This is a genomic window from Cryobacterium arcticum, assembly GCF_003185895.1.
Taxonomy (GTDB): Bacteria; Actinomycetota; Actinomycetes; order Actinomycetales; family Microbacteriaceae; genus Cryobacterium; species Cryobacterium arcticum.
Genome location: NZ_QHLY01000012.1, coordinates 1980616 through 2038286, shown reverse-complemented (window position 1 = coordinate 2038286; position 57671 = coordinate 1980616). Strand labels below are relative to the sequence as shown.

Sequence of the window (57671 nt, the reverse complement as noted above, 5' to 3'; positions counted from 1 at the left end):
CATCCTGGTGATGGTGCTCACGGGCTCTCCCACTCCGGTGGCCCGGGCCTACCCTGAGCTGGCCTCGCAGGTCGGGCAAAGCGTTCCGGATGCCCCGGGCAAGCCCCAGCCCCGCGCGCCCGGGCGCGCCCTCCCGGTCGCCTAGGGATCCCTTTTCGCGCCGCACCCGCCGGGTGCCGCCAGCCCTGTCGCGACCATACGGTTCCTTTTTCCGTATTCCGACCGGGAGTCTCTCCATGAATTTCTATGCCTTCGGCCCCATTGCGGCCGTGCTCGACGCGGCCTACGCCGTTCTGCACAACCTCACCCTGTTCCTCACGCCCGTCGCCGCGGCCGACGCGGCGGCCCTGGCGATCGTGGTGATCACCCTGGCGCTGCGCCTCGTTCTCATTCCGGTGGGCGTCTCGCAGGCCCGCGCCCAGCAGGTGCGCCAACGCCTCGCTCCACGACTGGCGGAGCTCCGCCGCCTGCACGGCAAGAACCCGGAACGCCTGCAGCGCGAGACGGCGGCGCTGTACGCGGCCGAGAACGCCTCGCCGCTGGCCGGATGCCTGCCGCTGCTCATCCAGGCGCCCGTTCTCTCGATCGTGTACGGCCTGTTTGTGCTCCCGACGATCAACGGCCACGACAATGCATTGCTGGCCGGCGGGGTGCTCGGCAGCCCACTGGGCACCAGCATCCTGGCCGGCTGGGGCGCCGGGCCGACCGTGCCGGTGCTGCTGGTCGGAGTCGGCCTCCTCGCCGTTTTGCTGGTGGCGCAACTGCTCAGCCGGCAGCTGATGCTGGCCCAGACCGCGGCAACGACCGGGCTGCCGGCGACAGCACCATCGGCGCAGGCGGCGCCACCCGCCGCAGCCGCGCTCTCCCCGGCCGCGCAGGCCACCATGACCGGAGTGCTCAGCTGGCTGCCGCTGATCAGCGTGGTCTTTGCGGCCTTCGTGCCGCTGGCCGCCGCGGTCTACCTCACCGTCAGCGCAGTGTGGAGCGTCGCCGAGCGCGCCTTGCTCTGGCGGCTGATGCGCCCCGCGAGATGAGAACGACCGCCCCGGGAGAACCGGGGCGGTCGTCTGGTGAAGCGTGGTGCCGAGGATCAGGCGACGCTGCCGGCGTGCGCCTTGGCGGAGCGGTTGCCGGTGACGCTGGCGCCGGGCTGGCTCTTGGAGCAGAGCACGACCAAGATCACGGCGACACCGACAGCGATGTGCGGCACCCAGGCGTTCGGCGCCTCGTCGGCGAAACCGAACAGGAACGGCGAGGCGATCAGGAAGACCGAGGCCAGCACGTCGAAGACAAGGTGCACGGGCATGCCGATGACCTTGACCAGGCCCAGTTCGTAGCGGGTCAGCAGGCTGTAGAGAATGAGGCCGACGCCGAGGACGCGGGGGATGATCACGGCCGCGCCGCCGACCTCTTCGAACATGAAGATGGTGGGGGCGAGGATGAGGGCGATGGCGACGACGTAGTCGAGAACGGCGTGGACCTTGGTGGGAATGAACCGCATGGGGAGCTCCTGGTGGTTGACCGGAGGCCGGATCGCCTCACAGCACTAGTTCGCCACCCTCGTGCAGACGGATTGGTCCGGCCGCCTCAGCAGCGCTCGTAGACGTACTCCGCCGAGTCCGGAGTCACGAGGTCCCGGTCGCGCAGAATCATCGACAGCGGACGATCCGGCACCGCGCAGGCCGCGGCAAAGTCGTCCCGCAGGTCGTCGGCGTATTCGATCGCCAGCACCTGGTCGCCGTAGGCCGCGGTGTACAGCCCGCATTCTTCCCACCGGTCGCACTCCTCGGCCACGGCGAAGTCGAACGTGCCTGCCAGCGCCGCGGCCAGGTCGGCGGCGTTCTTCTGCCCGATCGCGAGGCCCGCCGTGTGCGCGCCGTCGACCAGCAGGGTGGCGAGGGCCACATTGTCCTCGGCCGTGAGCAGGCCGGCCGAGCGGGTGTACGAGTCGAGGTTGTCGATCTCCACCGCGTTGAAGCCATCGGCGGCGCAGCCGGTGATCTGCGGCAGGAGCAGGGCGGCGATGCCGGCCCGATTATCGGCCGTGCTCGTGTCGAAGAGCAACTCGTCCGGCCAGTTCTCGTCACGAACCGGCGTGCCGCGGGCCGTGAGAATCAGCTCGGGGGAGTCGGCGAGCAGCCGCTCGGTGTCAGCCGGTTGGGTCTGGAAGCCGTTGAGGTAGCAGATCGAATACACCCCATCGGCGGGAGCCTCGGTGCTGTCCCGGGCGACCATGTCGACCCCGGCCGGCGGGTCGTAGGCACCGCCGAGTTGGTAGTCCAGTCCGCCACCCACCGGCGGCAGGGTGAGCGCGGACGAATCCGCGGAGGTGTCTGTGGGCGCCCCGGCGGCGCAGCCGGCTGCGGCCAGGCTCAACAGAACGGCGGATGCGAGCAGTCGCGCGGCCGGGAAACGTCGCCCGGACAACGAAACGCGTCGCCGGGCGACCTGGTGATGGCTCATCCGGCGACGCGTGTGCAGTGGAACTGTTAAGCGACTTCGGCGACGCTGGCGTTCAGCACGTCGTCGAGGGTCACGAAGGCTTCTTCTTCGGTGGACTTCTGCGCGAGCGCGAGCTCGGAGACGAGAACCTGGCGGGCCTTGATGAGCATCCGCTTCTCACCGGCGGACACGCCGGAGATGCGGTCGCGGCGCCACAGGTCGCGAACGACCTCGCTGACGCGGTAGACGCTGCCGCTGCCCATCTTCTCGGTGTTTGCCTTGTACCGACGCGACCAGTTGCTCGGCTCTTCTTCGACGTCGCTGCGGAGCACGTCGAAGACGGCCTCGACACCGGCGGCGTCGATGACGTCGCGAACGCCGACGAGCTCGGCGTTGTCGATCGGCAGGTTGATGGCCAAGTCACTCTGGTGCACGGTGAGCGTGATGTAGCGCTTCTCTACGCCCTTGATCGTGCGGGTCTCGACCGCGGTGATCGTTGCTGCGCCGTGGTGGGGATAGACGACGGTCTCGCCGACTTCGAAAATCATCTGATGCAGCCTCATAATTCGTTGAGCGTGGTTGACGTATCACCCGGATGCCTGCGCGGGGCGCAGACATGCTTCACCGCGGTGCTGCGACAGTCGATTCGACGCACCCAGGACAGTTCACTGGATACAACACGCAACTGAAAATGGCACAGCGGTTCGTTCAGGGTATCCAAAGAGTGTATCATTCCCGCCCCGCTGGCCCTATTCGTCGGCGGGATCACCTGCGGCCTGCCGGTCGCGCTTCTTTTCGAGGGCATCCACCCGCTGCACGATCCAGGATGACAGCGTGGCGGTGACCAGGCCGAGCACCGCGACGCCGCCGAGCATGAGCACGCAGGCGATGACTCGGCCGCGCAGGGTGAGCGGCGTGAAGTCGCCGTAGCCGACCGTGGTGATGGTGACGAACGACCACCAGATCGCATCGCCAAAGCTGGTGATGTTGGCGTCGGGGTCGCTGCTCTCGGCATCGAGCACCGCAAGCGCGGCGATGTAGGTGACCAGCACGGCGGCCCCCGAGAGGTAGACCAGGACCGCAGCCCGGAACGCGGTGCCAGCGGAGTGGGCGAAGACCCGACTCTTGGCCACCACCCGCAGGAGCCGCAACGGCCGTAAGAGCGGGACCAGTACGACCAGCAACTCGAACGGATGACGCTGGACCCAGTACCAGTGTCGGTTGGCGAGCATCACCTCGACGAGGTAACTCAGCGGGAACAGCGCCCAGCTGACCAGGATCAGCACGCCGAGCCAGAGGTCGGTGAAGGTGTCGACCTGCGCGATCACCTTCCACGAATAGGCGATCAGGAAGACCAGCGCGGCGACGTCGAGCGGCACGTCCACGACCTGCTGCCAGCGCGCCAGACGCTCCCCGCCCGGGTCCGCCTGCCGCTCACCCGTCGCAGCCATGCGGGCATCCTGCCACTATGGTGCGCCGGCGCCAATGCCGCTGGGGCGCTACCCCGCGCGCAACCCGACCAGGACGGCCGTCACCCGCTCGATCAGGTCGTAGGGCACCGGCTTCGCCAGCGAGAACTGCACGGTGTCCTTCGCTGCCCGGTAGGGCGCCACCTCGGCTTCGAGGTCGGGGTCGAGCCCGGGGATCGAGTACAGGGCCACGTGCCGCTTCCAGCCGGCGAAGTACACCACGAGGTGGCCGCCCAGCGACACCGTCGGCATGCCGTAACTGATCGATTCGGTGGCACCGGGCGCCCCCGCCAGGATCGACTGCCGGATGCCGGTCAGCACCGGCTGCACCTCGGCGGGAAACGAGGCGATGTACGCATCCACGGTGTCGGGTTGTTCGGCCATCAGGATCCTCCATCGGTTCGCGATCACGATACCGCCGTCGCCGGGTGCCCGGCCAGTGCTCGCACCCACCGCCGGAACGAGGCGATCGTGGCAGGATGTCACCCCGACGAGCGGAATCCAGGTGGCACAGGCGCCGAACGACAACGATCCGTCCGAGCAAGCCCGGAATGACCCGGGCTTTCTCCGAGCGGTGGCGGCGGCTCATCACGGCCGCTGGGCGGTGGCGGATGCGCTCTGGTGGCTAGAGCATCCCGATCTTGATGCACCCGGCGGCGCCCCGTCGCCCGCGATTCGTCTGCGCGCCCTGCAACGCCGGTTGTTCGCCGAAGACGGTGACGCGGCCGGCAATGCGGCCGTTGCGGTGGAGCTTCGCCGGCTGGAAGAGGAGATCCGTGGGGAGACAACGGCCATCGCCGAGGCCGTGCGGGTTGCCAGCGACCTCCGCGAGCGCTTGGCCGCACCCTCGCTGGAGGTGCGCCCGGCGACCGAGGATGCTCACCAGGCGGCGCCGGCCGAGCCCGAAGGACCGCGTGACCGGGTGCCCGCTGCCAGGCCAGCGCCCGCTCGTGCGCGGCGAGGCTGGCTGGTGGGTCTGAGCGTGGCGTTGGCGCTCGTGGTCGGCGTCGCGGCGGGCAGCCTGCTGAGCGCCGGCAGCCTGCCCGGCGCCGCGGAACCGACTCCGGCGCCGACGACAGAGCCGCCGCAGATGTCCTCCGCCGGGGCGGTGCCGGCGACCACACAGCCGTTGTTGGCCGCGCAGGTCTTCGGCCGGCCGCAGACGTCCATCGATCGGCCCCTGACGCCGCTGCCGGAAGTCTTCGATCCGGCCACCTTCCGGTACCTCGGGTCGGCCGGGTTCACCGACGCCGACGGCAACGGGGTTACCGACTCGCCCTACTACGCGGTGCGGGGCGCCGACCGGATGATCTGCCTGGTGGCCGTGCCGGAGGGCAGCGGCTATCTGGCGACCTGCGCGCACGACGCCGAGTACCCGTCGGCGGGATTGCGGCTGTCCTGGCAGAGCACCGACATCCTGCCGGCGGCGGACGATGGCACCGTGCCGATGGTGCTCGACATCACTGTCGCCTGGCTACGGGATTCCAGTATTGAGACGCGCGGATCGGGGCGCCAGACCAATACCCCATAACGTGTGCCAGGATGTCGCCAACAATGATGGGGGTTTCATTGGTGGAGAACACGCAGGATGACCCATATGAACGGGCGTTGACCGATCCCGGGTTCCTCGAGAGCGTGCGCGCCCAGCACCGCGGGCACTGGGACGTCCTGGATGCTCTCTGGTGGTCGTCGCACCCGAATGACGCGGCCCCCAGCGGCAGGGCAGCGCCGCAGGCCGAGTTACGGGCACTGCAGCAACGCCGGTTCGAGGCGGATGCCGGCGACGCCAGCAACCCGGCCCGTGCCCAGGACCTCCGTCAGCTGGAGGCCGACATCGCCCGCGAGCGAACGGCCATCGACGCCGCCGTCGTCTCGGCCTACATCGGTGCCGGCCGGGCGCTCGCCGGAGGGCACGGGCCGGCACGGCAACCCGAGCCGCCGGCCGCAGCGGACGCGCTGCCCCGGCCCGCCCCACCGGCCCAGCCCGCCCCGCCGACCGAACCGGGGCCACCCGCCGAACCGGGGCTATTCGCTTCACGCGGGCGGGCCTGGCGTCGGGGAGCGTTCGCCGCCGCCGCCGTGCTGGTCGGCATCGTCATCGGCGGTCAACTGGCCGAGGCGGTGACCCCGTTGAGAACCGCGGACCCGCCGGCCCCCAGCCCGGCCGAGCCGCTGAACGCGAGCACAGTGCCCGCCCTGGGGGTCTTCGACCGCACCCAGGTCGTCACCGACACCCCGGGCATCCCGCTGCCGTCGTCCTTCGACCGGTCATCGGTGCGCAAGCTGGCCAGCGTGATGTGGGATCCGTCCGGACCGAGGCCGGAATCCCCGTACTACGTGGCCCGGGCTGGGACAGACGACATCTGCCTGCTGCTGATGGTGGACGACGGGCACTATCTGTCGACCTGCGTGGGCGTCGACGAGTTCGCCACCGCCGGCGTGCGGCTCTACTGGACGAGTGACCTCAGCTTCTACGCCGACGGGCAGACGCCGGCGCTGGGTGCGTCCAACTTGTACATCGACTGGTCGCCGAACGGCGACTACGAAGTGGGCACGGCCGCCTCGGACATCGCCTCCTGACCGCGCTAGAGGTACTGCTAGAGGCCCTGCTCCACCATGTCGACCACCCGGGTGATCAGATCCTGCTTCACCGAGTCCGGCAGCGCCCGCAGTGGCCCGTCGATGAACAACTCGGCCAGCCCGTGCACCGCCGACCAGGCCAGGAACTCGGTGGCGGGCCGGCGCTCGGCCGGCAGTAACCCCACGGCGACGAGGTCGTCGAGGGCCAGGGTGAGCAGCTGGAACGGCGTGAAACCGCTGTCGCCGGCCCGGGCCGCACTGGTGGCGCTCTCCATGTCGGATGACGCCGAGAACGCCGTCTGGAACTGGCCGGGTTCCTCGAGCGCGAATCTCAGGTAACCGGTGCCGACGGCGCGGAATCGCAGCCGGGCTGACTCGATTGAGTCAGTGGGCGGCACCGTGGCCTGATCGGCCTCGATGGCCCTGGCCACGAGCGCCTGGCAGTGCGAGCACACGGCGTCGAGCAGCGCCTGACGGTCCGCGAAGTGCCGGTAGGCGGCGTTGGGGGAGACCCCGACCCGGCGGGTCGCCTCCCGCAGCACCACGGCGTTCGGCCCGCCCTCCTGGGCGAGGGTGACGCCGGCCCCGATCAGGGCCCGGCGCAGGTCGCCATGCCGGTACGAAGTTCGCCCCGGAGAATTCCCGATACCCGTTGTCACCGCGCATCCGTTTCGTTACGATTAAAGCTCATTATGTGTACAACGTACACATTCGATCATAGCCACCGATTCTGGCAGGGGCACGGCATGACGATAATCGAAGCCTCCGGGCTGACCAAAATGTACAAATCCAAAAGCGGGCCGGTGCACGCGCTGGCCGGGCTCGACCTGCAGGTGCCACGCGGCACGGTCAAGGCGATCCTCGGCCCGAACGGCGCCGGCAAGACCACAGTGGTCAAGATCCTCACCACGCTCATCAAGCCCGACGCCGGCACGGCCATCGTCGACGGCATCAACGTGCTCGACGACCCGAAGGCCGTGCGCCGCATCATCGGGGTGTCCGGGCAATACGCGGCGGTCGACGAGAACCTCACCGGATTTGAGAACCTCGAGATGGTCGGGCGGCTCTATCACCTGGGCGGCGCCGCCTCAAGACGGCGGGCGCAGGAACTCATCGACCTGTTCGAACTGACCGCAGCGGGCAACCGGCCGGTGAAGGGGTTCTCCGGCGGCATGCGGCGACGCATCGACCTGGCCGGCGCCCTGGTGTTCAATCCCAAGATCCTCTTCCTCGACGAACCGACCACGGGCCTCGACCCGCGCAGCCGGATGGCGTTGTGGGGCGTGATCAACCGGCTGGTCGAGAGTGGCACCACGGTGCTGCTCACCACCCAGTACCTCGAGGAGGCCGACCAGCTGGCCGACAGCATCGCCGTGATCGACGACGGCAAGGTGATCGCCGAGGGCACCTCGGACGAACTGAAGGCGCAGGTCGGCGGTCACCGGGTGGTGGTCGCCCTCGTCGACGCCGCTGACAGCGACGCCGCGTTCCAAGTGCTCGCCCGCTACGGCGCCGGGGATCCGCAGGTCTCCAACGACCGACGCGGACTCGACGTGGCCGTCACCGACGGCCCGCCCGCCCTGCAGCATGTGCTCGCCGACCTGAGAAGCGCCGGCGTCGAGTTGCACGATGCCGGGATGCGCCGCCCGACCCTCGATGACGTGTTCCTCAAGCTCACCGGGCACAAGGCCGACAAAGCCGCAGACGAGAACGAAGACGACAAGTTGGAGAAGGTGAAATGACCACGACTGCCGAACGGCCGCTTCTCGCTCCGCCGAACTGGAACCCACTGTCGCTCTGGCTCTCCGACGGCTGGACGACCACCAAGCGCAACCTCATCAAGATCAAGCGCACCCCCGACATGCTGGTCTTCGCCGTCATCCAGCCGATCATGTTCGTGCTGCTGTTCAGCCAGGTGTACGCGGGAGCCATCGCTGTGCAGGGCACCGATTACGTTCAGTTCCTGATGGCCGGCATCTTCGCCCAGACTGTGGTGTTCGGCTCCACCTTCTCGGGCTCGGCCATGGCCCAAGACCTCAAGGACGGCATCATCGACAGGTTCCGCAGCCTGCCGATGAGCTCATCCGCCGTGCTCGTGGGCCGCACCAACGGCGACCTGGTACTGAACACCATCTCGATGATCATCATGATGGCCACCGGGTTCCTGGTGGGCTGGCGGGTGAACTCGTCGATGGGCGAATTCTTCGCCGGTCTCGCGTTGCTGCTGCTGTTCAGTTACGCCTTCAGCTGGGTGATGGCGCTGCTGGGCATGAGCGTGCGCTCGCCGGAGGTGATCAACAATGCGTCGTTCATCATCCTGTTCCCGATCACCTTCATCTCCAACGCGTTCGTGCCGATCGAAACACTGCCGGGGCCGCTGAAGACCTTCGCGGAGTACAACCCGGTGTCGGCTCTGGTGCAGGCGGCCAGGGAACTGTTCGGCAACGAGGGCAGCGCCCCGGTGCCGGATGTCTGGACGCTGCAGAACCCGGTGCTGACCGTGTTGATCGGAGTGGTCGTGCTGCTCGTAGTGTTCGTGCCACTATGCATCCGTAAGTTCGCGTCGATCAGCTCGCGCTGACCGGGGCGGTCCGTCCCTAGAATTCAATCAATTCCCGAAGGAGCCGATGATGCCGACGATCGACCTGGAGTACCTGAACGGATTCAGCGGATTTGCGGTGCCAGACATCGACGCTGCCCGCACCTTCTACGGCGAGGTCCTGGGCCTCGAGGTCAGCGACGGCGGCATGGGCCTGCTGCGCATGGTCCTGCCCGGCGGTGCCGAGGTGATCGTCTACCCCAAGCCCGACCACGCACCGGCGGGCTTCACCGTCCTCAACCTTGTCGTCGCCGACATCGAACAGGCAGTGGATGTGCTCGCCGAGCGCGGCGTGGAGTTCTTGAGGTACGACGGGTTCGAGCAGGATCAGCGGGGCATCGCCACCGGCGGCGGTCCGCGGATCGCCTGGTTCACCGACCCGGCCGGCAACATCCTCTCGGTGCTGCAGGACTGAGCCGGGGTGACCGCCGGGGATGCGCTCTATGACGTGAAGCGCGCGCTGCGCGCCCTCTACGCCCCGACGAACCGGGACTGGGCGGAGGTTTCGGTGCCGCCGCAGCGGTTTCTGGCCGTGGACGGCAGCGGGGATCCGAATTCGGCGCCGGCCTACACCGAAGCCATCGAGGCGCTCTACGCGGTGGCGTACACGCTGAAGTTCACCAGCAAGCGTGCCGGCCGGGACAGCGTGGTGGGCCCGTTGGAGGGGCTCTGGTACGCCGACGACATGGCCGTGTTCACGGCGCGCGACAAGGCCGCGTGGAGCTGGACCATGCTGATCAGCCTGCCCGGCTGGGTGAGTGACGGGCAGGTGGAGGAGGCCGTCGCCGCGGCGCGCCTGAAGAAGAAGTCGTTGCCGGGCCTCGACCGGGTGCGCATCGAGTCGCTCGACGAGGGCCTCTGCATGCAGCTGCTGCACGTGGGCTCCTACGACGACGAAGCCCCGGCGCTGGCGCGGCTGCACGGCGAGGTGCTACCGGCAGCGGGCCTGCGCGAGCGGGGCAGGCACCACGAGGTCTACCTCAGCGACCCGCGCCGGGTGGCGCCGGAGAAACTCAAGACCGTGGTGCGGCAGCCGGTCGAGCACAGGTAAATCGCCCCGAGTTGCCCGCCTGCGGACGAGCTGCCCGGGTAGGGCGGGGCAAATCGTCCGTACCGGGGCAGCTCGGTGCAGGTGGTGTCAGCGGCCGCCGCGGCGCTTGCCGGCGTTGGGGCTGGGGGTGTTGCGGGTGCGGCCGGCGCTCTGCGCTTTCCGCGGTGCGGGCGGCTTCGCGGCGGCCGCGGCGGCGCGCACAGCCTTCGCGGCCGCCTTCGCCTTCGCGGTCTTTTTCTCCTTCTTCACCGGCTCGTCACCGGGAAGCGCGGCATTGGTGCGGGAGCTGTCGCGGGTGCGACCGCGCACGATGCCGATGAACTCTTCCACGTCTTCGGTGGTGTCCACGGTGCGCCAGGCCAGCGCGATACGGCTCTCCGCGGTGTCCTCGATCGGGCGGGAGACGATGTCCTTGCGGCTGTACAGCCGGGCGACGGAGTGCGGCACGATGACGATGCCCACGCCGCCGGCGACCTGTTCCATGATCTCGTCCCAGTCGCGCATCGCCGGCAGCGCCCGACGGCTGCCGTCGCGGATCTCCACGGCCACGTCGCGCCACTCCGGCACGTCGTCGGGGTCCTGCAGCAGGTGCTCGTCGACGAGGTCGGCCACGACGACGCTGTCGGCGTCGGCCACGAAGTGGTCCTTGGCCACGACCACAACGGGAATCTCGTTGTAGAGCGCGATCAGGCTCAGGCCCTCTTCGTTGATCGGCAGACGCACCAGGCTCACGTCGGCGCGATTGTCCCGCAGCACGGCTTCCTGGTCTTCTGGTGTGGTGCGGAACACCTCGAGCGGCACGTCAGGGCGGCGGGACTCCCAGATGCGCGTCCATTTGGTGGGGGTGACCCCGGCGACGAAGGCAATGGAAAAGGTCACCGGCATCCTCTCGTTGTGCGTGTGTCAGTGTGTGGTGAAGGCCGCGCGGCTGCGTGCAAGGTGCGTGCGTCGGGCCGTTTCGGCGGCGTCAGGGCGCACGGCACCGAAACCATAGTGCTCTCAGGCTATACGCTGGAAGTATGAGCGAGAAGAAGACCCAGACCATGAAGCCGGCCACGGCTGCCCAGAAGCTCGGGATTCTGCTCGAAGCAGCACCCGAGGAGTTCCAGTCCAGCCCGGTGTCGCGCACCGAGTTGGCCGCCCTGGACGCGAACCCGCCGGAGTGGCTCGTCGAGCTGCGCGCCAACGGACCGCACCCCAAGCAGGTCGTTGCCGCCAAGCTCGGCGTCTCGATCTCCGGGCTGGTGCGCGGCGCCGTCACCGAACCCCTCACCTCCGCCGAGATCCAGGCGCTGCTGCAGCAGCCGCCGGCGTGGCTCGTCACCGAGCGGGCCACCCAGTTCGAGGTGCGCGAGGAGCAGATCCGCGTGAAGGACCGCGACGCCGAGAAGGCCCGCAAGAAGGCGCACATCGAGCGTCAGATCGCCCAGAACGAAGAGGCCGGCCGCAAGCTGCTCTAGACCGTTCGGTTTTCGCCGAGTTGCCCCGCCCCGGACCAGTTGCTCCGTTGGGACGGGGCAATTCGTCCGTTAACGGGCAAGTCGGCACCGGATGCGCCGGGCTCAGGCCGTCGGCGCCGGATACTGCTCGCGCAGGAACGTGACGATCTCGGCCAGCTCGGCCTGCGAGATCGAGTGTCCCATCCCCTCGTAGATGCGCTCGGTGAGGGTGGAGTGCTCCGGCAGCCACTCCTGGGTGCGGGCGACCGCGGCCTCGGGGATCACCGGGTCGAGGGTGCCCCGGCCCCAGAACACCGGCGGCTTCAGCTCGCCCAGGCGTTCGTCACCGGGATGCGTCGCGCTGGCGATGAATCCCGACAGTTGCACCGCGAAGGCGAATCGCTCCGGCGCGTGCCGCATCAACTGCAGGGTCATCGCCCCGCCTTGGGAGAAGCCGAGCAGCCCGATCGACGTCGGCTGCTCCGGCAGGGCATCCAGCCAGGCCAGGATTCCGAGCGCGGCGGCGTCGAGGGCGTCACCCACCGGGTCGCCGGGCACATCGATGGGGAACCAGGACCAGCCCTGACCGGCCGGCAGCGGGGCGCGCAGGGCCGCGATGGTCGGCTGCAACGGCAGGTGCGGAGCGAGCGAGAACAGGTCGCCCTCGTGCGAGCCATAGCCGTGCAGGATCAGCAGCAGCGGGCGGTCCACCCGATCGTGGGCGGCGGCCGACCAGAGTACGGCGGCCGGGTCGATCGGTTCGGGGCTGATGCGCTGGTCCATCGGTGACGGTCCTCCTGGTGTCGGTACTGCGTCAATCCTTCCACTCCGCCACCGCCCCCGGTTCGCGAGCCGTGACCTAAGCACCAAAAATGCGCCCGGGACGGTGCTTGCCTCACAGCTCGCGGGCGGCCGGCGGCGGACTCGCGGCCGCCGGTGCTGCATCCGTCGCCCACGTGGGACAGAATGAACTATGACCGTGCGCACCCCTGACCCCGATCCGGACTGGACTCCTGGCGGAGATGACGCGCCGCCGCCCAACACGAATCCGGGCTGGCTGACCGATGTCGAGCTCGCCGAGATTCGCCAGCGCCTGCCGCTGCTCTACGTCGAAGCCGTGCCGGTGCGGGTCGACGGCCTCGGCCAGGTCGTCGAGGTGGGTGTGCTGCTGCGCGCCACGCCAGAGGGCAAGATGACCCGCACGCTGGTCTCCGGCCGGGTGCTCTACGGCGAGACCCTGCGCGATGCGCTGTTCCGGCACCTCGAGAAAGACCTCGGCCCGATGGCGTTCCCGCAGCTGCCGCCGAGCCCGGTGCCGTACTCGGTCGCCGAGTATTTCCCGATGCCGGGCATCACCGCCTTCACGGATGACCGCCAGCACGCCGTCTCGCTCGCCTACGTCGTGCCCGTCACCGGCACCTGCGACCCCCGCCAGGATGCCCTCGAGCTCACCTGGATGACCCCGGAGGAAGCCGCCACCGACGCCGTCTCGGCCGAGATGGAAGGCGGCCGTGGCGGCCTGCTGCGCATGGCTCTGGCCTCGGTCGGCGCCCTGCGCTGACCCGCCCTCTCGGGCCGCGAGCTGTGAGCTAAGCCCCACCGCGCGCGCGTTTTGGGTGCTTTTCTCTCAGCTCGCGGACTGGGAGAGGCCCAGGGTGTCGAGGAAGAGCCGCGCGTAGCGGGGTGCGTCCACGTCGAGGGCGACCTCCACGATCTCCCAGCTGCCCGCGCTGCCGTGCAGGGTGTCCTCGCCCATGCCCCGGCGACGGTCCACGATGGTCTGGCCGCGGCCATAGCCGGTGAGCTCCACCCGCACCGGCAGCAGCCGGGTGGTCAGGGCGTCCGGATCCACCAACGCGCAGAGTGCCCCGGCGTCACCGATCAGTCCGGTGTACTCGGCCACGCTGTTCTCGCCGCGGGCCACCCGGTTGGCCAGCAGTGCGCCCACCACCCGGCCGTGCGCCGAGTCGCCGGTTTCGAGCGCGGCGGCCACCTCACGGTCCACGCTCACCTGGGTGAAGACATCCAGGCCGTACATGAAGGTGGGGATGCCGGCGTCCAGCACGATTGCCGCGGCCTCGGGGTCGTGCCAGACATTGAACTCGGCCACCGCGGTGGCGTTGCCGGTGCCGGCGGAGCCGCCCATGAAGACGATGCGTTCGATGTTCTCGGCCAGGTCGGGGTACTGGCGCAGCAGCAGCGCGAGGTTGGTCTGCGGCGCCAGGGCCACCAGGGTGACCGGGCGCGGGCTGTCGGTGATGAGCTGACGCATCAGTTCAACGGCGTTGACGTGCGCGGGCACGCGCTCGCCCGGCGGCAGGTGCACGGTGCCCAGACCGCCCTCGCCGTGCACGTGCGACGCGCTGCGGGCCGGGGAGATCAGCGGCCGGCGGGCGCCTGCGGCCACGGGGATGTCGGGGGCGCCGGCCACGTCGAGGATGCGGAGGGTGTTCTCCACCACCCGTTCGAGCGAGGCGTTGCCGGCGACGCAGCTGACGCCGAGCACCTCGATGTCGGGGTGGGCGATCGCGAACAGGAGAGCGAGGGCGTCATCAACGCCGGTGTCGACGTCGAGGATGACGGGAATCGTGGGCATCCATCGAGCTTATTCGCCCGACGGATGCCCCGAGTCCTGCGACTCTACTGCTCGCGCACCAGCCGCACCTCGTGCACGGGTTCGCCGAGGATCTCCTCGTTCTTCTCCACCCCGTCGGGCAGGTAGCCGTTGCGGGTGTAGAAGCGGTGCGCGCGGGGGTTGTCGGCGGCGACCCAGAGGTAGGTGGGGCCAGGGTCGACCACAGCGTCGAAGAGCTGCTGGCCGATGCCGGTGCCGTGGAAGGCGTCGAGCAGGTAGATGAAGTACAGCTGGTGCGGGGTGGGCTTGCCCTCGTCGCGGCCGGGGCCGCTGCCGGCGAAGCCGACGATCTCACCGTCGACCTCGGCCACCACCTGGCGAAAATCGGGGCCCTGCACGGTGAACCGGCGCCACATCGCGGCGAAGCGTTCCGGGTGTAGCTGGGCGAGCGCGGCCTTGCTCAGCAGGTGGTCATAGGTCTCGTGCCAGCAGGCCGCGTGGACGCGGCCGAGGCTATCGGCATCCGTATCGATGACGGGCCGAACAACAGCGGTGGTGTTCATGCTTCGAGCCTAAACCTGCCCGCCGACCCCGCCTGACCACCCGCCCGCCCCGGGCCACAGGCGCTGGGAATCGTCACCAATTCGGGATGCGCGGGCACGGCGCCGATTCGCTCGTGGCGCGCCACCCGCGAACCGGCGCCCACCCCGCGGAACGCTGTCGGTGGGTGCAACACAGAACGGGCCGGCTCCGTGAGGAGCCGGCCCGTTCGGGTCATGCGGTGATGCGAAGAGCGGATGCTCCGGGCCGGTTAGCCCTGCGCGCGACGCGGCGACGAGCGACGAGCGCCGCCACCGGTGGAGCCGGAGCCGCGAACCAGGCCGCCGACCTGCAGGCCGCCGGAGCGACCGGAGCCGCCGTTGCCCGAGCCACCCGTGCGGGGAGCGTGGCTGCGACCGGAGGACGCGGGACGCTCGGCGCGGTCGTGACGGGCGCCGCCACCGGCAACGGCATCGCCGCTGCGGCCGCCGCGGCCACCGGAGTCGCGCGAACCGCGGCCGCCGTTGTCACGGTCGTCACGGTTGACGCGCTTGCGCTGGGCGTTGGCGCCCTGCGAGCGGCCGCCCTGGGACTGGCCGTGCGGCTGCTCGACGCGGGGAACCGGCTTCACGTACGCGGCGACATCACCGGTGAGGGCGATGACGGCGGGCGAGTTGGCGGTCACGCGCTGCGGGGTCACCGAGATGGCGGCCTTGCGCAGCAGCTGGTCGGTGTCGCGCTTCTGCGCGGGCAGCACGATGGTGACGACGTCACCGGCGCTGCCGGCGCGGGCGGTGCGGCCCGAGCGGTGCAGGTAGGCCTTGTGCTCTGCGGGCGGGTCCACGTGGATGACGAGTTCGATGTCATCGACGTGCACGCCACGGGCGGCCACGTCGGTGGCGACAAGCACCTTCACGTCGCCGGCGCTGAACGCGGCGAGGTTGCGGTCACGGGCCACCTGGGACAGGTTGCCGTGCAGGTCGACGGACGGGATGCCCGCGTCGGTGAGCGCCTTGGCCAGCTTCTTGGCGTGGTGCTTGGTGCGCATGAAGAGGATGCGGCGACCGGTGCCCGAAGCGAGCTTCTCGATGAGCTCCTTCTTCGACTCGGCGGTTTCGACCTCGAACACGTGGTGGGTCATGGCGGAGACATGGCTGGTGGCCTCGTCAACCGAGTGCAGAACCTCGTTGTGCAGGAACCGGCGCACGATCTTGTCCACGCCGTTGTCGAGCGTGGCGGAGAACAGCATCCGCTGGCCGCTGGAGGGGGTCTTGTCGAGGATGCGCGTGACGACGGGCAGGAAGCCCAGGTCGGCCATGTGGTCGGCCTCGTCGAGCACGGTGATCTCAACGGAGTCGAGGTTGACGAAGCCCTGCTTCATGAGGTCCTCGAGGCGGCCGGGGCAGGCCACGACGATGTCGACGCCGGCCTTGAGTGCGGCGACCTGACGGTTCTGTGAGACGCCACCGAAGATGGTGGTGGTGTTCAGGTTGTAGGCCTCGGCGAACGGGGTGAGCGCGTTGGTGATCTGGGTGGCCAGTTCACGGGTCGGCGCGAGGATCAGGCCCAACGGGCGACCCGGGCGGCGCTTACCGCCGGCGAGCTTGCCGCCGAGGCGCGCGGCCATCGGGATGGAGAACGCGAGGGTCTTGCCGGAGCCGGTCTTGCCTCGGCCGAGAACGTCGCGGCCCTTGAGGGTGTCGGGCAGGGTGTCGACCTGGATCGGGAACGGGCTGTCGATGCCCTGCTGGGTGAGCACGGCGACGAGGGGAGCGGGCACGCCAAGCGCGCCAAAGGAAGTTTCAGACAAAGTGGTGCCTTTCGGGCATCAGTCTCCTCGCTCGAACCGGTGTCGCGAGAGCGACGGCCGGAGCCAGGAGGATTCACATGGCGAAGGTGCCGATGGGCACATCCGTTCGCCGTAAGAAAGTTTCATTCGGAAATCGAGTGGGCTGTCAGGTCGTACGAGTCTTACTCGTACAGTGTGCGGCCATCGATAAGAAGAGGGCGTTCTACGACGCAGTGAGCGCAACTACGAACTCACAAGTAGGTCTACTCTAGCGGATGCTGTCAAGCAGCTCGCCGAGTGCCGGTTCAAACTTGGGTCTGATCGGGCTCTTTAGTCCCTGGGGGTGTAGAGCTCGCCTACGGGCACTGCGGTCTGGATGATGTTGCCGGCCTGCGGCAGCGGGCATGCCCACATCGGGTCGTACGCGCACGACGGGTTGTAGGCGAAGTTGAAGTCGAGGATCAGGCTGTCGTCGCCGACGCCGGGGCCCAGGTCTGCGCCCTTGACGGTGTCGAGCAGGTAGCGGCCGCCACCGTAGGTGCCGCCGGGCTTGCCGGCCAGGGCGTCCTTGATCGGCAGGAACAGGCCGCCGGCATAACTGGCGAGCCGCCAGACGTCGAGCGAGCCGATGTACGGCAGCCGTACCGAGCCGATCAGGTCGAACGGCACCGTGCCGTCGGTACCGGTCTCCACCTGGATGCGGTGCGGCTCGGGGGTGCGGTGCACCTCCACCTCGAAGCGCCAGTCAGGGTCGTACGCGGCGATGGTGAGCCCGGTGAACGCGGCCCGGTCATCCGGCAGCAGGGGAGAGGCAGAGTGGCCGGCGAAGAGTTCGTCGCGCCCGGAGCGCCACAGTTCGTGGCCGGCGGCGGGGTTGCGCACACTGAGTTGACGCACGCCGCCGTAGAGCCCGAACACACGTCGGCGCCAGTCGGCGATCTGCAGGGCTCCGATGCTTGTGCTCATGCTTCAGGCTATCCCGTTGTCTCCCTCAGGCCCTTCGGCCGCGCCAGCCGCGACGAACGCGGGGTCGTCGGCGCCCAGGTCGTAGCGCCAGTTGGGGGCGAGGGCCTTGAGTCGCAGCATCCGGAGTTGCCAGAATGCCCACAGGCCCGGCCACACGGCCAGGGTCGCCGGGCCGGCCGAGAAGACCAGCTGATCGCGGTAGAGGGTCTTGCCGGTGCCGGCCGGGTCGGGGGCGATGGCCATGCTGTGGTCCCAGTGGGTAATGGTGTTCATCAGGCCGGAGACCCCGTTGCCGGTGTCGCGCACGATGCGCACGCCGCTCCGAGTGGTGTGCATTTTCAGCCGGATCATCTGTTCGCCCAGCGGCACCACGCCCAGCCCGCTCATCGCGACAGGATGCTCACCCGGTTCCCAGCGGGTGGGGAACCCGCCGGCTTCGAGTGACCGCACGCCCATCAGCGGGCCGCTCACCTCGCGGAACACGGTGGGGCTGGCCAGTGCCCGCCAGGCGGCATCCGGGGTGCAGTCGAGAATCTCTTTGAGGAGTACGCGCATGCCCCCAGTCTGGATGGGGGAGGCATGCACTACAACTAGAGCGTGGCGATTCGGTATTGGCTTGGCGTGGTGCAGCAGGAGTATGTGCTCCGCAGCGTCTCTATGGGCCTCGCCCAGATGAACCACTCCTCCCGCGAGATTCTCGAGCGCATGAACGAATCCGACGGGCTGGTCTACTACTCGCCCAAGACCGAGTTCGAGGGCGATCGCCTGCGCCAGTTCACCGCGATCGGCTTCGTCAGTGACAATGCGGTGGTGCAGGTGGGGGTCTCCGGCAGCGAGTATCGGCCGTGGCGGCGGCGGGTCGACTACGACCCGGATGCCGAGCCGGCGTCGATCCGGCCGCTGCTCAAGGTGCTCGACCTCACCCGCAACGACCCCAACTGGGGTCTGCAGCTGCGCCGCGGCCTGCTGGAGATCAGCCGGCACGACTTCGAGCTCATCCGCGCGCAGATGCGCCGCCCCACCGCGGACGACCGCCGCCGCTGACCCCGCCGCTGCACGAGCTTGTCGAGACCCCGCGAGCCGATCTCGAAACGCCGCCGGACCGGCCTGCCCACCGGGGGTTTCACCAGCTTCGCTCAATAAGATGTCGGCATGACAGATGCTCTGTGGTGGCTCCCGTCCGTCATCGTTCTCGCCGTTGTTGTGGGCGTGATCAGCCTGCTCGTGTCGGCGTCCCGGCGCCGCAGCCGCGGCATCCGTGCCGCCCAGAATGCCGAGATCACCGAGCGTGCGCGCACCGCGGCGATCAGCCTGGTGCGGGCGGATGACCTGATCGAGGCTGCCACCGACGAGCTCGGCTTCGCCATCGCCCAGTTCGGTGAGCGGGCCACGGCCGATTTCGCCGGCGCGCTCGAGGTGTCCAAGCGGCAGCTGCGGGAGGCGTTCGCGCTCAAGCAGAAGCTCGATGACGGCGTGCCAGACACCGACACGCAGGTTCGGCAGTGGACGGAGCAGATCACCCGCTTGGCCGATGAAGCCACCGCCCGGCTGAACGCGCAGACCCGCGAGTTCGACAGCAAGCGCGTGGTGGAGCAGAACGCCCCGATCCAGCTCGACCAGCTGCGCCGCCGCCTCGACCGGGCCACCGACCGCCTCGCCGGCGGGGCCGCCACCCTCGACCGGCTCGCCACCAGCTACTCCGCCGAGGCGCTCGCCGCCATCAGCGGCAACGTCGACCGGGCGCGGGCCTCGATCGACGACGGCCGGCGCGCTGCCGATGCCGCCGCCGCCCGCCTGTCTGCCGGCGCCACGGAGCCCGTCGGTGACCAGGTCGGCGCCGCCGAGCGCGCCCTGTTCACCGCCACGACCCTGCTCGACGCGATCGAGACCGGCGAAGACCAGCTGCACGTGGGTTTCGCCAGCCTGGGCACAGCGCTGGCCGCCGCCGAGACCGAGCTCGCCGAAGCCCGCGCGCTACGCGACCGGCACGAGGAGTCCGACGCCAGCGCCGTCCTCAACCGGGTGATCGCCGTCGCCGACGCCGTCGTGGCCGACCTGCGCCGCCCGGGCCGAGTGAGCGACCCGTCGGCCGACCTCGCCCGGTTGCGTGAGGCCCTCGACGGCCTCGACGTCACCCGCTCTGAGGCGCGCAACCGCCAGCTGCGCCGCGACAACGCCCGCGAGGCCTACGTGGGCGCCCACCTGGCCGCCCGCAGCCAGATCGGCATCACCCGCGACTTCATCACCGCCAACCGTGGCCGCGTCGGCGCCGACGCCCGCACCCGACTGGCCGAAGCCGAACGCCAGCTCATCCTCGCCGAGGCCGAGGCCGACCCGGTTTCCGCCCTCGACGCCGCCCGCCGGGCGATGACCCACGCCACGGACGCCGACGCTCTGGCGCACTACGACACCCACTGAGCCGGATGAATCCGCCGAGTTGCCCACCTGCGGACGAGCTGCCCCGGTGTGCGGGGGCACCTCGTCCGTGGCGGGGCAATTCGGCGGCGGCGGCCGTCGCCGGGAAAGTACAGTGCCCGGTAATCTGAACGGGTGAGCGACGTGCAGCCCCAGATCAAGTACCAGGTCCGATTCGACTGGGGGCTCGCCGGCTTCCAGGCCCTCGCCGCCGATGCCGATGTGATCGTGCTCGCCGATGCCCTTCCCGCGGTGGATGCCGCTCTCGGCCTGCCCACGCCGCTCTCGGCTCACACGGTCATCACGGCCGACCTCGCCGGCAGTGCCCTCGTGGCCGACTGGGCACTCGCCCGGCAGACCGAGAAGGGCGACAGGTTCTCGGTGGCGGTCATCGCGGTGGGGGAGCGTCGCGCCGACGGAACCATCCGCTTCGCCATGGAGGACCAGCTGGCGGCCGGCGCCGTGATCGACGCGCTCGCCGAACGCGGCATCGACCACTGCTCACCAGAGGCCGCCGCCGCAGCCGCCAGCTTCGTGGGCCTCAAGCGCGCGGTGAAGCACCTGGTCAAGGCGTCGGAGACCGGACAGGCCCTCGCCGCCACTGACCGGGCGACCGCCGTAGCCGCCGCTCTCGCCCCGGCACCGGATGCCTCCACTCCCGAGGTGGCGGTCGTCTCCGAGTTCGTCTTCCCCGCCTGAAGCCGACCCGGCGTGCCCGGCGTGCGATGAGCGGCCCGTTTCGACTAGTGCTGGGGTTGGGCGAATTGGGCAACCCATAGTGGTGGTCGCGGGAATGCGGTCGGCCAGGTGCGCGTTGCACCCGGGCATGCGCCTGCCTTGCCTGCGCTGACCCGCACCATCCGATGAAGGAGCCAGCATGAAGGCAGTTCTCAACGGCACGACCGTGGCCGAAGCACCCCTAGAAGACCTGATCAAGATCGAGGGCAACTGGTACTTCCCGCCGTCGAGCATCGCCGAGGGGTTCCTCACCCCGACCGACACGCCGTACACCTGCTCGTGGAAGGGCGAAGCTCAGTACTTCACCGTGAGCGACGGCACCTCGAGCGTCACCGACGGCGCGTTCAGCTACCCCGCGCCCACGCCGAGCTCCTTCGACCGGGTCGGCCAGGACTACAGCGGCTACGTCGCCTTCTGGAAGGACCTCCAGGTCATCGAGTAGCCGCCTCGAGAACAGGCGGACTCGCGCCGCGCCGCACCAAGCCGCGCGCCCAACTGTTCCCCGTGCGGACTTCTGCGCCCGGTTCGGCCACAATTGTCCGCTCGGGCAACAGTTGCGCGCACGCACGAGCGCGTGTCGGACGGGCAAGCCCCGGCGTCCCGGCGTCCCGCCGTCAGCGCGCTTTGGCGGCGGCCTGGCGCCGGGCGGCCGGGGTGATCTCGCGCCGGGTCCAGGTGATCACGTGGGCGGCGGTGAAGCCGCGGCCGCACAGCCCGCAGGCCAGGGGACGAGTGGGCTGCCGGTACCGGTAGTGGGTGTGCCCGGCGGCGCAGGTGCCCACCCAGGGTGCGAGGTCGTCGGCGATCTCGCCGTCGTGGGTGCGCTTGCCGTCATAGCCGAGGCCGGCGGCCACACTGCGCCAGGCCGGGCCGTGCCCCGCCCTAGCGCCCGCCAGGGCGTGCGCCACCTCGTGCAGCAGGATCTGGTGGATCTCGTCGTCGCCGTACCGGGCGGCGAGGTACCGCGACACCGTGATGCGCTTGATGGTGAAGTTGCAGAGGCCGGCACGCTTCTTCGCGTTGTCGAAGTCGAATGTCCAGCTGGGGTCGAGGTGCAGGGTGATGAGCGCGTCCGCCCAGCGCCGCACCCGCATGAGGTCGGCCATCAGGACCCCACCTGCACCTGGTAGAGGCGGTCGTCGCCGGGGGCGGGGTTGCCACGGCCATCCGTATTGTTCGTCACGAACCACAGTGTGCCACCGGGGCCCGACAGCACATCGCGCAGTCGGCCGTAGCTGTTGGTAAACCACTCGTCGACCGTGCCTGTGGAGGGATCGACGCGCCAGAGCCGCTCGCCGCGCAGGCTGGCCAGGAACAGGGTGTCGTTCACGATCGCCAGTCCGCTCGGGCTGGCGTCGTCGGTGGACCACTGCTGCACCGGGTTGATGAAGCCCTCGGTGTCGCCGATGCCTTCCACCTCGGGCCAGCCATAGTTGCCGCCCGCGGTGATCTGGTTGAGCTCGTCCCAGGTGTTCTGGCCGAACTCGCTCGCCCACAGCCGGCCGGTGGAATCCCAGGCGATGCCCTGCGGATTGCGGTGACCGTAGGAATACACCAGGGTGCCGAACGGGTTGTCGGCCGGCACGTCGCCGGTGGGTGTTATCCGCAGAATCTTGCCGCCCAGCGAGCCGAGGTCCTGCGCGTTGGCGGAGTTGCCCGCGTCGCCGGCCGTGGCGTAGAGCAGGCCGTCGGGTCCAAAGGCGATCCGCCCGCCGTTGTGGTTGCCGGCCGCGGGAATGCCGCTGAGCACCGGCTCGGCCGCGCCCAGGCCGAGACTGCCCGCGCTGCCGGTGAGCGGCATCCGCACAATGCGGTTCTCGGATGCGGCGGTGAAATACGCGTAGACCCAGCCGGCATCGGCCTCGGCTGCCGTGGGATCCGCGGGAACAGCCGTCGCCGTCTCGAAGGTGCCCTCGGCGTTCGCCGGCAGGAAGGCCAACCCGAGCAGCCCGCCTTCACCGTTCGGAACGACGTCGGCGACGGTCCCGGCGTCGCGCAGGCTGCCATCCGGCAGTAGCTCCCGCACGAGAGCGGTGTCCCGTTCGCTGATCACGGTGGCGCCGCTCGGCAGCCGGAGCACTGACCAGGGCGCATCGAGCCCCTCAGCGATCACCACCGGGTCTCCCACCGGGCGCACCGGCACGGGCGGCGCTGGCGCAGCCGTGGGCGTCGCGGTCGCCGCCGGCGTGGGCTGCGCCGGGGTGCTCGTGCTGGCGCTGGGCCGGGGAGCGCCGGCCGAGCAGGCGCAGAGCAGCGCGACCAGGCCCGCGGCAGCCCAGCCGCCCCACATCCGTTTGTGTTGCATAACTCCTGCAGAATGCCACGAAACGCTCGGAAATGACCACATTCGCAGCCGGCTGATGCCAGGGAGGCGGCTCAGCGGGTGGTGCGGCGCTCGCCGATGAAGGACTCCACCACGGCAACGGCGATCAGGGCGCTCTCCAGCTCGTCGGGCGAGGCCCCGGCCTTCTCCCGCAGGAACACCGCGGCGGTGAAGTCGGTCAGCGCGCCCTCGAGCTCGTCCTGCTCGAACTGCACCTTGCCGCGGGTCTCCCGCGCGAAGGCGGCGGTGAGGTTCCACTCGTGGGTCTCGGACTCGAGCACGCACTGGGTGAGCTCCGACGCGGCATCCTCGAGCTTGCCCTGAAACTGCATCACCTGGGCACGGCGGATGCGGCACAGCACGAAGTCCTGCCGGTCGCCGGTGAACCGGGCCTGGCGCAACGCCTGGTTGGCGATCTCGAACGCCTCGTCCAGGCGGTCGAGCAGTCGCAGCAGGGTGACCTTCTCGTTGAGGGCAGACAGGCTGCGCAGCAGGCCGAGGTCGGTGAGACGTTCGGCGGCGGCGGGGAGGTCGACTTTTTCCCGGAGGGTAACGGCGTCGTAGCCAGTGATGATGGTCAGGATGGTGTCCTTGACAGGGCGGCCGAGGGGTGCCGCGGGTGAGGTCGGGTTTCCCTTCCAGAGTAACCCGGCCGCGCGGCCCGGCCACCCGTCTGCGGGGGTGTGCCGCGACGTTGCCGCCCCGAACGCCGCCGTCCTCTCGCCCAGGTGCGGCTGGATGTTTCCGCCGCCCGGCGTGTTGCCGGGAGCCGGCCTAGTGGCCGATCTGGAAGACCGTGCGGCCGGGCAGCGGGGACGGCGTGGCCGTCGCATCCGTGGACACCGACGCGGCCGACATGAACTGGGCGAGCTCTGCGCCCTCGATCACCTTGGCCGGATGCGGGCCGCCGGCCAGGAGACGCGGCACCCAGTGCAGGTCGAGCGGCGCGTGTGACGCCACGAAGACGATGTTGCCGAACCGGCGCCCCTTGAGCACCTGCGTCTCGGCGAGTCCGAGAACGTTGCCGAATACCGCCGACAGCGTGGCCGCCTGGCCGCGGGCGAACGCGAGGCCCGGCCCATCCGCCACATTCACGGCCAGAACGCCCCGCGGAGACAGCAGCGGGGCGGCCAGCTCGTAGAACTCGCGGCTGGTCACGTGCGCCGGGGTGCGGGCGCCGGAGAAGATGTCGACCACCACGAGGTCCACCGAGCCGTGCAGCCCGGCGGGCAGCTTGCCGAGCACCTCGCGGGCGTCACCGTGCCGCACCCGCAGGTTCGCCCGCTTGTCCCAGGGCAGTTCGGCGCGCACGAAGTCGATCAGGTCGCTCTCGATCTCCACCACCTGCTGCCGGGATCCCGGCCGGGTCGCCTCCACATAGCGGGGGAGGGTGAGCGCGCCGGCGCCCAGGTGTACGGCCGTGATCGGCTCGCCCGGGTCGCCAATCAGGTCGATGACATGCCCGATGCGCTGGATGTATTCGAAGAACAACTCGTCTGGGTTGTCGATGTTTACGTGCGACTGCGGCGTGCCGTCGACCACCAGCTGGTAGCTGCCCGGCGTGAAGCGGTCAGGCTCGATCACGGCCTGGTGACCGCTCAGTTTCAGCGTGATCGTCGGATGTTCGTGCTCGCCCCTGCTCATTCCCCCAGTCTGACAGCCCGGTCACCCCGCCACATCTCGCGAGTGCGGTCCCATGGTCGCTTCCCGCTCCGGAGGCAGCCACACAACCGCTTTCGCGAGCGGAACCGTGCGCGCCACCGCAGCATCATCAACGCACCGCAACGACACGCTTGCGGCGTGAACGCAGCATCCGCCGGGATGGTGCAGAATGGAGCAACTCCCGCACTAGCGTCGTCGCTCCAGTCGGCCCCGCGAAACCGGGTTATACCTGAGAATTTGACGAAGGTCAACATTCCAGTAGACACGAGCGCGTCAACGGCATATAGTTGACCTTTGCGCTCCCAGATTTAACTCTGCCTTCATATTGCGGTCGGCTTTGCGTGCTCAAGCCACCTTGCAGCACATTTCTTCGCCGGATGTCCTCATATCTACGGATGGACATCCCAGCTGAAGGATCTGTGGAGTCCATACCAAATTACTAACAGTGATTAGACCTGACGGGGTCCACGGAGGTTACTTCCTTGGCTGCTGCGCGCAACGCAACCACCAATTCACCCAAGAACGGACGAGCCGCTGGCCGTCTTTCGTTCGCAAAGATCACCGACAACCTGACCGTTCCCGATCTGCTGGCTTTGCAGACCGAGAGCTTCGACTGGCTCGTCGGAAACGACATCTGGAAGGCTCGCGTCGCCGAGGCTCAGGCTGCCGGACGACAGGACCTGCCGACTCGCACCGGTCTCGACGAGATCTTCGAGGAGATCTCTCCGATCGAAGACCTCAGCGAAACGATGCAGCTGTCCTTCACCAACCCGGAGCTCGAGCCGGAGAAGTACACCATCGACGAGTGCAAGGAAAAGGGCAAGACCTATTCCGCACCGCTGTATGTGAACGCTGAGTTCATGAACCACCTCACCGGTGAGATCAAGACCCAGACCGTGTTCATGGGCGACTTCCCGCTGATGACCCCCAAGGGCACCTTCGTGATCAACGGCACCGAGCGTGTCGTCGTGTCGCAGCTGGTGCGTTCGCCCGGTGTGTACTTCAACCGCGAACAGGAGAAGACCTCCGATAAGGACATCTACTCCGCCCGTGTCATCCCGAGCCGTGGTGCCTGGCTCGAATTCGAGATCGACAAGCGCGACCAGGTCGGCGTTCGCATCGACCGCAAGCGCAAGCAGTCCGTCACGGTGTTCCTCAAGGCTCTCGGCCTCACCTCCGAAGAGATCCTCGAAGAATTCAAGGGCTTCGCGTCCATCGAGCTCACCCTTGAGAAGGACAACATCCTTACCAAGGAAGAAGCCCTCAAGGACATCTACCGCAAGCTGCGTCCGGGCGAACAGGTTGCTGCCGAGGCTGCGCGTGCGCTGCTCGACAACTTCTTCTTCAACTCCAAGCGCTACGACCTGGCCAAGGTTGGTCGTTACAAGATCAACCGCAAGCTGGGCCTCGAGGCTCCGCTGAGCGACTCCGTCCTCACGCTCCAGGACATCCTGGCCACGATCAAGTACCTGGTTGCGCTGCACGACAACCAGACCACGATCCGTGGAACGCGCGACGGTGTCGAGACCGACATCCGCATCGACATCGACGACATCGACCACTTCGGTAACCGTCGTATCCGCGCCGTCGGCGAGCTCATCCAGAACCAGGTGCGCACCGGCCTGTCCCGCATGGAGCGCGTCGTTCGCGAGCGCATGACCACGCAGGACATCGAAGCGATCACCCCGCAGACCCTGATCAACGTGCGCCCCGTCGTCGCCGCGATCAAGGAGTTCTTCGGTACGAGCCAGCTGTCGCAGTTCATGGACCAGAACAACCCGCTCGCCGGCCTGACGCACAAGCGTCGTCTGTCCGCGCTGGGCCCGGGTGGTCTGTCCCGTGACCGTGCCGGCGTCGAGGTGCGAGACGTTCACCCGTCCCACTACGGCCGCATGTGCCCGATTGAAACCCCGGAAGGCCCGAACATCGGGCTGATCGGTTCGCTCGCCTCCTTCGCGCGGATCAACGCCTTCGGTTTCATCGAGACCCCGTACCGTCGTGTCATCGACGGTGTCGTCTCCACGACGATCGACTACCTCACCGCAAGTGAGGAAGACGAGTACATCGTCGCGCAGGCCAACGCCCCGCTGACCAAGGCAGCCCGCTTCGCTGAGGGCCGCGTTCTGGCCCGTAAGAAGGGTGGAGAGGTCGACCTCTTCCCCGCAGAAGACATCGGCTACATGGATGTCTCGCCGCGCCAGATGGTGTCGGTCGCGACCTCGCTCATCCCCTTCCTCGAGCACGACGACGCTAACCGCGCACTCATGGGTGCCAACATGCAGCGTCAGGCTGTGCCGCTGCTGCTCAGCGACAGCCCGCTGGTCGGAACCGGTATGGAGGGCTTCGCGGCCATCGACGCCGGCGACGTGCTCACCGCACAGAAGTCCGGTGTGGTCATGGAGGTGTCGGCTGATGTCGTCACCATCCAGCTCGACGAGGGCGGAACGCAGGACTACTACCTGCGCAAGTTCAGCCGCTCCAACCAGGGCACCAGCTACAACCACCGCGTCATCGTCAACGCCGGCGACCGTATCGAGGCCGGCGAGGTCATCGCCGATGGTCCCGCTACCGACCAGGGCGAGCTCGCACTCGGAAAGAACCTCCTCGTGGCATTCATGTCATGGGAGGGTCACAACTTCGAGGACGCCATCATCCTGAGCCAGAACCTGGTGAAGGACGACGTTCTCTCCTCGATTCACATCGAAGAGTACGAAGTTGACGCGCGCGACACCAAGTTGGGCAAGGAAGAGATCACTCGCGACCTGCCGAACGTCTCCCCGGATCTGCTTGCAGACCTGGACGAGCGCGGCATCATCCGCATCGGTGCCGAGGTTCGCCCCGGCGACATCCTCGTGGGCAAGGTCACGCCGAAGGGCGAGACCGAGCTTTCCGCTGAGGAGCGCCTGCTGCGCGCGATCTTCAACGAGAAGAGCCGCGAAGTTCGCGACACCTCGCTGAAGGTTCCCCACGGTGAGCGTGGCACCATCATCGGTGTCAAGGTCTTCGACTCGCAGGATGGCGACGACGAGCTCGGCTCGGGCGTCAACCAGCGCGTTGTGGTCTTCATCGCCCAGAAGCGCAAGATCACCGAGGGTGACAAGCTCGCCGGTCGTCACGGCAACAAGGGTGTCATCTCCAAGATCCTGCCGGTCGAGGACATGCCGTTCCTCGCCGACGGAACCCCGGTCGACATCATCCTGAACCCGCTGGGCATCCCCGGTCGAATGAACTTCGGCCAGGTCCTGGAGACCCACCTCGGCTGGATCGCCAAGCAGGGCTGGCAGGTTGAGGGCAAGCCCAAGTGGGCCGGCCGTCTGCCCGAGGCCGCTCACAGCGCAGCCCCGAACACCAAGGTCGCGACCCCGGTATTCGACGGCGCGCTCGAGGAGGAAATCGCCGGTCTGCTCGACTCGACGACTCTGACTCGCGACGGCGACCGCCTCATCGACTCCACCGGAAAGACGCAGCTGTTCGATGGCCGCTCCGGCGAGCCGTACCCGATGCCAATCGCGGTCGGATACATGTACATCCTGAAGCTGCACCACCTTGTCGATGACAAGATCCACGCACGCTCGACGGGTCCGTACTCCATGATCACGCAGCAGCCGCTGGGTGGTAAGGCGCAGTTCGGTGGACAGCGTTTCGGTGAGATGGAGGTGTGGGCGCTCGAAGCATATGGAGCCGCTTACGCCCTGCAGGAACTCCTGACCATCAAGTCGGACGACATCCTCGGCCGCGTCAAGGTGTACGAAGCCATCGTCAAGGGCGAGAACATTCAGGAACCCGGTATCCCCGAGAGCTTCAAGGTTCTGATCAAGGAAATGCAGTCGCTGTGCCTGAACGTCGAGGTGCTCTCGGCCGATGGAACCGCAGTCAGCCTGCGCGACACGGATGACGAGGTCTTCCGCGCAGCGGAGGAGCTGGGCATCAACATTTCCACCCGGTTTGAGTCGTCGTCAATCGACGACATCTAAACCAGGCCACTGACGAATACTCGAAAACTTTCCAAGGAGAGAAATTGCTCGACGTAACAACATTTGACGAGCTTCGCATTGGCCTGGCCACCGCCGACGACATCCGTCGTTGGTCGCACGGTGAGGTCAAGAAGCCCGAAACCATCAACTACCGCACGCTGAAACCCGAAAAGGATGGCCTCTTCGGAGAGCAGATCTTCGGACCGTCCCGCGACTGGGAGTGCTCGTGCGGCAAGTACAAGCGAGTGCGCTTCAAAGGCATCGTTTGTGAGCGCTGTGGCGTAGAGGTCACGAAGTCGTCGGTGCGCCGTGAGCGCATGGGCCACATCGAGCTCGCCGCCCCGGTTACTCACATCTGGTACTTCAAGGGTGTTCCCTCGCGTCTCGGTTACCTGCTCGACATGGCTCCGAAGGACCTCGAAAAGGTCATCTACTTCGCTGCCTACATGGTCATCGAGGTTGACGAAGACGGTCGCCACCAGGACATGCCTGGGCTGGAGAACGAACTGCGTCTCGAGATCAAGACTCTCGAAGGCAGCCGCGACTCCCGCATCGCTGACCGCCTGCAGCGCCTCGAAACCGACCTCGCAGCACTGGAGGCCGAAGGCGCCAAGAGCGACCAGAAGAAGCGCACCAAGGACGCCGCCGAGAAGGAGATGTCCCAGGTCCGCAAGTCGGCCGACGAGCAGATCGCTCACCTCGAGCGTGTGTGGGAAGACTTCCGCACCCTCAAGGTCGGCGACCTGAAGCCGGAAGACTCCGTCTTCCACGAGCTCCAGGACCGCTTCGGCATGTACTTCGAGGCCTACATGGGCGCCGAGGCCATCAAGAAGCGCCTCGAGGCCTTCGACCTGGTCACCGAGAGCGAAAACCTGCACCTGCAGATCGCCGAGGGCAAGGGTCAGAAGAAGATCCGCGCCATCAAGCGTCTGCGCGTCGTCAACGCCTTCATCATGACCGGCAACTCGCCGGCCGCGATGGTGCTCGACGTCGTGCCGGTCATCCCGCCGGAACTGCGCCCGATGGTGCAGCTCGACGGTGGCCGCTTCGCGACCTCTGACCTCAACGACCTCTACCGTCGTGTGATCAACCGCAACAACCGTCTGCGTCGTCTGCTTGACCTCGGTGCCCCCGAGATCATCGTGAACAACGAGAAGCGGATGCTGCAGGAGGCCGTTGACGCGCTCTTCGACAACGGTCGTCGTGGCCGCCCCGTCACGGGTACCGGTAACCGCGCCCTCAAGTCCCTGAGCGACATGCTCAAGGGTAAGCAGGGTCGTTTCCGCCAGAACCTGCTCGGTAAGCGCGTTGACTACTCTGGCCGTTCGGTCATCATCGTCGGGCCGCAGCTGAAGCTGCACCAGTGTGGTCTGCCCAAGCAGATGGCGCTGGAGCTCTTCAAGCCGTTCGTGATCAAGCGCCTGATCGACCTGAGCCACGCTCAGAACATCAAGGCCGCCAAGCGCATGGTCGAGCGTTCACGCCCGCAGGTTTGGGACGTGCTCGAGGAGATCATCCGTGAGCGCCCGGTTCTGCTGAACCGTGCACCCACGCTGCACCGCCTCGGTATCCAGGCTTTCGAACCTCAGCTCGTGGAGGGTAAGGCCATCCAGCTGCACCCCCTCGTCTGTGCGGCGTTCAACGCCGACTTCGACGGTGACCAGATGGCTGTGCACCTGCCGCTGTCGATGGAGGCCCAGGCCGAAGCGCGCATCCTGATGCTCGCCTCGAACAACATCCTGAAGCCGTCTGACGGTCGTCCGGTGACCCTGCCCACGCAGGACATGATCATCGGTCTGCACCACCTGACCACGCTCAAGGAAGGCGTCACCGGCGAGGGCCGCGCGTTCACCTCTGTCTCCGAGGCCATCCTGGCCTTCGACCAGAAGTCGCTCGACCTCAACGCCAAGGTGCGCATCCGCATCGCCGACCTGTACTTCACCGAGGGCACCCAGCCCGAAGGTGTCGAGCTGGTCAACGGTCAGGCTGTTGGAACCGTGCTGGTGAACACCACGCTGGGCCGCGCCATCTTCAACGAGGCGCTGCCGACCGACTACCCGTACTTCGAGCAGGTCGCCGACAAGGGCAGCTTGAGCGGAATCGTCAACGACCTGGCAGAGCGGTACCCGAAGGTGGAAGTAGCGGCAACGCTCGACCGCATCAAGGACGCCGGCTTCTACTGGGCCACCCGTTCCGGTGTGACCGTCGCGCTCAGCGACATCCTCACGCCGCCGAACAAGCCGCAGATCGTTGCCGGCTACGAGAAGATGGCCGCGAAGGTCCAGACGCAGTTCGAGAAGGGTCTCACGACCGACCTCGAGCGTCGTCAGGAGCTCATCCAGATCTGGACCAAGGCGACCGAAGACGTTGCCGCGGCCATGCAGGCGAACTTCCCGGCCGACAACACGATCAACCGGATGGTCACCTCTGGTGCTCGTGGTAACTGGCTGCAGGTGCGAAACATCGCCGGTATGCGTGGTCTGGTTAACAACCCGAAGGGTGAGATCATCCCTCGCCCGATTATCTCGAGCTACCGCGAAGGCCTGTCCGTCGCCGAGTACTTCATTGCTACTCACGGTGCTCGTAAGGGTCTGGCCGACACCGCTCTGCGTACCGCAGACTCCGGGTACCTCACGCGTCGTCTCGTCGACGTCTCGCAGGATGTCATCATCCGCGAAGACGATTGCGGCACGACCAAGGGTCTCGACCTGCCGATCGCCACGAAGGATGCCGCGGGAGTTCTCTCGCGTCACCCGAACGTGGAGAACGCCGTCTACGCTCGCAGCCTGGCCGCCCCCGCGGTCAACGCCGCAGGCGAGGTCGTTGCTGACGCCGGTGACGACGTCGGTGACGTGATGATCGAGAAGCTGGTTCTGGCCGGCGTCGAGAACATCAAGGTTCGCTCGGTTCTGACCTGCGAATCGGCTGTCGGTGTGTGTGCGGTCTGCTACGGCCGTTCGCTCGCAACCGGCCTGCTGGTCGACATCGGAGAGGCCGTCGGCATCATCGCCGCACAGTCGATCGGTGAGCCCGGCACGCAGCTAACCATGCGTACCTTCCACACCGGTGGTTCCGCATCCGCAGACGACATCACCCAGGGTCTGCCCCGGGTGCAGGAGCTCTTCGAGGCACGTACCCCCAAGGGTGCATCGCCGATCGTCGACGTTGCTGGCCGCATCACCATTGAGGACACGGACCGTAGCCGCAAGGTGATCCTGACCCCCGACAACGGTGACGAAGCTATCGCCTACCCGGTGCTCAAGCGCGCGACCCTCCTCGTTGAGGATGGCCAGCACGTGGAGCTCGGCACGCAGATCATCATCGGCGCCGTCGACCCGAAGGAAGTTCTTCGAGTCAAGGGTGTCCGCGCGGTGCAGAAGCACCTCGTTGGTGGCGTGCAGGATGTCTACCGTTCGCAGGGCGTGCCGATTCACGACAAGCACATCGAGGTCATCGTTCGTCAGATGCTTCGCAAGGTGACTGTTGTGGAGCACGGCGACACCGGCCTGCTGCCGGGCGAGCTCGTTGACCGGTTGAAGTACAACGAACTCAACCGCACCGCGCTCACCGAGGGCAAGAAGACGGCTTCGGCTCGTCAGGAAGTCATGGGTATCACCAAGGCTTCACTGGCAACCGAGTCCTGGCTGTCGGCCGCTTCCTTCCAGGAGACCACCCGGGTTCTGACCCAGGCGGCCATGGAAGGCAAGAGCGACCCGCTGATGGGCCTCAAGGAGAACGTGATCATCGGTAAGTTGATCCCGGCCGGCACCGGTCTTCCCCGCTACCGCGACGTCAACGTCGAGGCAACGGATGAAGCCAAGGCTGAGCGTTACCCGAACCGCATCTTCACTGACGATGCAGCGTTCACCGAGGGTGACCTGAGCTTCGTCGACTTCGACAGCTTCTCGTCGGATGACTTCACCCCCGGTACGTACAACTAACCGAGTGTGATTCCCGGATGGCCCCCTGCTTCGGCAGGGGGCCATTCCCCGTTAACCCGTCCGCTGGTCGAGCTTGTCGAGACCCCGCACCCCATCCCGTAGCACTCCGCAACCATCGGACTATCCTCGACGTTAACCGCGAGGAATCCACTCATGGGCGCTGCACATTCACCGGCACCCCCTCCGGCGAATCGCCGGCTGTGGGTGACCATCGGGGTGCTCGCCGCCCTGTTGGCGCTGGCGGTCATCATCATCATCGGGGTGCTCTGGGCGCGCGGCGCATCCACCCCGGCCGCCACCGAGGCAGCCCGGCCGACCCCGTCGGCGACGGCTCCGCCCACCCCTGCCGGGCCGACCGCATCCAACTCCGGCACGCCCGCCGCCTCGGGCAGTTCCGCCGCGCCGGGCACACCGCAACCCGGCTCCTGTGACGAGCTGTACAGCCCCGAGATGGTGGCCGCCTTCGGCGATATGGTGCTCAACCCGGCCTGGCTCGACGACCCGGAGTTGGACATGAAGATCGGCGAGGACGACCCGGTGCTGGAGGGCGTGATCGATGCCAACGACTCGCTCCTATGCCAGTGGGCCAAGCCGGAGGGGCCCTCCGGAGCGGGGGTTTCCACCACCCTGGTGTGGGTGGACGCCGCGGACAGCGCTACGGTCGAAGATCATCTGCGGGACCGCGGCGACAGCTGCTCCGAACAGGAGGGTGGTTTGCGCTGCACCACCGAGGGATCCAACGACGAGGGTTATTTTGGCGAGTCGCACTTCCTGCGAGACGGCATCTGGTTGGCCACCGAATACTCCAATGCCGGCCCGGATGGATACACGCTCGACATGGTGAACAACCTCTGGCCGGAGGGCTAGCGCTCCGCCAGAAACGCAAAATCGCGCACAGCGGATGCTTGACCCCCGAACTGGTCTGTCGTTATCCTGAGCGTGCCCGAGATGCTCTGCGCTCGCACCCAACTCGTCGGCTACAGGCTGGGGGTTGTGTGATGTCAACACCGATTCGCTTCTCCGGGCGGGCTCTTGTCATCGCGACCATGGCCCTGGTTGCCCTTTTCTTCGTGGCGCTCTCTCCGCAGGCCGCGCACGCTGACAGCGCCACGGCACTGACCCCGACGCCCACAGCGACTCCAACGCCGAGCCCGACCCCGACGCCCACTTTCACCGCGCCGCCGACGCCCACCCCCACACCCAAGCCGACCGGCACGCCCACCCCCACACCCAAGCCGACCGGCACGCCCACTCCGACGCCCACGCCGACTCCGACTTCCACGCCGACGCCGACCCCCACGCCGACGGGGACCCCCACACCGACGCCTACGCCCACTCCGACGGCAACTCCCACCCCCACCCCGGTGCCCGTCCCCGAAGAGACCGCCCCTGCCACGCCGCCCGCCCCGGCCGCACCCGTAGCCCCGGCGGCTCCGGCAGAGGCAGCCCTCACGCCGGCATCCCAGGGCGGGCTCTCGATGGCCGCCGTGGTCACGCCCGGCGTCACCACCCGGGTCGAGGTCAACGGGGTTGCCGCCGGCGAAACCGTGTATGCCTGGTTCTTCTCCACCCCCACCTCGGCCGGCTCCTACATCGTGCAAGCCGACGGCACCATCCGGGTCGTGACACCAGACCCCCTCGCCGCCGGCGATCACCGCCTGGTGGTGACGAACGCGGCGGGCACTGTGATCGGATGGAGCGCCATCCGGGTAGCGGGCCCGAACGATCTGGCGGAGACCGGTGTCAGCCTCGGGCCGATCATCGCCGGAGGGGTGCTTCTCGTGGTGGTTGGTGCGGGCCTTCTCGTCATCCGCCGCATCCGCCGCAAGTCGGCCGACCAGTAGGGATTCTCGTGGTCGCAGCGCGGCCCGCCGTCAGCCAGATCCCTTCCCGATAGTCTGGGGGAAATCTACGAGGGGGTCGCAATGAGCTCTGCACCGTCACCGACCGGCGTGCCGTCACGCCGGCTGCTCTGGGTTGTCCTGTCCGGAATCGGTGGGCTGCTGGTTGTTGCCCTGATTATTGTGCTGGTCGTCTGGCGCGGGGGAGCAGGTACTCCGACCGCCGGCGGCGACCCCACCTCGACCCGGCCTACCCCGTCGACATCCGCCGAGCCGATCCCCGTCGCCAGCGCCGCTCCGGCCGTGCCGACGGGCCCGCACCCCACCACCTGCGACTCGATCTACAGCCCCGGCATGCTGTCGACGTTCAGTGAAACCCGCACCCTCAACCCGGAGTGGACCGTGGACAACGACGACGTTCTTCAGGCCGGCACCGTCGATGCGGACCTCACCGCCCTCATTGAGAGCACCGACCACCTCACCTGCATCTGGGCCGCGGAAGGCGGCGGGTCTGACAGTGGCCTCACCACGAACGTGGTCTTCGTCACCGCCGAGCAGTCCGAGCAGGCACACCAGCGCTTGCTCGCTCTCGGCCAGAACTGCTACGAGGAGCTCGGCGGCATCCGCTGCGTCATCGAATCCGCCGCAGACAGCGACGGTCTCGCCGGTGAATCGCACTTTCTGCGCGACGGCATCTGGCTGGCCACGCACTACGTGAACGCGGGCCCGGATGGCTACACCCACGACATGGTGGCGACGATCTGGGCCGGCGCCTAACCGCCTGACTCCTGAGGCCGGGCCGGGCTATGCTGAGCGCAGATTCCCCCGGGAGAACCGCGCTCAGGGAGGCTGCATGCACGCCCAAGGAACACCCACCATGACGCCCGGCCGTGAATGGACGCTGCTCATTCTGGGTGGCATCGTCACGGTGCTGGTCGTCTACGCTGCGGTCACCGTGCTCCTCAGGCCACAGGGCGCCAACGCCCCGGAGAATCAGCCGGGTGCTCGGCCGGCGCCGACCGAGTCCCCGGCCCCGGCTCCGGTGACCACGCCTACGGCCACCATCGCGCCGGGCACCCCGACGCCCACCTCCTGTGACGAGATCTACAGCACCGACATGGTCGAGGAGTTCGATGACCTGGTGCTGAACCCGGAGTGGACCACAGCGCCTGCTGTCGATGTGGGCGTGGGCGTCTACGACCCGCAACTGGTGGGCATCGTTGCTTCCACCGCGCACCTCACCTGCCGGTGGGCGGATGCCGACGGCCCCAGCGACAGCGGCGTCGATACCAGCGTGGTATGGGTCACGCCGGAACAGACGACAGCGGTAACCGACCGTCTCACCGAACTGGGATTCGACTGCTACGAGGAACTCGACGGGCTGCGATGCACCAGCGAGACCGACTACGGCGATCTCCTCGTCGGCGAGTCCCACTTCCTGCGCGACGGTATCTGGCTCGCCACCCGTTACACCAACGCCGGCCCGTCCGGTTATACCCGCGACATCATCACCACCCTCTGGCCCGACGCCTGAGCCCCTGCCCCGGCTGGTCGAGCTTGTCTCCCGCTGGTCGAGCTTGTCGAGACCCAGTGACCCGTCTCTGGAACCAAGGACCCGCCCGTGCACCTGCCGCAAACACCCCCTGTTTCGGGACTGTATTGAGCCGAACCCACGGCGCTAACGTGGGCTGTCACCACAGACGCCTCGGTACTCGCTGACCCGGTCAGCCCGTCTTTTTCCGAGTCCGCACCACACGCAGCCAGGGGGAAGGTCGCATGCCCACCCTGACCGAGATACTCATCCTGCACGGACTGCTACCAATCGAACATCTCGATAAGCTAATGGCCGGCGACCCGGCCGACGAGTCCGCGGTACGTGCCCTGGTCGACTCCGGCGTCATCACTGAGATCCAGTTTGCAAGGGCTCGCGCCGAACAGGCCGGCCTGCCGTTCGTCGAACTGATGGAGTACCCGGTCGACCGCCTGGCGGTCTCCCTCGTTACCCCGGCTATGTCCCGGCGTCATCTGGTGCTGCCCATCACCATCGAGGCCGGTCGTCTCGTGGTCGCCATGGTGGACCCCGGCAACGTCTTCGCCATCGACGACATGCGCGAGGCTGCGCATATGCGCATCATCCCAGTCGTCGCCGAACGCGGCGACCTATTGGCCGCAATCGCGCGCTACCACCGCGCCGACGACGAACTCAGCAACCTCACCACCACGATGGAAGAGGAGCAGGCTCCGGTCGAGAGCACGTCCTTTGGAGTCTCCGACTCCCAGGACGATGACGCGCCCATCGTACGGTTCGTGAACCTGCTCGTCAGCCAGGCCATACAAGACAAAGCCTCGGACATCCACATCGAACCGGGGGAGCAGAGTCTCCGAGTGCGCTATCGCATCGATGGTGTGCTGCACGAGATGCAGCACGCGCCCAAGAGCATCCAGAACGGTGTCATCTCTCGACTCAAGATCATGAGCGACATCGATATCGCCGAACGACGCAAGCCGCAGGACGGCCGGATGTCTGTAAGTCACGGTGGCCGTCAGATCGATCTGCGCGTTGCCACGCTGCCTACCGTGTGGGGCGAGAAGATCGTCATGAGAATCCTCGACAACTCGAGCACGACCATGGATCTTCACGACCTCAATCTGCTGGAGTACAACTACGAGGCGTACAAGAAGTCGTATACCAAGCCGTACGGAATGATCCTGATCACGGGCCCCACCGGTTCGGGTAAATCGACGACGCTCTACACGACCTTGCACTCCGTCGCTCGGCCCGAGATCAATGTGATTACCGTGGAAGACCCGGTTGAGTACCGGATGAAAGACATCAACCAGGTTCAGGTGAACGTGAAGGCCGGCCTGACTTTCGCCAGCGCGTTGCGTTCCATTCTGCGCAGCGACCCGGATGTGGTTCTGCTCGGTGAGATCCGGGACCACGAGACTGCGCAGATCGCGATCGAGGCATCGCTGACCGGTCACCTCGTGCTGTCAACGCTGCACACCAACGACGCGCCCAGTGCGATCACCCGGCTCACTGAAATGGGCATCGAACCGTTCCTCGTCGGGTCAGCTCTGGACTGCGTGGTGGCCCAGCGACTCGCGCGTCGGCTTTGCGACCGATGCAAGCAGCCGGCCGAGGTCTCTAGCGAGCAGCTCAACCACTTGCGATTCGGATACGACCCACTGCGGCCGCTACCGGTGCTGTACCAACCGATCGGCTGCCAGAACTGCTCGAAGACCGGCTACCGCGGTCGGATTGCTGTTCACGAAGTCATGACCGTGTCTGAGAACATCGAGCGGCTAGCCGTTGAGCGGGCGTCGAGCGCCGACATCGGCAGGGCAGCCCGGGCCGAAGGAATGATTACCCTCCGTGAGGACGGCTGGGAAAAGGTCCGCATGGGTCTGACATCCATCGAAGAGATTTTGCGAGTCGTCGCATAGCGCTCGCGCGTGCCGAAAGGGAACCCAGCATGGAAAAGCCAATCTATGAGATTCCAGCGAGCCAGCCTGGCGACAACATGTCGTGGTGGGATGCGATCGCAGCCGATGCCGAAGACGAGATCATTGCCGCGGCCGTCGTAGCGGATGCTGCCCAGCAGGACGAACTCGATGACGCCACGGTGCAGATCGACGTCATCTCACCGGAGCCTCCCGTAACAATCGCCGTCCCCGTGGACACCGTGCGGCTAGGCACAGTTGAACCGGTCACGGTGCCGATTGTGAGTGCCTATGCACCGCCGCAGAGGGAACGTATCTACACGCCGGGGTCGGTGCACGTTCCTTCGGGGCGCCGTGCCGCCATCCGTGCGGAGCCGACCGCTCCGGTGGCAACGGTGCGCACACCTGCGCCGCCGCACATCGGCCCCGACGGTCGTCAGGCCGATCCCGACCTGATCGACGCGCTCACCCTGGTTCTCGAGCTGGAGGCCTCCGACCTGCACATCACCGTCGGAGCTCCGCCGACCATGCGCATGGACGGCGCCCTGCGCCCCATCGACGGCCTGCCCGTCTGGATGCAGGACAAGGTGAATGCCGCGCTCTACAGCATCATCTCGATCGGCGACCGGGTGCGCTTTGACGAGGAGCGCGAGCTCGACTTCGCCTACACCGCTGCCGGCGCACGATTCCGGGTCAACTTCTACCACCAGCGCAATTCGATCGGAGCCGCATTCCGACTCATCCCCCGGGAGATCAAGCCGCTGAAGGCCCTGGGGGTGCCCGAGTCCGTCGGCCGCTTTTCGCTGCTCCCGCGCGGCCTGGTGCTGGTCACCGGCCCCACCGGCTCCGGCAAGTCGACGACGTTGGCTGCCATGGTCGACCTGGCCAACAGCACGCGGCCCGACCACATCGTGACCGTTGAAGACCCGATCGAGTTCCTGCACCGGCACAAGAAGTCGCTGGTGAACCAGCGCGAGGTCGGCCACGACACGCACAGCTTCGCCGCCGCCCTCAAACACGTATTGCGGCAGGACCCAGACATCATCCTCATTGGTGAACTGCGTGACCTGGAGACCATCTCGGTGGCGCTGACCGCGGCCGAAACCGGCCATCTGGTGTTCGCCACTCTGCACACCCAGGATGCAGCCCAGACCATCGACCGCATGATCGACGTCTTCCCGCCGCACCAGCAGGGGCAGATTCGCACCCAGCTTGCCGCCACCCTGCGCGGCGTCGTCTGCCAGACCTTGGTCAAGAAGGCGAACGATAAGGGCCGAGTCGTGGCCACCGAGATCCTGGTGACTACCCCGGCCATCGCCAACCTCATCCGCGAGGGCAAAACCCACCAAATCACCTCAATGATGCAGGCCGGCAGTGCCGATGGCATGCACACCATGGACCAGCACCTCGCTGACCTCGTCGACTCGGGCCAGATCACCCGGCAGGCGGCCATGGACAAGGCCCACGACACCGAGAGCCTCACCCAGCTCATCAAGCGGGCAGAGACGCCCACGGATGCGTCGTCGAATAACATGGGCGGCGGCGGCGTCGACTACGGCGACACGTACTCCATTCCGCAGCGCTGATGTCAGCCGTTCAGCCCTGGGTTTATACGGGCCGTGACAGCACGGGCAAGACGGTCAAGGGCAAGCTTGATGCGCCGAGCGAGGGTGCCGTGGCGACCCGACTCGGCACCATGGGCATCTCGCCGATTTCCATCACGGAGGCGACCGAGGGCACCGGCCTCAACCGGGAGATCTCGATCCCGGGTTTCAGCCGCGGTGTCGGCCTCAAGGACCTTGCCATCATGAGCCGGCAGATGGCCACGATGATCGGCTCCGGGCTGTCTCTGCTGCGCACCCTCAACATCCTGGCCGAGCAGACCGAGAGCAAGCCGCTCGCGAGAATTCTCGCCCAAGTGCGCGACGACGTCGAGACCGGGGTCTCGATCTCCGAGTCGTTCGCCAAACACAGCGAGTCTTTCCCGCCGATCATGATCAACATGGTTCGCGCCGGCGAAACCGGCGGTTTTCTCGATGGCGCGCTGGAGTCGATCGCGGCGAACTTTGAAAAAGAGGTCAAGCTGCGCGGCACCATCAAGTCGGCGATGACCTACCCGGTGATCGTGCTGATCATGTCCCTGGTCTCGGTGCTGATCATGCTGATTTTCATCGTTCCGATCTTCGAGGACATGTTCAAGGGCCTCGGAAGCGGACTCCCGGTGCCCACCATGATCCTCGTCAATCTCTCCCATGCCATGGTCTATGTCGTTCCTGTTCTAGTCGTTGGCGGGGTGGCTTTCGGCTTCTGGTGGCGCAAGAACAAGCACTCTGCACGAGTGCGTATGGCCGTGGACCCAGTCAAGCTCAGACTGCCGGTGTTCGGCAGCCTGCTCAAGAAGATCGCCGTCGCCCGTTTCAGCCGCAATTTCGCCAATATGATAGGCGCCGGCGTCCCCATCCTCCAAGCCCTAAAGATCGTGGGAGAGACTTCGGGCAACTGGGTGATCGAGAATGCCTTGGTCAAGGTTGCCGAGTCGGTCAGACAGGGACAATCGATCGCGGGCCCCCTGATTAGGCAACCCGTTTTCCCGCCGATGGTCACGCAGATGATCGCTGTGGGCGAGGACGCCGGCTCGTTGGAGACCATGCTCAACAAGATCGCCGACTTTTACGACCAGGAGGTCGAATCGACAACCGAGCAGCTCACCTCTGCCATCGAGCCCATCCTGATCGCCTTCCTCGGCGTCGTGATCGGCGGCATGGTCATCGCCCTCTATCTGCCTATCTTCAGCATCGCATCGGTCATCAAGTAGAGGGCCGGGCGTTGTCGTTGCATACAGGAGCAGCAGCCGTCCGTCGCGCCCGCGCGAGGTTCGGAGCATTCGCCATGACCCCAGAAATGGGGTGCGACCTGGATAAAATACCCCTCGTCCATGGGTCGTAGCTGGGAATATCCTCCCAATAACATGACAACAGAGCGGCCCTGACCGCCAGTTCGATCTCACCTATGGAATGGAAGTCACTTTGCTCTCTCGCAGCCTCGCCGCACTCAACCGCCGCCGCAACGACCCCGACGCGAACGACAAGGGCTTCACTCTGATCGAGTTGCTAGTGGTCGTAATCATCATCGGGATCCTGGCGGCCATCGCCATTCCGGTGTATCTGGGCGTTCAGGACAACGCCAAGGACAGCTCCGCTCAATCGGACGTTGTGAACCTCAAGACCGCCATCGTCAGCCTCCAGACGAACACCGGCGCATTGCCCACAGCGACCTCCGTGATCGACGCCACCGGCGTCACGCTGACAACCGCGGCTTTGAACGCCGGCGCGTCAAAGGGCGCCAACACCGCCAAGCTGACCTACCTGCCCGGCACCGGAAGTGCATTCTGTGTCGCGGGAAAGAGCAACAGCAGCGGTTCTTCGGTCTTCTACGCCCTTGAATCTGGCGGAGCCGTGAAAGTGGTCGCGCCGGCAACTCTCCCCACTGCGTGCACCGCCCCGTAGCACCGCACGGAGCTAGGCGAGGCACATTCGCCAACTAGTGAGTGGGGTACCGCGTTCCGCGGACCCCACCCACTGGTCAACACCCGTAGTTGAACTAACGCCGAGAGGGCCGCCACATGAGCAGGATTCATGCTCGCCTCGGTGGAACCAGGGACCGGGACTCCGGCGTCACCATCATCGAGATCATGGTCGCCATGATGGTCTTCGCCATGATCGCTGTATCGGTGGCGTATGCACTCACCCTGTCCCTGTCGATGGGAAACGACAACCGCTCCCGTGAAGCAGCGGCCAACCTGGTTGCGCAAGAGATCGACCTGAATCGTGCGGTGGAAGACCTTTTCACGTTGGTGGACGCCGACAAGACCACCACCATCAACGGCACCACTTTTCACCTGCACCGCCAGACCAACTGGGTCACGTCGGTCAGCGCCGACGCCACCTGCGGTTCGGGAGGCGGACAACTGAAGTACAAACGCGTGAATGTTTCCGTCACCTGGGACGGCATGCGCGCCTCGACCCTGCCGGTCCGAGCCGATACCGTGATCGCCCCTGGCACCCGCATCAACGATCCAACGCTGGGCACCATCCTGGTCTCAGTCCGGGGCTCATCCGGCACCGGTAAGGCCGGCGTGATCGTGTCCGCCGCTCCTGCCATCCCCGCTGCAGGAGCCGCCACCCTGACGGAAATCCCTGACCCCACCGATGCGCAAGGCTGCAGCTACATCCTGAAGGTCGTCCCGGGCAACTACAACGTCACAGTCTCGGCGGCGAACTCCGTCGATGTGAACCAGGTCAGCACTCCGGTCTCGTTCGTGGGGGTTGGTGCGGGTGCCGCAGCATCCGTGGCTTTCCAGTACGACCGCTCCGGCGCGTACACGGTCACGTATGCGTCCAACGCCCCCGCAGGGTCGGCAATTCTGCCGACCAACCTGGATACGACCTTCATGAGCACCTACCCGCTGTACACCCGAACGGCAACGACGAGTGCGGTGTCCAAGGTTTACGAGCTCCACCCGTTTGCCTCTGGATACCAGATCTTCAGCGGCAAGTACGTTGCATCGAGCGCCACCTTGCCGGGCTGTCTTTCACCGAATCCCGCCGAATGGACCGTGCCCCGGGCGGATGGTGCAGTGGGCCATGCGGTGCCTGCCGTAGCGACTCTCCCCGGCGTTCCCGTCGCCGCAACTGTCCCGATGGGTCTGGTGACGGTGACTGGGCTCAACGGCAAGTTCCTGAAAGCTGTCTCCCAGGCTTATGCACCGGGAACCGGTGCGGCAGGGTGCGGCGGGACCATGAATTACAGCTTCGGCCAACTCAATAGCAACTCGGTGACGGTCGCTTTGCCCTACGGTGCTTGGCGGCTCACCAGCGGCACAGCGCTCGGCGCCGAAACGACCGCCGTTACTTCTGGCCTGAGCGCGCCGCCTCCGTCGAGCGTCCTGTCGGGTGTTCTCACTTTGGACCCGCGAGTGGTGGCACCGTGATCACCCGTATTCGGCACCGGCTGAACAGAGACGATCAGGGGATCAGCCTCGTCGAACTGCTCGTCGCGATGCTTCTGCTCGCCATAGTTGGAGTGATCGTCTCCGGGCTCTACTCGAGCACGATGCGCACAGTTTCCCAGGCGAGAACATTGAACAGCAATACACGCGAGGCATCCAACGGCATGAACGAAGTTTCTCGTGTGATCCGGGCAGGCACGGAGAACCCTGTCTCGGGTGCGGCCAACCAGCCCGCCCTCGAGACCGCGATGCGCGAGTCCGTCACCCTCTACGCCTACGTCAATCTGGTGTCTTCAGCGGAACTGCCCGTGAAGATCCAGCTGTCTCTCGACACAAGTCGCCGCCTGATCGAGACACAGTGGCCCGCGATCGAGACTCCGGTCGGTTCGGGCTTCTTCACCTTCTCGACGGTGTCCAGCTCCACCCGCATTATGGCGGGCACCGTTGCGCCCCAGAGCGGCAGCGCGCCCTACCTCTTCACCTACGTGCTCAAGGACGGTACCGAACTGACGTCCCCGACTGGAGGGTTGACTCCGGCTCAACGCCAGACCATTGCCGCGATCAAAGTCACTATGACGCTTCAGGGAAGCGCCACCGACACCCGCTCAGCGGTCACTCTCCAGAACACAGTCGGCATGCCCAATCTCCCTGTTTACAGGACGGGGCCCTGATGCTCATGGTCAGACGGATGCTTGGGCGTCCCCACGCGAGAGACCGTGAGGCCGGCATCGCCCTACCCATGGTGATCGGCACAGGAATGGTCATGCTGATTCTGGTGACTTCGGCCCTGGCGTTCTCCGTGAGCGGCCTCGTGAAGGCCAGCTCCGATCAGAATTGGAGCGCCGCGAGCTCGGCCGCATATGCCGGCGTCGAGGAGTACGAGAGCAGACTGGCTAACGACAACGCCTACATGATCTACGGCAACACGGCCGCGCCGTTCAGCAATACCAGTGCGCTGACTCTTCCCACCGGACCCCAGACCAATCCGGCTTTCGGTGTCGGAGCGAGCGGCACTTGGGGCGCCGTCGAGGGCAGTGGCGGGAGGGCTACCTACCGCTATGAGGTTGACACCTCGAAGTACTCGAGCTCGGGCATCCTGCGCATCCGTTCCACCGGTCGCGTCGGCCAGGCCACCCGCACCATTGTGGCCAACTTGAAACAGCAAGGTTTCATCGACTTCCTCTACTTCACCGACTACGAAATCGAGGATCCCGACCAGAACGGCGATGACGTTGCCACCTGTGTCAAATATGCCTGGCAGGGGCGGCCAACCCCCACGCCGCCCACGAGCGCCTGCAGCGACATCGCATTCGGCAACAGTGACGTTATCAACGGCCCGATGCACTCGAATGACACCATCCGCGCGTGCGACGCAACCTTCAACGGCATCGTCACGACGGCCAACAACCCGCCAACGGGATTGCGGTATCTCAAACAGGACTCGAACGGATCGTCGTGCTCGGGGCAGGTCTTCTCTAAAGGCAATCCCACCTACAGTCCGAAGGTTGGGATGCCACAGACCAACTCGGAGATGAAGAGCGAAACCCGGTCCGACCTGCCCATCGCCGTCGTGGCGATGCCGGGATGCCTGTACACGGGGCCCACAAAGATCACCTTGACCAGCGATGGCAAGATGACGGTGCGGTCGCCGTGGACCAAAAAGACGAATGTGGCTGGCGAACCGGCCATATCCGGAACCACACCGGCGCGCTGCGGGACGCCGGGCAACGTGACCAACGGACTGGCTTCGACCACGGGAGCAACCGTCGATGTGCTCGACCGCAACCTGATCTTCGTGCAAAACGTTCCGACCGCGGCAGGCAATCCCAATACTTGGCCAGCGAGTGGCGCGGACATGTATCCCGCGAGCTACACCAACGCGGTTTGCGCAGCCGGGAACGGGATCGGGTACCCGATGAGCGGAGAATATGTCGCTTCAGTCGCGGGGTCGTACGGTTGCCGTAACGGCGACCTCTTCGTCAGCGGCGCACTCAGCGGGGCCATGACTCTCGCCGCGGAGAACTACGTGTACGTGACCGGCGACATTACTTACGTGTCCGCGCAGGATGACATCCTCGGTCTGGTCGGACAGAACGCGGTGTGGGTCTGGAATCCAGTGAAGGTTTCGGGCGGCTCGTACTCAACGCTGCTAGGGAATGACCGAACGATCAGCGCCGCGATCCTGTCGGTGGCCCACACTTTCCAGGTGCAGAACTATAACCGTGGCGGTACACAAGGAACACTGACGGTCAAAGGCGCCATCTCGCAGAAGTTCCGCGGCATTGTGCGCAGCGGAAGCAACGGATACACCAAGGCCTACCTGTACGACGACCGCTTCCGCTACATTGCACCGCCGAAGTTCCTCTCCCCGGTCTCAACAACCTATGGGGTCAACGTGGTGGTCGAAGTGAAGCCGGCGTTCACTGCCGCTGGAGTGCCGATTCCGTGATCGCATCGTGGCCCGCGGGTCTAGCCCTTCTCACCTTGGCGACGAGTGGCGTGTTCGGTCTCGCTATCGGGTCCTTCCTGAACGTGGTGGTCTATCGGGTGCCTATACACCTGTCCGTGGTTTCTCCGCCTAGCGCGTGCCCACGTTGTGGCACACACATCGCGCCGCGTGACAACATCCCGGTTTTGTCCTGGTTGCTGCTGGCCGGCAAGTGTCGCACCTGCCGAACCTCGATTTCCGCGCGATATCCCCTCGTTGAGGCCGGCACAGCTCTGTCGTTCGTGGCTGTCACTTGGCGGATGTTGTCAGGAACAAGTGGCGCAGGAATCGCGAGCGATGTGCTGGTCCTGACTGGTTTTCTTTATCTCGTTGCAATGAGCATTGCGCTCGCCCTGATCGACATTGACGTACATAGGCTCCCAAATTCGCTGGTTCTGCCCAGCTACGTCGTTGGCGCTGGTCTACTGGGTTCGGCTGCAGCGCTGTCAGGTGACTGGGTTGCGATGTTGCGTGCAGGGGTCGGCATGGCCGCGCTATGGCTGGCGTACTTCATCCTGTCGCTGGTTTACCCCGGCGGCATGGGGTTCGGCGACGTCAAACTGGCGGGTGTGCTTGGCCTGTTCCTGGGGCACCTCGGCTGGGGAGAGTTGGCTGTCGGCGCCTTCGCAGCCTTCCTACTCGGCGGCATCTACGCCGTGGGGCTTCTCGCGGCAGGACGGGCAACCCGCACGAGCGGCATCCCGTTCGGCCCGTGGATGCTGGTCGGCGCATGGGTGGGAATCTTCTTCGGCGCGTGGCTGTGGAACGGATACCTGGCCGTGCTCGGGGCGATTTAGACGTGTTTTCAATAAGCGACAGAGGAGCGGACCAGTGGCAACAAGTGTCGTAGGAATGGACATCGGCGGCCTGATGCTGCGCGCCGTCGAAGTAAGTGACCCCGGTTCGGCGCGACCAACTTTGTTGCGATACCACCAGGTTCAGATTCCGGCCGGTGCCGTCTTGAGCGGCGAGGTCATCGAGACCAACACGGTCGCCGGCGCCCTCAAACAGCTCTGGGCCGAAGGGGGATTCAAGACCAAGAATGTTGTTCTGGGAGTCGGTAATCAGCGAGTCTTGGCCCGTGACCTCAGCGTGCCGAAGATGTCGCTAGCTCGCATCCGCGAATCACTTCCCTTCGAGGTGCAAGAAATGCTTCCCATTCCTATCGCTGACGCGCTCCTCGACTTCTACCCCATCGCTGAGATCGAAGGTGAAACCGGACCTATGGTGCGCGGCCTGCTCATCGCAGCAGTGAAGGCTGCGGTACTGGCAAACGTGAACTCTGCCCAACTGGCCGGCCTGACCACCGTCGATGTTGACTTGATCCCCTTCGCCCTGAGCCGTGTGTTGCTGTCCCGCCCAGGTGTGAGCGGCACGGTTGCTCTCATCGATATCGGCGGGAGCACAACGAGTGTCGTCATTGCCATCGATGGTGTACCGCAGTTTGTGCGCATCATTGCAACAGGTGGCAATGACATCACGCAGGCATTGCGCTCCGATGCCGAACCCGCGGGCGAGCAACCCGAAGAGACCAAACGGCGTCTCGGCCTGGCAACCGGCACTGTGGCCGCCGCTGACAAGAAGGCGATCGAAGTGATCTACAAGGTCGCTAGCGAGCAGTTGACCAGCCTGCGTAACACCATCAATTACTTCGTGAACACTCGGCCGATTGACGCGGTGAGACAAATTGTGCTCAGCGGAGGGGGCTCTCAGCTCCGCGGGCTTCCGGAGGCCTTGGCCGAGATGACTCGACTTCCTGTCGAAGTGGCAGATCCGTTTGGAACAGTGGCGCTAGGCAGGGGACTCACGTTGCAGGAGCTTCGACGCGACGGTTCCGAATTCGCCGTAGCACTCGGACTAGCGCTCGGGCGGGCGGCATGAGCCGCGCCGGCAAGGAGGTCGCCCTGATCATCGGCGGTGTTCCCCGAGTCGATCTGCTTCCTCCCGAAGTTCATCGTGAACGTCACGCCAGGGTCGTTCGTCGCCGAATGGGCTGGGGTGTCATTGGTGTGGTGGCTCTCATGGGGCTGGGTATCGGTGGGTCCATTGCATGGGCGATGCAAGCCGAGTCACAGTTGGCCAGTGAGCAGGCGCTGACGCCCAAGTTGCTCGAGGAGCAATCCAAATACCTCGAGGTGCGAACCGTGCAAAGCCAAGTCGAGCTTGTCAAGGCCGCACAGCAGGTCGGCGCCTCGACCGAAATCGACTGGAAGTCGTACCTCGAGAGCGTTCAAGCCATCCTTCCCGCCAGCGTGAGCGTGGAGACGGTGGCCGTGGACTCGGCCTCGCCCCTGGCTCTCTACGTGCAGCCCACCGCACCTTTGCAGGGTGCCCGAATTGCAACGGTGACATTCACTGTGAAGAGCGCGGTACTACCGGATGTGCCTACCTGGTTGGACTCCCTCGCCGATCTGAACGGGGTGGCGGACGTCCTTCCTGGCTCGGTGGCCAGGGGCGAAGACGGTGTCTTCACCGTGACCCTCATCATGCATGTCAACGATGCCGCCCTTGCGCAGCGCTTCACGGTCGAGGAGAAGTAGCCATGGACAAGAACCGATTCTGGATGATCGGCTCCATCCTCACCATGATCGTGGTCCTGGTGGGGGGCACACTACTTGGAATCCAACCTCAGCTCGCCGCTGCGGCTGCCGCGAACGCCCAGCGCGCTACGGTGGCCACCGCAAACGCCGGCCAGTCGGCCGTCCTTGAGCAGTTGAAGCAGGACTTTGCCGGACTCGATTCCCTGAAGAGTGAACTGGCTCCGCTCAACGCGTCGGTTCCTTCGGAGACTGGCATGGCTGCTTTCTTCAAGCAGCTCGATGCGCTCGCCGGAGGCACTCAGGTCACGCTAAAGGGCATCACCGTCGCGGATCCCGTGCCGTACGTGCCTGTGGTGGCACCCGCCGCGGTGGCGGCAAGCGCTGCAGAATCGGACCCTGCCGCGAGCTCGGCTCCGACCTCGGTTCCGGAACCCGGCACTCCGACAGTGGGCACGCCTCCGGTGACGAACGCGAAAATCACGACCGACAACTTCGCTTCGCTTGCCATAACCGTGACGGTCAAGGGCACCTATGCCAACGCGCTCCAGTTCGTGAACGGACTGCAATCCGGTGCTCGCCTGTTCCTTGTATCGGGCCTGGTAACCAGCCGCGGTGCAGGAGAAGGGGCCGCGGCCGCTCCCGACGACGTGACCGCGACGATTTCTGGATTGGCATACGTGCTCGTGCCCAGCACGCAGCATGCTGCCACGGTCGGATAACTGCGTGGTCCCCGCCGCGCGCGCCCCGGTTCCGTCGACTTCGCACCCCTCATTGCTACAGTGGCAGCACAGAGCTACGGCCACGAGGCTCACGAGGAGTGCAGCATGACCGACACGACGCCCCCCGAGGGCAACAAGAACGACAACCACGATGCTCCCACCGAGCACATCGACGCGCCCGACAGCACCAACCCCGAGCCAACCACCATCGCCGACCCGAATAAGTCTGTCGACCAGACCGTGAACGAGCAGCGCGCAGAGCCGACAGCCGTGCCGGTCGCCGAGACGTCAGAGCCGACGCCGGAGCCCACCCCCGACTACGTTCCCGGCGAGCCGATCGACTACGAACCGGCGACCCCCGTTGCCAGCTCCGCGTCGGAGGCGCCGACCGAGAAGGTCGAGCGCATCACCAACGCCGAACCGGCCGAACCCACCGCGGCAGAAGTCGCCCGCGACGAGGCCACGTCGGTGCAGAAGGACTACACACCCACCTACGTTCCCGCCGCCACCGTTGTGGTGCCGACTCCCGCAGCGGCCAGCCAGCCCGCCGTGCAGAGCCCCGCCCAGCAGCAGGCCACCGTGCAGAGCCCGGTGCAGCAGCAGCCCACGCAGCAGTTCGCGCCCACCCCGGTCTACGTCACCGCTCCGACCCCGCCCAAGACCCTGGGCAACCGGGCCGCCGGCATCCTGATCGGCCTGATCGCCACCGCCGTCTTCGCCGTGGTCTACGCCCTCGTCGCGTTCTTCATCTCCGCTGCCGGCGCCGTCGACGTGGCCGACGCCACCAGCCGGTTCACCGATTTCCTGGTGCTGCCGGTCTACTACGTGCCGGTGATCTTCTTCTTCCTCGCCTTCGCGCTGCTGGTCGCCATCCTGAACCGCGCCGGCTGGTGGGCCTACGTGCTCGGCGGCTTCATCGTGGCCGTGATCGTGTACTTCTCCTACCTCGGTGGCGCCCTCCTGGCCGTGCAGGCCTGGACGCTCACCCCGTCGGAGGCCGTGCGCTTCATGAGCAACCAGTGGCTGAACCCGGGCGCGATCGCCGCGGCCATCGTGGCCCGCGAGGTGCCCATCTGGTTCGGTGCCTGGATCGCCCGCCGCGGTCGCAGCGTCACCGCGAAGAACATCGCCAACAAGCAGGAATACGAGCGCCAGCTCGCTGAGGGGCCGCAGCTCGCTCGTCCGGCCTAACCGTCGGCAGTGCGGGGGAGCACACCATGCGCGATTACCAGAAGTACGCGACGATCGTCGCGGTGTTCGCCACCGTGCTCTACGCCGCGCTGCTCGTGGCCGCGTTCGGCATCATCAGCCTGGCCACCAACCTCGACGTCATCGCCGACCGGTCGGCCGGCCCGCTGGTCGGCCCCACCATGGCGGGAGTCTCCACGGTGATGGTGTTCATCATGCTGCTGGTTCTCGGCGTAAATACCCCACCCGACAAGCAACGAGTCGTGGTGGGGTTCGCCGTCGCCACCGGCATCGCCGCGTACGGCCTGTTCATCGCCACCGGAGCCATCCTCGTGGCCGCCGGCAACGGCGACCCGTTCGGCGTTGTGCTTTTCGCCGGCAGCATGCTCGCCAGCCCCTTCGCCCTCGCGGTGGGAGTGCTCGCGTTCATCGTGGCGCTCACCTACTCGATCCTGCTCGCCTCGCACTATGGCGAACACGGTCGCCCGCTCTGGCCCTGGGAACGCCGCGGCGAATAATCGGCACCACCCACTCGAACCAGCACCGACCGCAGTACTGAAATAGGGACTGAATGCGCCTCAAGCTCACCCTGGTTCGCCCCAACGGCGCCGCCAGCGACATCATCGTCACCGCGGATGCCGCGGCCACGATCTCCGAAATCGCCGGCACCATCAGCCGGGTGGATGCCCAAACCGTGCACTCGCCCGACCGGTACCTCACCCTGCGCGCCACCCTGCCCGGCCAGAGCGTGCCACTCACCCTGCCGCCGGACGGACCGGTGGGCGAAGCCTGGATCGGCTCCGGTGCATCCGTGAGCCTGGCCGATGCCGGCGTGCTCTACCAGGCACCGTCGACCATCACCGTGCCGCCGGTCGCGCAGCTGCGCGTGCTCACCGGACCGGACGCTGGCCGCGACTTTCCGCTCGCGCCCGGCAGCCTGGTGCTCGGCCGTGACCCGTCCTGCGACATCGTGCTGCACGACAGCCTGGTGTCGAAAAAGCACGCCCGGCTCGAGATCGGCGACACCGTGGAGGTCATCGACCTGGGCAGCGCCAACGGCGTGGTCGTCGACGGCGGCATCGTGGGCCGCCTGCGCATCGCAAAGGCCGAACGCCTGCTGCTCGGGGACTCCGAGGTGGAGATCAGCCTGCTCACCGACGCCCCCAGCCCGGAGAGCGCGCCCAAGCCCGGCCCGATCTTCTTCAATCGGTCGCCCAAGGTGGAGAAGCGTTACATCGGTCAGGAGTTCGCCGCCCCAGAGGTGCCGGTCGAAAAGGAAGCCGCGCCGTTCCCCCTGCTGGCGATGATCACCCCGTTGCTGCTCGGTGGCGCCATGTTCGCCTTCACCCAGAGCCCGATCAGCCTGCTCTTCTGCCTGCTCTCGCCGGTGATGCTGCTCGGCAACTTCTTCACCACCAAGTCCCGCGATAAGCGCCGCCTGCAGAAGGCGGTCGCCACCTTCGAATCGCGCCTCGAGGTGCTCACCGCCCGCCTCGCCACCGAACGGGTCACCGAGTTCGAACTGCGGCTCAAGGAGTCCCCGTCGACGGAGGAGGCGCACGAGCACGCCATGAACCGCGGCCCGCTGCTCTGGACCCGCCGGCCCGAGCACTGGTCGTTCCTGAACGTGCGGCTCGGCTGCGGCACCATGAACTCCCGCAATACCATCAAGGATTCCAGTCGGGGTGACATGCTGCCCGAGTTCCAGGAGAAGCTCACCGAGGTCGTTGACGCCAACCAGACCCTCGACGGCGTGCCGCTGATCGACAACCTCTACGACTCCGGTGCGCTCGGCATCGCCGGCTCGCCCGTGCAGGCGATGGGCTCGATCAACTCCATCCTGGTGCAGCTCACCGCCCTGCACTCCCCGGCAGAACTCGTGGTCGCCTCCCTGCTGACCCCGCGCTGGTCGCGGGAGCTGGAATGGCTCAAGTGGATGCCGCACACCTCCTCGCCGCACAGCCCGATCGAAGGCAGCCACCTCGCCGACAGCGCCGCCAGCGCCAGCGCGGTGCTCTCCAGCATCGAGGGCGTCGTCGAGCAACGCCTGGCCCAGGCCAAGTCGAAGCGCCGGGGCGCCATGGTGCAGACGGATGCCGCGCTCGAGCGCGGCGGTGAGGTCGGCTCCGGCTCCGACCAGGGCACCAAGTCGCCCATCCCCGCGATCGTGCTGCTCATCTCCGACGACGTGGCCGTCGACCGGGCCCGCCTGGTGCAGCTCGCCGAGATCGCCGCCGACGCCGGCGTGTACCCCATCTGGATGGGCCCGACCGTGGCCTCGCTGCCCGCCGTGTGCCGCACCTACCTGCACCTCGCCGACGAACCCGGCATCGCCACCGTCGGCTTCGTGCGCCTGGGCGAGACCATCGACAACGTCGTCACCGAACAGGTCGACTCCGCCACCGCCCTCGAATTCGCCAAGCGCATGGCCCCGGTCATCGACGCCGGCGCCCTCGTCGCCGACTCCAGCGACCTGCCCCGCACCGTGTCGCTGGTCACCCTGCTCGGCCATGACATGGTCGAGACCAGCGCCGCGGTGATCGACCGCTGGCAGCAGAACACCTCCATCCACGACCGCTCCGGCGGCACCCCCAAGCCCCGCCGCGCGGGCAAGCTGCGCGCCATCATCGGCTCCGCCGGCGTCGACGCCATGCACCTCGACCTCCGCACCCAGGGCCCACACGCCCTCGTCGGCGGCACCACTGGCGCCGGCAAGAGCGAGTTCCTGCAAGCCTGGGTGCTCGGCATGGCCGCCGAATACAGCCCCGACCGGGTCACCTTCCTGTTCGTGGACTACAAGGGCGGCTCGGCCTTCGCCGACTGCGTCACCCTGCCGCACTGCGTGGGCCTGGTCACCGACCTCAGCCCGCACCTGGTGCGCCGCGCGCTCACCAGCCTGCGCGCCGAACTGCACCACCGTGAGCACCTGCTCAACCGCAAGAAGGCCAAGGACCTGCTCGAACTGGAGAAGCGCGGCGACCCCGACAGCCCGCCCGCCCTGGTGCTGGTGATCGACGAGTTCGCGGCGCTGGCCACTGAGGTGCCCGAGTTCGTGGACGGTGTTGTCGACATCGCCCAGCGCGGCCGGTCGCTCGGCATCCACCTGATCATGGCCACCCAGCGCCCCGCCGGCGTGATCAAGGACAACCTGCGCGCCAACACCCCGCTGCGGATCGCCCTGCGTATGGCCGACGAGTCCGACAGCACCGACGTCATCGGTACCAAGGACTCCGCCCACTTCGACCCGGCTATCCCCGGCCGCGGCGTCGCCAAGACCGGCCCCGGCCGGCTCGCCCAGTTCCAGTCCGCCTACGCCGGCGGCTGGACCAGCCGCGAACCCGAACGCGCCGGCATCGACGTGCACGAATTGCGCTTCGGCGCCGAGAGCCGCTGGGAGGAACCCAGCTCCCACGAGAACCTCGACGAAGACCGCGACCTCGGCCCCACCGACCAGCAGCGCCTGGTCACCACCATCGTCGGCGCCAACGCCGGCGCCGGCATCCCCGCGCCCCGACGCCCGTGGCTCGATGAGCTCGCCGCCGCTTATGACCTCAGCCTGCTGCGGCAGCGCACGGATGCCGAGCTGCTGCTCGGGGTCTCCGACGTCGCGGAGCAGCAGCAACAGGTCTCCGCCTACTTCCGGCCCGACATCGACGGCCACATCTCCATCTTCGGCACTGGTGGCTCGGGCAAGTCCGCGGTGCTGCGCACCCTCGCGTGCGCGGCGGCGATCACTCCCCGCGGCGGTCCCGTGCACGTCTACGGCCTGGACTTCGGCGCCGGCAGCCTGCGCATGCTCGAGCAGCTGCCGCATGTGGGTTCGATCATCATGGGCGACGACGCCGAACGCATCGTGCGGCTCTTCCGCACCCTGCAGGGTGAACTGGACCGTCGTAAGGCGCTCTACGCCGAGGCCAACGCGTCGAGCATCAGCGAATACCGGCAGCTGGCCAACCAGCCGAACGAACCGCGCATCCTGCTGCTGATCGACGGGTTCCCCAACTTCCGCAACGACTTCGAGATCACCGCCGGACGGGCCCAGTGGTTCGACGTGTTCAAAGACATCCTCTCCGACGGCCGCCAGCTGGGCCTGCACGTGGCCCTCACCGCCGACCGGGCCGGCGCCGTGCCGGCATCGATCTCCTCCGCCATCCAGCGGAAGGTCGTGCTCCGGCTCGCCGACGACGGCTACGGCATGCTCGACGTGCCCAACGACATCCTCAGCATCAAGTCTCCGGCCGGCCGCGCCATTGTCGACGGCTTCGAAACTCAGATCGCCATCCTCGGCGGGCTCTCCGCCCAGTCGGCGCAGTCCGACGCCACTCGGCGTCTGGCTGAGGCGATGCGCCGTGCCGGCGTCGCCGAAGCCCCCGCCATCGGGGCGCTGCCCAAGGAGTTCCCGCAGACCCAACTGCCGGCTCGCGTGGGCGACCGGGTGGTGCTCGGCCTCGGCGATGTGGACCTCGGCCCGGCCGGGTTTGAACCGAGCGGCACCCTGCTGTTGGCCGGCCCACCCGCCAGCGGTCGCAGCACCGCGATCGAATCGATCGCGATGTCATTCACACGGTTCGACCCGGATGCCCGGCTTTATTACTTCGGCAACGCCCGGTCGCCGATCTCCCGGCTGGGCCTATGGACCGAAGCCGCCACCACCGTTGACGCCGTCGCAGCCCTGGCCAAGGACCTCGCCGCCGCGGTTTCCGACCCCGACACCGAGGGCCGCATCGCGGTGTTCGTCGAGAGCCTCGGTGACTTCCTGCAGTCGAGCGCCGACGGGCCGATCCTCGAGCTCACCCGGGCGGTCAAGCGCAGCGACCACTTCCTGCTCGCCGAGGCCGAGACCAGCGCGTGGAACTCGTCCTGGCCGTTGTTCGGCGAGATCAAGAACTCCCGCCGGGGCCTGTTGCTGCAACCGGAATCGGTGGAGGGCGACATCCTGCTGAAAACCGCGCTGCCCCGCCTCAACCGGTCCGAGTTTCCTCCCGGCCGCGGTGTGCTCATCGCCAAGGGCAACTTCGTGCGGGTGCAGCTGCCCCTGCTCCAGTGAACTGTCTCGCGGGATCTCGACAAGCTCGATCAGCGGATGGGCGCGCCCGCCTCGTTGGTCGAGCTTGTCGAGACCTCGTGAGCGCAACCACCGTGCACCGACGGATGGGGACCGCTGCCCATCGAGTCGGTTCCGCGGCTTCGGTAGTGTTCAGTGCAGGCAGCCACCCAACGCGCATCCGTCGTCGTCGGGCCAGCCAAGCCGCAGAACTAGGGGGAACCGATCGTGAGTGATCTCATCATCAACCTGCAGTTGCTTCATCAGCTCAGGGACGACTTGGACGCCGTCGTGGCGGAGTTCACCAACGCCGATGACTTCAGCGACGACGTGGCCACCGCCACCGGCCATGACGGCCTCGGTGGGCACGTCACCGACTTCGCCCACAAGTGGAACGACAAGCGCAAGTCCATGACCGAAGCGGTCGAGGGTCTGCAGAAGAAGATCAGCGGCATCACCGACGGGTTCACCCAGGTGGACGACGGTCTCGCGAAGGCGCTCACCGACGCGGCCCCGCCGATGCAGACCGCCACCCCGCTGTGACCTCCACCGCCGTGATCGCCATCACGCTGGCCTCCTCCACCCGGCCGGCCCCGAGAACGCTCCGCAGCTTGAAGAAGGAATCATCATGACTGACAGCGAATTCCGCGCCCTGGAGGGCGACCCCGATCTGGTGCGCACCAAGGCGGAGCATTACGCCGAGATCGCCAACGCGATCTCCCGCTCGGTGACCACGCTCAACTCGATCAAGTCGGTAGAGGGCATGACGTCCCTGGCCATCGACGCGATTCGGGAGGAAGCGGGCAAGGTCGCCGACGATATCGGCAAGGCCAAGGACCGCTACGCCGGCACCGCGTCGGCCCTGATCACTTATTCGGGGCAGCTGCGTATCGCCCAGGACGCCGCGAACACCGCCATCGCGAACATCGGCGACAAGGAAACGGCCGCCAGCACCGCCAACCGTGCCGCCACCTCGGCGTCGACCAAGGCCGACAGCGCCACTCCCGAAACCGCCACCACCGAGCAGGCCGCCGCTGCCAAGGCCGACGAGGCCGCCGAGGCCGCCGGCACCGCTCTGGCGGCCGCGCAGCAGGAGTGGCACAACGCGCTCGACGTGAAGAACCAGGCCGCCGAGGCCGCCATCACCGCGATCGTCGAGGTCGTCGACGGCAAGAAGAGCCAGGACCTCAACGACACCTGGTGGGATGACTGGGGCGCCAAGGCCCTCGACATTCTCAAGGTTATCTGCGACTGGGCCGGCGTTCTCGCCATCTTCCTGGCCTGGGTGCCCATCCTCGGGCAGGTGTTGCTGGTGCTCGCCGCCGTCGGCGCCGTGCTCACCCTCATCGAGGCCACCGTCAAGGCCATCAACGGCGACGGCAGCTGGTGGGATGTGGCCGGTGCTGCCGTTGGCGCCGTGCTCTCGGTGTTCGGTGGAAAGATCTTCTCCATCGGCGCGAAGTACCTGCGCGCGTCCACGATCACCCGGGCGGCGTCACGACTGGATGGCGCTCCGGCGCTCACCCGTCAGCTCAGCGGCGTTGGCCGTCACAGCTCGGCCTACATGAGTATCGACGACGCCGCGGTCGCCGTGTCGAAGCCGTTCAAGGACTCCCTCGGTGAGGCCTTCAAGAAGTCATTCACACCCGAATTCACCCAGGGTGCGGGCCCGGCGCAGCTGCTGCGCGAGGCCGCAGAGAAGGCGCTGCCGACGCTGGACAGCTTTGCCCCGACCAACCTGCTCAAGCTCAACACCGACCTGCTGGACTTCTACCGGATGGCGGCCAAGGCGCCGCAGATTCTTGACGCGCCCATGGTCGTGCAGGGGGTCATGCTCTCGGCGTACCAGCTGAACACGATGTACAAGGCCGTCGACAACCTCGTGGAGAACCCGCTCGACCCGTTCCTGGGCGATTATGCGGAGGTCGTGAACCAGACCGAGAAGACCTTCGGGAGAGACTAGACCGATGACAGCATTCACCCCGGCCCCGCTCCGCGACATCGTCGACCTCGGCGTTGACGCTGATCAGAGGTGGTATCCGGTGCCGCTGGGCGGTGCGGAGACCACGCTCTGGGGAGAGGCCCTCGCCGCCGAACTCACGCCGGCTGGCCCCAGTCGCAATACCCTGGGCGCCCAGCTCGAGGCCCTGCAGGTGCGCCTGGCCGGCATCGGCAACCCGCGGGTCAGCTGCGCCGTGTGGGTCCCGTACCCCGAATCCGGCCGGGCCTCCTGCGCGCTCGGCTTCGAGCTGACCGATATCGGCGCCGGCCTCAGCACCGAGGCCGCGGCCGCCGCATACTTGGCAGACCTGAAGGCCGACGAGGGCCGCCGCTACCCTGGCACCGAGTACCTCAGCGTCACCACCTGGCAGGGCGAGGTGCCCGCCGGTCCGTTCGTGGCCGCGCACAACCTCGTCTCCCGTCGTGACCTCGGCGACGACGAGGCCACCATCGAGGAGCGCACGGTCTTCGCCGTGTTCCCGCCCGGCGCCGCCCAGCTCGTGCAGCTGGTGTTCTCCGCCGAGAGCGTCGGCGCGTTCCTCAACATGCCGCGGCAGACCGAAGAGGTTGTCGCCGCCCTGCGCATCGAACTCGAGGAGACCGCGTGACTCGCGAGGTAGTCAGCCCGGACCAGACCTATTCGATCATCCTGCCCGGTACCTGGGCGGTCATCCCGTTGCAGGACGAGACCGCGATGACCAAGCGCATCGTGGCAATGGTCAAGAAGCAGGTCGGTGGCGGCGACCGGGCCGCGCGCATCCGTCGGCAGACCCGCGATGAATTCGTGAAGACCGCGCAGCAGGCGCGGGATGCCGGTGCCACGTCGTTCGCGCTCTCCCTCGAGCTCATGCCCGGCATTCCGTTTCCGGCCGCGCTGCTCTCGACGATCGAGCCG

The 57671-nt window shown here is 66.9% G+C and carries 55 protein-coding genes (2 of these 55 only partly in view); 38 read left to right on the top strand and 17 right to left on the bottom strand.

All coding sequences use genetic code 11. The features are described 5' to 3' along the window. Both CTB96_RS19395 and CTB96_RS19390 read left to right on the top strand, forming a co-directional pair. On the top strand, positions 1-145 hold the 3' end of the coding sequence (locus tag CTB96_RS19395; protein ID WP_110128385.1) for a DUF6412 domain-containing protein. Its footprint begins 212 nt before the window's first position; only the last 145 of its 357 coding nucleotides appear in the window; its start codon lies off the left edge, out of view; the stop codon is at positions 143-145. 91 nt (positions 146-236) lie between these two features. After that, positions 237-1034: a YidC/Oxa1 family membrane protein insertase gene (locus tag CTB96_RS19390; RefSeq protein WP_110128384.1), complete on the top strand. Its 798-nt coding sequence runs from the start codon at positions 237-239 to the stop codon at positions 1032-1034. 56 nt (positions 1035-1090) lie between these two features. Here CTB96_RS19390 and CTB96_RS19385 read toward each other — a convergent pair whose 3' ends face one another. The 5 genes from CTB96_RS19385 to CTB96_RS19365 form a co-directional block, all read right to left on the bottom strand. Continuing rightward, positions 1091-1501, bottom strand: coding sequence for an SPW repeat domain-containing protein (locus CTB96_RS19385; protein WP_110128383.1), 411 nt, complete (start codon positions 1499-1501; stop codon positions 1091-1093). Positions 1502-1587: 86 nt separating this feature from the next. Then, positions 1588-2463, bottom strand: coding sequence for an endo alpha-1,4 polygalactosaminidase (locus CTB96_RS19380; RefSeq protein WP_110128382.1), 876 nt, complete (start codon positions 2461-2463; stop codon positions 1588-1590). Positions 2464-2489: 26 nt separating this feature from the next. Further along, a complete protein-coding gene (locus CTB96_RS19375; protein ID WP_066597804.1) occupies positions 2490-2990 on the bottom strand; it encodes a CarD family transcriptional regulator in 501 nt (166 codons plus the stop codon). 201 nt (positions 2991-3191) lie between these two features. Next, a complete protein-coding gene (locus CTB96_RS19370) occupies positions 3192-3893 on the bottom strand; it encodes a potassium channel family protein (protein WP_110128381.1) in 702 nt (233 codons plus the stop codon). 48 nt (positions 3894-3941) lie between these two features. Beyond that, positions 3942-4295, bottom strand: a complete 354-nt coding sequence (locus CTB96_RS19365; protein ID WP_110128594.1) for an iron chaperone — start codon at positions 4293-4295, stop codon at positions 3942-3944. Between the two features lie 55 nt (positions 4296-4350). On the opposite strand from CTB96_RS19365, the gene CTB96_RS19360 reads away from it, so the two are divergent. Both CTB96_RS19360 and CTB96_RS19355 read left to right on the top strand, forming a co-directional pair. Next, positions 4351-5442, top strand: a complete 1092-nt coding sequence (locus CTB96_RS19360; RefSeq protein WP_110128380.1) for a hypothetical protein — start codon at positions 4351-4353, stop codon at positions 5440-5442. A gap of 77 nt (positions 5443-5519) precedes the next feature. After that, positions 5520-6491 (top strand): hypothetical protein, encoded by a 972-nt coding sequence (locus CTB96_RS19355; protein WP_146215867.1) that lies wholly within the window; start codon positions 5520-5522, stop codon positions 6489-6491. Positions 6492-6508: 17 nt separating this feature from the next. On the opposite strand, the gene CTB96_RS19350 is transcribed toward CTB96_RS19355, so the two are convergent. After that, a complete protein-coding gene (locus tag CTB96_RS19350) occupies positions 6509-7150 on the bottom strand; it encodes a TetR/AcrR family transcriptional regulator (protein ID WP_110128378.1) in 642 nt (213 codons plus the stop codon). A gap of 87 nt (positions 7151-7237) precedes the next feature. Between CTB96_RS19350 and CTB96_RS19345 the strand changes: the two genes are divergently transcribed. The 4 genes from CTB96_RS19345 to CTB96_RS19330 are packed head-to-tail and all read left to right on the top strand — an operon-like array spanning position 7238 to position 10141. Then, positions 7238-8233, top strand: coding sequence for an ATP-binding cassette domain-containing protein (locus CTB96_RS19345; protein ID WP_110128377.1), 996 nt, complete (start codon positions 7238-7240; stop codon positions 8231-8233). Continuing rightward, complete coding sequence (locus CTB96_RS19340; protein WP_110128376.1) at positions 8230-9072, top strand: ABC transporter permease; 843 nt, start codon at positions 8230-8232, stop codon at positions 9070-9072. The genes CTB96_RS19345 and CTB96_RS19340 overlap by 4 nt, the downstream gene beginning before the upstream one ends. Positions 9073-9121: 49 nt before the next feature. Beyond that, entirely contained in the window at positions 9122-9505 is a 384-nt protein-coding gene (locus CTB96_RS19335) for a VOC family protein (protein WP_110128375.1), read from the top strand. Between the two features lie 6 nt (positions 9506-9511). Continuing rightward, the gene (locus CTB96_RS19330) at positions 9512-10141 is read left to right on the top strand and encodes a GyrI-like domain-containing protein (protein WP_110128374.1); all 630 of its coding nucleotides are present in this window, start codon (positions 9512-9514) and stop codon (positions 10139-10141) included. Between the two features lie 87 nt (positions 10142-10228). Here CTB96_RS19330 and CTB96_RS19325 read toward each other — a convergent pair whose 3' ends face one another. Further along, on the bottom strand, positions 10229-11020 hold the full coding sequence (locus tag CTB96_RS19325) for a LysR family substrate-binding domain-containing protein (protein WP_219993292.1): 792 nt from the start codon (positions 11018-11020) through the stop codon (positions 10229-10231). A gap of 140 nt (positions 11021-11160) precedes the next feature. Here CTB96_RS19325 and CTB96_RS19320 point away from each other — a divergent pair, with 140 nt between their 5' ends. Next, entirely contained in the window at positions 11161-11601 is a 441-nt protein-coding gene (locus CTB96_RS19320) for a DUF5997 family protein (RefSeq protein WP_110128372.1), read from the top strand. A 102-nt stretch (positions 11602-11703) separates the two neighbouring features. On the opposite strand, the gene CTB96_RS19315 is transcribed toward CTB96_RS19320, so the two are convergent. Next, entirely contained in the window at positions 11704-12363 is a 660-nt protein-coding gene (locus CTB96_RS19315; protein ID WP_110128371.1) for an alpha/beta hydrolase, read from the bottom strand. A 190-nt stretch (positions 12364-12553) separates the two neighbouring features. On the opposite strand from CTB96_RS19315, the gene CTB96_RS19310 reads away from it, so the two are divergent. After that, positions 12554-13141: an NUDIX hydrolase family protein gene (locus CTB96_RS19310; protein ID WP_110128370.1), complete on the top strand. Its 588-nt coding sequence runs from the start codon at positions 12554-12556 to the stop codon at positions 13139-13141. A gap of 66 nt (positions 13142-13207) precedes the next feature. Here CTB96_RS19310 and CTB96_RS19305 read toward each other — a convergent pair whose 3' ends face one another. From CTB96_RS19305 to CTB96_RS19285, 5 genes are all read right to left on the bottom strand, one after another. Then, positions 13208-14176, bottom strand: coding sequence for a nucleoside hydrolase (locus tag CTB96_RS19305; RefSeq protein WP_110128369.1), 969 nt, complete (start codon positions 14174-14176; stop codon positions 13208-13210). 44 nt (positions 14177-14220) lie between these two features. Continuing rightward, the gene (locus CTB96_RS19300; RefSeq protein WP_110128368.1) at positions 14221-14718 is read right to left on the bottom strand and encodes a GNAT family N-acetyltransferase; all 498 of its coding nucleotides are present in this window, start codon (positions 14716-14718) and stop codon (positions 14221-14223) included. Positions 14719-14966: 248 nt separating this feature from the next. Continuing rightward, positions 14967-16505: a DEAD/DEAH box helicase gene (locus CTB96_RS19295; RefSeq protein WP_110128367.1), complete on the bottom strand. Its 1539-nt coding sequence runs from the start codon at positions 16503-16505 to the stop codon at positions 14967-14969. Positions 16506-16814: 309 nt separating this feature from the next. Next, on the bottom strand, positions 16815-17450 hold the full coding sequence (locus tag CTB96_RS19290; protein ID WP_110128366.1) for a DUF1684 domain-containing protein: 636 nt from the start codon (positions 17448-17450) through the stop codon (positions 16815-16817). A gap of 3 nt (positions 17451-17453) precedes the next feature. Next, complete coding sequence (locus tag CTB96_RS19285; protein ID WP_181397346.1) at positions 17454-18005, bottom strand: hypothetical protein; 552 nt, start codon at positions 18003-18005, stop codon at positions 17454-17456. 42 nt (positions 18006-18047) lie between these two features. On the opposite strand from CTB96_RS19285, the gene CTB96_RS19280 reads away from it, so the two are divergent. The 4 genes from CTB96_RS19280 to CTB96_RS19265 all read left to right on the top strand — a co-directional run bounded on the left by CTB96_RS19280 (position 18048) and on the right by CTB96_RS19265 (position 21045). After that, the gene (locus CTB96_RS19280; protein ID WP_248283461.1) at positions 18048-18494 is read left to right on the top strand and encodes an EVE domain-containing protein; all 447 of its coding nucleotides are present in this window, start codon (positions 18048-18050) and stop codon (positions 18492-18494) included. A 108-nt stretch (positions 18495-18602) separates the two neighbouring features. Beyond that, positions 18603-19868 (top strand): hypothetical protein, encoded by a 1266-nt coding sequence (locus tag CTB96_RS19275; RefSeq protein WP_110128365.1) that lies wholly within the window; start codon positions 18603-18605, stop codon positions 19866-19868. A gap of 132 nt (positions 19869-20000) precedes the next feature. Continuing rightward, a complete protein-coding gene (locus tag CTB96_RS19270) occupies positions 20001-20564 on the top strand; it encodes a hypothetical protein (RefSeq protein ID WP_110128364.1) in 564 nt (187 codons plus the stop codon). A gap of 178 nt (positions 20565-20742) precedes the next feature. Then, the gene (locus CTB96_RS19265; RefSeq protein WP_110128363.1) at positions 20743-21045 is read left to right on the top strand and encodes a DUF427 domain-containing protein; all 303 of its coding nucleotides are present in this window, start codon (positions 20743-20745) and stop codon (positions 21043-21045) included. A 172-nt stretch (positions 21046-21217) separates the two neighbouring features. Here the strand turns inward: CTB96_RS19265 and CTB96_RS19260 are convergent, their stop codons facing one another. The 4 genes from CTB96_RS19260 to CTB96_RS19245 form a co-directional block, all read right to left on the bottom strand. After that, positions 21218-21709 carry a SprT-like domain-containing protein gene (locus CTB96_RS19260; RefSeq protein WP_110128362.1) on the bottom strand — a complete coding sequence of 164 codons (492 nt, stop codon included), beginning with the start codon at positions 21707-21709 and terminating at the stop codon, positions 21218-21220. Then, positions 21709-22908, bottom strand: a complete 1200-nt coding sequence (locus tag CTB96_RS19255; RefSeq protein ID WP_248283460.1) for a PQQ-dependent sugar dehydrogenase — start codon at positions 22906-22908, stop codon at positions 21709-21711. The genes CTB96_RS19260 and CTB96_RS19255 overlap by 1 nt, the downstream gene beginning before the upstream one ends. 71 nt (positions 22909-22979) lie before the next feature. Continuing rightward, positions 22980-23759 (bottom strand): hypothetical protein, encoded by a 780-nt coding sequence (locus tag CTB96_RS20880; RefSeq protein ID WP_248283459.1) that lies wholly within the window; start codon positions 23757-23759, stop codon positions 22980-22982. Beyond that, positions 23701-24570, bottom strand: a complete 870-nt coding sequence (locus CTB96_RS19245) for a spermidine synthase (RefSeq protein ID WP_110128360.1) — start codon at positions 24568-24570, stop codon at positions 23701-23703. The genes CTB96_RS20880 and CTB96_RS19245 overlap by 59 nt, the downstream gene beginning before the upstream one ends. A gap of 500 nt (positions 24571-25070) precedes the next feature. Here CTB96_RS19245 and rpoB point away from each other — a divergent pair, with 500 nt between their 5' ends. The 24 genes from rpoB to CTB96_RS19125 all read left to right on the top strand — a co-directional run. Next, positions 25071-28562, top strand: a complete 3492-nt coding sequence (gene rpoB / locus CTB96_RS19240; RefSeq protein ID WP_066597748.1) for a DNA-directed RNA polymerase subunit beta — start codon at positions 25071-25073, stop codon at positions 28560-28562. A gap of 44 nt (positions 28563-28606) precedes the next feature. Then, positions 28607-32503 carry a DNA-directed RNA polymerase subunit beta' gene (locus tag CTB96_RS19235; RefSeq protein ID WP_110128359.1) on the top strand — a complete coding sequence of 1299 codons (3897 nt, stop codon included), beginning with the start codon at positions 28607-28609 and terminating at the stop codon, positions 32501-32503. Between the two features lie 153 nt (positions 32504-32656). Further along, entirely contained in the window at positions 32657-33370 is a 714-nt protein-coding gene (locus CTB96_RS19230) for a hypothetical protein (RefSeq protein WP_146215866.1), read from the top strand. Between the two features lie 131 nt (positions 33371-33501). After that, positions 33502-34347: a hypothetical protein gene (locus CTB96_RS20640; protein WP_181397345.1), complete on the top strand. Its 846-nt coding sequence runs from the start codon at positions 33502-33504 to the stop codon at positions 34345-34347. 81 nt (positions 34348-34428) lie between these two features. Beyond that, positions 34429-35121, top strand: a complete 693-nt coding sequence (locus CTB96_RS19220; RefSeq protein ID WP_110128357.1) for a hypothetical protein — start codon at positions 34429-34431, stop codon at positions 35119-35121. 100 nt (positions 35122-35221) lie between these two features. Further along, complete coding sequence (locus CTB96_RS19215; protein ID WP_110128356.1) at positions 35222-35878, top strand: hypothetical protein; 657 nt, start codon at positions 35222-35224, stop codon at positions 35876-35878. A 242-nt stretch (positions 35879-36120) separates the two neighbouring features. Then, entirely contained in the window at positions 36121-37791 is a 1671-nt protein-coding gene (locus CTB96_RS19210; RefSeq protein ID WP_110128355.1) for a GspE/PulE family protein, read from the top strand. A gap of 29 nt (positions 37792-37820) precedes the next feature. Continuing rightward, complete coding sequence (locus tag CTB96_RS19205; protein ID WP_248283458.1) at positions 37821-39374, top strand: type IV pilus twitching motility protein PilT; 1554 nt, start codon at positions 37821-37823, stop codon at positions 39372-39374. Continuing rightward, on the top strand, positions 39374-40603 hold the full coding sequence (locus CTB96_RS19200; RefSeq protein WP_181397344.1) for a type II secretion system F family protein: 1230 nt from the start codon (positions 39374-39376) through the stop codon (positions 40601-40603). The genes CTB96_RS19205 and CTB96_RS19200 overlap by 1 nt, the downstream gene beginning before the upstream one ends. 211 nt (positions 40604-40814) lie before the next feature. Further along, positions 40815-41294 carry a type II secretion system protein gene (locus tag CTB96_RS19195; protein WP_248283457.1) on the top strand — a complete coding sequence of 160 codons (480 nt, stop codon included), beginning with the start codon at positions 40815-40817 and terminating at the stop codon, positions 41292-41294. A 116-nt stretch (positions 41295-41410) separates the two neighbouring features. Next, a complete protein-coding gene (locus CTB96_RS19190) occupies positions 41411-42778 on the top strand; it encodes a type IV pilus modification PilV family protein (RefSeq protein WP_110128353.1) in 1368 nt (455 codons plus the stop codon). After that, positions 42775-43467: a PulJ/GspJ family protein gene (locus CTB96_RS19185; RefSeq protein ID WP_181397343.1), complete on the top strand. Its 693-nt coding sequence runs from the start codon at positions 42775-42777 to the stop codon at positions 43465-43467. Before CTB96_RS19190 ends, CTB96_RS19185 begins: the two co-directional genes overlap by 4 nt. Positions 43468-43535: 68 nt before the next feature. After that, positions 43536-45245, top strand: coding sequence for a hypothetical protein (locus CTB96_RS19180; RefSeq protein WP_248283456.1), 1710 nt, complete (start codon positions 43536-43538; stop codon positions 45243-45245). Then, on the top strand, positions 45242-46081 hold the full coding sequence (locus CTB96_RS19175; RefSeq protein ID WP_345788790.1) for a prepilin peptidase: 840 nt from the start codon (positions 45242-45244) through the stop codon (positions 46079-46081). The genes CTB96_RS19180 and CTB96_RS19175 overlap by 4 nt, the downstream gene beginning before the upstream one ends. A gap of 34 nt (positions 46082-46115) precedes the next feature. Beyond that, entirely contained in the window at positions 46116-47165 is a 1050-nt protein-coding gene (pilM, locus tag CTB96_RS19170; RefSeq protein ID WP_110128351.1) for a type IV pilus assembly protein PilM, read from the top strand. Then, on the top strand, positions 47162-47824 hold the full coding sequence (locus CTB96_RS19165; protein WP_110128350.1) for a hypothetical protein: 663 nt from the start codon (positions 47162-47164) through the stop codon (positions 47822-47824). The genes pilM and CTB96_RS19165 overlap by 4 nt, the downstream gene beginning before the upstream one ends. Before the next feature lie 2 nt (positions 47825-47826). Next, positions 47827-48543, top strand: coding sequence for a hypothetical protein (locus CTB96_RS19160; protein ID WP_110128349.1), 717 nt, complete (start codon positions 47827-47829; stop codon positions 48541-48543). Between the two features lie 105 nt (positions 48544-48648). After that, a complete protein-coding gene (locus CTB96_RS19155; RefSeq protein ID WP_110128348.1) occupies positions 48649-49734 on the top strand; it encodes a hypothetical protein in 1086 nt (361 codons plus the stop codon). A gap of 26 nt (positions 49735-49760) precedes the next feature. After that, a complete protein-coding gene (locus CTB96_RS19150) occupies positions 49761-50249 on the top strand; it encodes a DUF6121 family protein (protein ID WP_110128347.1) in 489 nt (162 codons plus the stop codon). Positions 50250-50302: 53 nt separating this feature from the next. After that, complete coding sequence (locus CTB96_RS19145; protein WP_110128346.1) at positions 50303-54778, top strand: type VII secretion EssC family protein; 4476 nt, start codon at positions 50303-50305, stop codon at positions 54776-54778. Positions 54779-55003: 225 nt separating this feature from the next. After that, the gene (locus CTB96_RS19140) at positions 55004-55318 is read left to right on the top strand and encodes a hypothetical protein (RefSeq protein ID WP_110128345.1); all 315 of its coding nucleotides are present in this window, start codon (positions 55004-55006) and stop codon (positions 55316-55318) included. Between the two features lie 85 nt (positions 55319-55403). After that, the gene (locus CTB96_RS19135; protein WP_110128344.1) at positions 55404-56738 is read left to right on the top strand and encodes a hypothetical protein; all 1335 of its coding nucleotides are present in this window, start codon (positions 55404-55406) and stop codon (positions 56736-56738) included. A gap of 4 nt (positions 56739-56742) precedes the next feature. Next, positions 56743-57384 (top strand): hypothetical protein, encoded by a 642-nt coding sequence (locus CTB96_RS19130; protein WP_110128343.1) that lies wholly within the window; start codon positions 56743-56745, stop codon positions 57382-57384. After that, positions 57381-57671 carry the 5' end (the start) of a hypothetical protein gene (locus CTB96_RS19125; RefSeq protein ID WP_110128342.1) on the top strand. 300 nt of this gene lie beyond the right edge of the window, so only the first 291 of its 591 coding nucleotides appear in the window; the start codon lies at positions 57381-57383; its stop codon lies beyond the right edge, outside the window. Before CTB96_RS19130 ends, CTB96_RS19125 begins: the two co-directional genes overlap by 4 nt.

Excerpts from the sequence above, each read along its gene's own strand:
- CTB96_RS19390 (WP_110128384.1), top strand. The coding sequence starts at position 237 with ATGAATTTCTATGCCTTCGGCCCCATTGCGGCCGTGCTCGACGCGGCC.
- CTB96_RS19385 (WP_110128383.1), bottom strand. The coding sequence starts at position 1,501 with ATGCGGTTCATTCCCACCAAGGTCCACGCCGTTCTCGACTACGTCGTC.
- CTB96_RS19380 (WP_110128382.1), bottom strand. The coding sequence starts at position 2,463 with ATGAGCCATCACCAGGTCGCCCGGCGACGCGTTTCGTTGTCCGGGCGA.
- CTB96_RS19375 (WP_066597804.1), bottom strand. The coding sequence starts at position 2,990 with ATGATTTTCGAAGTCGGCGAGACCGTCGTCTATCCCCACCACGGCGCA.
- CTB96_RS19370 (WP_110128381.1), bottom strand. The coding sequence starts at position 3,893 with ATGGCTGCGACGGGTGAGCGGCAGGCGGACCCGGGCGGGGAGCGTCTG.
- CTB96_RS19365 (WP_110128594.1), bottom strand. The coding sequence starts at position 4,295 with ATGGCCGAACAACCCGACACCGTGGATGCGTACATCGCCTCGTTTCCC.
- CTB96_RS19345 (WP_110128377.1), top strand. The coding sequence starts at position 7,238 with ATGACGATAATCGAAGCCTCCGGGCTGACCAAAATGTACAAATCCAAA.
- CTB96_RS19340 (WP_110128376.1), top strand. The coding sequence starts at position 8,230 with ATGACCACGACTGCCGAACGGCCGCTTCTCGCTCCGCCGAACTGGAAC.
- CTB96_RS19335 (WP_110128375.1), top strand. The coding sequence starts at position 9,122 with ATGCCGACGATCGACCTGGAGTACCTGAACGGATTCAGCGGATTTGCG.
- CTB96_RS19320 (WP_110128372.1), top strand. The coding sequence starts at position 11,161 with ATGAGCGAGAAGAAGACCCAGACCATGAAGCCGGCCACGGCTGCCCAG.
- CTB96_RS19315 (WP_110128371.1), bottom strand. The coding sequence starts at position 12,363 with ATGGACCAGCGCATCAGCCCCGAACCGATCGACCCGGCCGCCGTACTC.
- CTB96_RS19310 (WP_110128370.1), top strand. The coding sequence starts at position 12,554 with ATGACCGTGCGCACCCCTGACCCCGATCCGGACTGGACTCCTGGCGGA.
- CTB96_RS19305 (WP_110128369.1), bottom strand. The coding sequence starts at position 14,176 with ATGCCCACGATTCCCGTCATCCTCGACGTCGACACCGGCGTTGATGAC.
- CTB96_RS19300 (WP_110128368.1), bottom strand. The coding sequence starts at position 14,718 with ATGAACACCACCGCTGTTGTTCGGCCCGTCATCGATACGGATGCCGAT.
- CTB96_RS19290 (WP_110128366.1), bottom strand. The coding sequence starts at position 17,450 with ATGAGCACAAGCATCGGAGCCCTGCAGATCGCCGACTGGCGCCGACGT.
- CTB96_RS19285 (WP_181397346.1), bottom strand. The coding sequence starts at position 18,005 with ATGCGCGTACTCCTCAAAGAGATTCTCGACTGCACCCCGGATGCCGCC.
- CTB96_RS19275 (WP_110128365.1), top strand. The coding sequence starts at position 18,603 with ATGACAGATGCTCTGTGGTGGCTCCCGTCCGTCATCGTTCTCGCCGTT.
- CTB96_RS19265 (WP_110128363.1), top strand. The coding sequence starts at position 20,743 with ATGAAGGCAGTTCTCAACGGCACGACCGTGGCCGAAGCACCCCTAGAA.
- CTB96_RS19260 (WP_110128362.1), bottom strand. The coding sequence starts at position 21,709 with ATGGCCGACCTCATGCGGGTGCGGCGCTGGGCGGACGCGCTCATCACC.
- CTB96_RS19255 (WP_248283460.1), bottom strand. The coding sequence starts at position 22,908 with ATGCAACACAAACGGATGTGGGGCGGCTGGGCTGCCGCGGGCCTGGTC.
- CTB96_RS20880 (WP_248283459.1), bottom strand. The coding sequence starts at position 23,759 with ATGCGACGGCCACGCCGTCCCCGCTGCCCGGCCGCACGGTCTTCCAGA.
- CTB96_RS19245 (WP_110128360.1), bottom strand. The coding sequence starts at position 24,570 with ATGAGCAGGGGCGAGCACGAACATCCGACGATCACGCTGAAACTGAGC.
- CTB96_RS19230 (WP_146215866.1), top strand. The coding sequence starts at position 32,657 with ATGGGCGCTGCACATTCACCGGCACCCCCTCCGGCGAATCGCCGGCTG.
- CTB96_RS20640 (WP_181397345.1), top strand. The coding sequence starts at position 33,502 with ATGTCAACACCGATTCGCTTCTCCGGGCGGGCTCTTGTCATCGCGACC.
- CTB96_RS19220 (WP_110128357.1), top strand. The coding sequence starts at position 34,429 with ATGAGCTCTGCACCGTCACCGACCGGCGTGCCGTCACGCCGGCTGCTC.
- CTB96_RS19215 (WP_110128356.1), top strand. The coding sequence starts at position 35,222 with ATGACGCCCGGCCGTGAATGGACGCTGCTCATTCTGGGTGGCATCGTC.
- CTB96_RS19210 (WP_110128355.1), top strand. The coding sequence starts at position 36,121 with ATGCCCACCCTGACCGAGATACTCATCCTGCACGGACTGCTACCAATC.
- CTB96_RS19205 (WP_248283458.1), top strand. The coding sequence starts at position 37,821 with ATGGAAAAGCCAATCTATGAGATTCCAGCGAGCCAGCCTGGCGACAAC.
- CTB96_RS19200 (WP_181397344.1), top strand. The coding sequence starts at position 39,374 with ATGTCAGCCGTTCAGCCCTGGGTTTATACGGGCCGTGACAGCACGGGC.
- CTB96_RS19190 (WP_110128353.1), top strand. The coding sequence starts at position 41,411 with ATGAGCAGGATTCATGCTCGCCTCGGTGGAACCAGGGACCGGGACTCC.
- CTB96_RS19180 (WP_248283456.1), top strand. The coding sequence starts at position 43,536 with ATGGTGATCGGCACAGGAATGGTCATGCTGATTCTGGTGACTTCGGCC.
- CTB96_RS19165 (WP_110128350.1), top strand. The coding sequence starts at position 47,162 with ATGAGCCGCGCCGGCAAGGAGGTCGCCCTGATCATCGGCGGTGTTCCC.
- CTB96_RS19160 (WP_110128349.1), top strand. The coding sequence starts at position 47,827 with ATGGACAAGAACCGATTCTGGATGATCGGCTCCATCCTCACCATGATC.
- CTB96_RS19155 (WP_110128348.1), top strand. The coding sequence starts at position 48,649 with ATGACCGACACGACGCCCCCCGAGGGCAACAAGAACGACAACCACGAT.
- CTB96_RS19150 (WP_110128347.1), top strand. The coding sequence starts at position 49,761 with ATGCGCGATTACCAGAAGTACGCGACGATCGTCGCGGTGTTCGCCACC.
- CTB96_RS19145 (WP_110128346.1), top strand. The coding sequence starts at position 50,303 with ATGCGCCTCAAGCTCACCCTGGTTCGCCCCAACGGCGCCGCCAGCGAC.
- CTB96_RS19135 (WP_110128344.1), top strand. The coding sequence starts at position 55,404 with ATGACTGACAGCGAATTCCGCGCCCTGGAGGGCGACCCCGATCTGGTG.
- CTB96_RS19130 (WP_110128343.1), top strand. The coding sequence starts at position 56,743 with ATGACAGCATTCACCCCGGCCCCGCTCCGCGACATCGTCGACCTCGGC.